The sequence below is a fragment of the Pantoea sp. CTOTU50773 genome, from assembly GCF_032082325.1.
In the GTDB taxonomy this organism is placed as follows: Bacteria; Pseudomonadota; Gammaproteobacteria; order Enterobacterales; family Enterobacteriaceae; genus Pantoea; species Pantoea communis.
In genome coordinates, this window is sequence record NZ_DAMDQC010000002.1 from 1 (window position 1) to 57,671 (window position 57,671).

48 protein-coding genes and 1 pseudogene (1 of these 49 running past the window's edge) are annotated in these 57,671 nt (G+C 55.8%); 28 read left to right on the forward strand and 21 right to left on the reverse strand.

Annotated features, from left to right (window positions below; genetic code table 11):
• The coding region (locus tag RT340_RS00525) for a methyl-accepting chemotaxis protein (RefSeq protein ID WP_313373428.1) at window positions 1–550 on the forward strand (550 nt) is incomplete at its 5' end.
• A gap of 62 nt (window positions 551–612) precedes the next feature.
• On the opposite strand, the gene RT340_RS00530 is transcribed toward RT340_RS00525, so the two are convergent.
• On the reverse strand, window positions 613–1,563 hold the full coding sequence (locus RT340_RS00530) for an AraC family transcriptional regulator (RefSeq protein WP_097118970.1): 951 nt from the start codon (window positions 1,561–1,563) through the stop codon (window positions 613–615).
• A gap of 103 nt (window positions 1,564–1,666) precedes the next feature.
• Between RT340_RS00530 and RT340_RS00535 the strand changes: the two genes are divergently transcribed.
• The 4 genes from RT340_RS00535 (at window position 1,667) to RT340_RS00550 (ending at window position 6,618) form a co-directional block, all read left to right on the forward strand.
• On the forward strand, window positions 1,667–2,854 hold the full coding sequence (locus RT340_RS00535) for an MFS transporter (protein ID WP_097118971.1): 1,188 nt from the start codon (window positions 1,667–1,669) through the stop codon (window positions 2,852–2,854).
• Window positions 2,855–3,379: 525 nt separating this feature from the next.
• On the forward strand, window positions 3,380–3,589 hold the full coding sequence (locus tag RT340_RS00540; protein WP_097118972.1) for a DUF1471 domain-containing protein: 210 nt from the start codon (window positions 3,380–3,382) through the stop codon (window positions 3,587–3,589).
• A 215-nt stretch (window positions 3,590–3,804) separates the two neighbouring features.
• On the forward strand, window positions 3,805–4,854 hold the full coding sequence (locus RT340_RS00545; protein WP_160834353.1) for a YncE family protein: 1,050 nt from the start codon (window positions 3,805–3,807) through the stop codon (window positions 4,852–4,854).
• 123 nt (window positions 4,855–4,977) lie between these two features.
• The gene (locus tag RT340_RS00550) at window positions 4,978–6,618 is read left to right on the forward strand and encodes a dihydroxyacetone kinase subunit DhaK (protein WP_097118974.1); all 1,641 of its coding nucleotides are present in this window, start codon (window positions 4,978–4,980) and stop codon (window positions 6,616–6,618) included.
• Window positions 6,619–6,721: 103 nt separating this feature from the next.
• On the opposite strand, the gene sbmA is transcribed toward RT340_RS00550, so the two are convergent.
• Window positions 6,722–7,957 carry a peptide antibiotic transporter SbmA gene (sbmA, locus tag RT340_RS00555; protein ID WP_034826847.1) on the reverse strand — a complete coding sequence of 412 codons (1,236 nt, stop codon included), beginning with the start codon at window positions 7,955–7,957 and terminating at the stop codon, window positions 6,722–6,724.
• Window positions 7,958–8,252: 295 nt separating this feature from the next.
• Between sbmA and RT340_RS00560 the strand changes: the two genes are divergently transcribed.
• The 3 genes from RT340_RS00560 to RT340_RS00570 are packed head-to-tail and all read left to right on the forward strand — an operon-like array spanning window position 8,253 to window position 12,105.
• On the forward strand, window positions 8,253–8,987 hold the full coding sequence (locus tag RT340_RS00560) for a gluconate 2-dehydrogenase subunit 3 family protein (protein ID WP_058962216.1): 735 nt from the start codon (window positions 8,253–8,255) through the stop codon (window positions 8,985–8,987).
• Window positions 8,988–8,989: 2 nt separating this feature from the next.
• Window positions 8,990–10,774, forward strand: coding sequence for a GMC family oxidoreductase (locus RT340_RS00565; RefSeq protein WP_058962217.1), 1,785 nt, complete (start codon window positions 8,990–8,992; stop codon window positions 10,772–10,774).
• Between the two features lie 11 nt (window positions 10,775–10,785).
• Window positions 10,786–12,105 (forward strand): c-type cytochrome, encoded by a 1,320-nt coding sequence (locus RT340_RS00570; protein ID WP_097118975.1) that lies wholly within the window; start codon window positions 10,786–10,788, stop codon window positions 12,103–12,105.
• Between the two features lie 161 nt (window positions 12,106–12,266).
• Here RT340_RS00570 and RT340_RS00575 read toward each other — a convergent pair whose 3' ends face one another.
• The 4 genes from RT340_RS00575 to RT340_RS00590 all read right to left on the reverse strand — a co-directional run bounded on the left by RT340_RS00575 (window position 12,267) and on the right by RT340_RS00590 (window position 18,284).
• Complete coding sequence (locus RT340_RS00575; protein WP_313373440.1) at window positions 12,267–13,676, reverse strand: MFS transporter; 1,410 nt, start codon at window positions 13,674–13,676, stop codon at window positions 12,267–12,269.
• 188 nt (window positions 13,677–13,864) lie between these two features.
• Window positions 13,865–15,385, reverse strand: coding sequence for a p-aminobenzoyl-glutamate transporter (gene abgT / locus RT340_RS00580; protein WP_058962220.1), 1,521 nt, complete (start codon window positions 15,383–15,385; stop codon window positions 13,865–13,867).
• A 149-nt stretch (window positions 15,386–15,534) separates the two neighbouring features.
• The gene (locus RT340_RS00585; protein WP_211729088.1) at window positions 15,535–16,974 is read right to left on the reverse strand and encodes a M20 family metallopeptidase; all 1,440 of its coding nucleotides are present in this window, start codon (window positions 16,972–16,974) and stop codon (window positions 15,535–15,537) included.
• Window positions 16,971–18,284, reverse strand: coding sequence for an amidohydrolase (locus tag RT340_RS00590; protein WP_211729089.1), 1,314 nt, complete (start codon window positions 18,282–18,284; stop codon window positions 16,971–16,973). Before RT340_RS00590 ends, RT340_RS00585 begins: the two co-directional genes overlap by 4 nt.
• A 114-nt stretch (window positions 18,285–18,398) precedes the next feature.
• Here RT340_RS00590 and RT340_RS00595 point away from each other — a divergent pair, with 114 nt between their 5' ends.
• Window positions 18,399–19,301 (forward strand): LysR family transcriptional regulator, encoded by a 903-nt coding sequence (locus RT340_RS00595; RefSeq protein ID WP_097118980.1) that lies wholly within the window; start codon window positions 18,399–18,401, stop codon window positions 19,299–19,301.
• Window positions 19,302–19,409: 108 nt separating this feature from the next.
• Window positions 19,410–19,841: pseudogene (gene yjdN / locus RT340_RS00600) on the forward strand (VOC family metalloprotein YjdN).
• An 83-nt stretch (window positions 19,842–19,924) separates the two neighbouring features.
• Here yjdN and RT340_RS00605 read toward each other — a convergent pair.
• The 3 genes from RT340_RS00605 to RT340_RS00615 form a co-directional block, all read right to left on the reverse strand.
• A complete protein-coding gene (locus tag RT340_RS00605; RefSeq protein ID WP_160868442.1) occupies window positions 19,925–20,791 on the reverse strand; it encodes a nucleoside-specific channel-forming protein Tsx in 867 nt (288 codons plus the stop codon).
• A gap of 445 nt (window positions 20,792–21,236) precedes the next feature.
• The gene (locus RT340_RS00610; protein WP_097118982.1) at window positions 21,237–22,595 is read right to left on the reverse strand and encodes a sensor histidine kinase; all 1,359 of its coding nucleotides are present in this window, start codon (window positions 22,593–22,595) and stop codon (window positions 21,237–21,239) included.
• Window positions 22,592–23,251, reverse strand: coding sequence for a response regulator (locus RT340_RS00615; protein WP_034826805.1), 660 nt, complete (start codon window positions 23,249–23,251; stop codon window positions 22,592–22,594). Before RT340_RS00615 ends, RT340_RS00610 begins: the two co-directional genes overlap by 4 nt.
• A gap of 290 nt (window positions 23,252–23,541) precedes the next feature.
• Here RT340_RS00615 and RT340_RS00620 point away from each other — a divergent pair, with 290 nt between their 5' ends.
• The 3 genes from RT340_RS00620 (at window position 23,542) to RT340_RS00630 (ending at window position 26,302) form a co-directional block, all read left to right on the forward strand.
• Window positions 23,542–23,910, forward strand: a complete 369-nt coding sequence (locus RT340_RS00620; RefSeq protein WP_034826803.1) for a helix-turn-helix domain-containing protein — start codon at window positions 23,542–23,544, stop codon at window positions 23,908–23,910.
• Window positions 23,911–24,089: 179 nt separating this feature from the next.
• Window positions 24,090–24,980: a LysR family transcriptional regulator gene (locus RT340_RS00625; protein ID WP_211729090.1), complete on the forward strand. Its 891-nt coding sequence runs from the start codon at window positions 24,090–24,092 to the stop codon at window positions 24,978–24,980.
• A gap of 110 nt (window positions 24,981–25,090) precedes the next feature.
• Window positions 25,091–26,302 (forward strand): MFS transporter, encoded by a 1,212-nt coding sequence (locus RT340_RS00630; RefSeq protein ID WP_097118984.1) that lies wholly within the window; start codon window positions 25,091–25,093, stop codon window positions 26,300–26,302.
• Between the two features lie 129 nt (window positions 26,303–26,431).
• Here the strand turns inward: RT340_RS00630 and RT340_RS00635 are convergent, their stop codons facing one another.
• Together RT340_RS00635 and RT340_RS00640 are read right to left on the reverse strand one after the other, a co-directional pair.
• The gene (locus RT340_RS00635) at window positions 26,432–28,822 is read right to left on the reverse strand and encodes a glucose/quinate/shikimate family membrane-bound PQQ-dependent dehydrogenase (RefSeq protein ID WP_038649714.1); all 2,391 of its coding nucleotides are present in this window, start codon (window positions 28,820–28,822) and stop codon (window positions 26,432–26,434) included.
• A gap of 283 nt (window positions 28,823–29,105) precedes the next feature.
• On the reverse strand, window positions 29,106–29,705 hold the full coding sequence (locus RT340_RS00640) for a hypothetical protein (protein WP_211729091.1): 600 nt from the start codon (window positions 29,703–29,705) through the stop codon (window positions 29,106–29,108).
• 417 nt (window positions 29,706–30,122) lie between these two features.
• Here RT340_RS00640 and RT340_RS00645 point away from each other — a divergent pair, with 417 nt between their 5' ends.
• Window positions 30,123–31,361: an MFS transporter gene (locus RT340_RS00645; protein WP_313373452.1), complete on the forward strand. Its 1,239-nt coding sequence runs from the start codon at window positions 30,123–30,125 to the stop codon at window positions 31,359–31,361.
• Window positions 31,362–31,462: 101 nt separating this feature from the next.
• Here RT340_RS00645 and RT340_RS00650 read toward each other — a convergent pair whose 3' ends face one another.
• On the reverse strand, window positions 31,463–32,623 hold the full coding sequence (locus RT340_RS00650) for a Gfo/Idh/MocA family protein (RefSeq protein WP_160834344.1): 1,161 nt from the start codon (window positions 32,621–32,623) through the stop codon (window positions 31,463–31,465).
• A gap of 267 nt (window positions 32,624–32,890) precedes the next feature.
• Between RT340_RS00650 and RT340_RS00655 the strand changes: the two genes are divergently transcribed.
• A complete protein-coding gene (locus RT340_RS00655; RefSeq protein ID WP_176505788.1) occupies window positions 32,891–33,766 on the forward strand; it encodes a BadF/BadG/BcrA/BcrD ATPase family protein in 876 nt (291 codons plus the stop codon).
• 26 nt (window positions 33,767–33,792) lie between these two features.
• Window positions 33,793–34,914 carry an ROK family transcriptional regulator gene (locus RT340_RS00660; RefSeq protein ID WP_058961835.1) on the forward strand — a complete coding sequence of 374 codons (1,122 nt, stop codon included), beginning with the start codon at window positions 33,793–33,795 and terminating at the stop codon, window positions 34,912–34,914.
• Between the two features lie 99 nt (window positions 34,915–35,013).
• Here RT340_RS00660 and RT340_RS00665 read toward each other — a convergent pair whose 3' ends face one another.
• Window positions 35,014–36,105, reverse strand: coding sequence for an ABC transporter ATP-binding protein (locus RT340_RS00665; protein WP_211729092.1), 1,092 nt, complete (start codon window positions 36,103–36,105; stop codon window positions 35,014–35,016).
• 13 nt (window positions 36,106–36,118) lie between these two features.
• Window positions 36,119–36,718, reverse strand: a complete 600-nt coding sequence (locus tag RT340_RS00670) for a GNAT family N-acetyltransferase (RefSeq protein WP_313373457.1) — start codon at window positions 36,716–36,718, stop codon at window positions 36,119–36,121.
• A 531-nt stretch (window positions 36,719–37,249) separates the two neighbouring features.
• Between RT340_RS00670 and RT340_RS00675 the strand changes: the two genes are divergently transcribed.
• Genes RT340_RS00675 through RT340_RS00685 form a run of 3 tightly spaced genes read left to right on the forward strand, consistent with a single transcriptional unit; the run spans window position 37,250 to window position 40,339 of the window.
• Complete coding sequence (locus tag RT340_RS00675; RefSeq protein ID WP_097118990.1) at window positions 37,250–38,593, forward strand: extracellular solute-binding protein; 1,344 nt, start codon at window positions 37,250–37,252, stop codon at window positions 38,591–38,593.
• A gap of 58 nt (window positions 38,594–38,651) precedes the next feature.
• Window positions 38,652–39,524, forward strand: a complete 873-nt coding sequence (locus tag RT340_RS00680) for a carbohydrate ABC transporter permease (protein ID WP_038643559.1) — start codon at window positions 38,652–38,654, stop codon at window positions 39,522–39,524.
• The gene (locus RT340_RS00685; protein ID WP_313373462.1) at window positions 39,524–40,339 is read left to right on the forward strand and encodes a carbohydrate ABC transporter permease; all 816 of its coding nucleotides are present in this window, start codon (window positions 39,524–39,526) and stop codon (window positions 40,337–40,339) included. The genes RT340_RS00680 and RT340_RS00685 overlap by 1 nt, the downstream gene beginning before the upstream one ends.
• Window positions 40,340–40,443: 104 nt before the next feature.
• Here RT340_RS00685 and RT340_RS00690 read toward each other — a convergent pair whose 3' ends face one another.
• Complete coding sequence (locus tag RT340_RS00690) at window positions 40,444–41,514, reverse strand: tartrate dehydrogenase (protein ID WP_097118991.1); 1,071 nt, start codon at window positions 41,512–41,514, stop codon at window positions 40,444–40,446.
• An 84-nt stretch (window positions 41,515–41,598) separates the two neighbouring features.
• Between RT340_RS00690 and RT340_RS00695 the strand changes: the two genes are divergently transcribed.
• The 4 genes from RT340_RS00695 to RT340_RS00710 all read left to right on the forward strand — a co-directional run bounded on the left by RT340_RS00695 (window position 41,599) and on the right by RT340_RS00710 (window position 46,049).
• Window positions 41,599–42,504, forward strand: coding sequence for a LysR family transcriptional regulator (locus tag RT340_RS00695; protein WP_160834340.1), 906 nt, complete (start codon window positions 41,599–41,601; stop codon window positions 42,502–42,504).
• Between the two features lie 254 nt (window positions 42,505–42,758).
• A complete protein-coding gene (locus RT340_RS00700; RefSeq protein ID WP_097118993.1) occupies window positions 42,759–44,180 on the forward strand; it encodes a sodium:solute symporter family protein in 1,422 nt (473 codons plus the stop codon).
• 1 nt (window position 44,181) lies between these two features.
• Window positions 44,182–45,375, forward strand: coding sequence for an exo-alpha-sialidase (locus tag RT340_RS00705; RefSeq protein WP_313373467.1), 1,194 nt, complete (start codon window positions 44,182–44,184; stop codon window positions 45,373–45,375).
• Window positions 45,372–46,049, forward strand: coding sequence for an SDR family oxidoreductase (locus tag RT340_RS00710; protein WP_313373469.1), 678 nt, complete (start codon window positions 45,372–45,374; stop codon window positions 46,047–46,049). Before RT340_RS00705 ends, RT340_RS00710 begins: the two co-directional genes overlap by 4 nt.
• A gap of 191 nt (window positions 46,050–46,240) precedes the next feature.
• Here RT340_RS00710 and RT340_RS00715 read toward each other — a convergent pair whose 3' ends face one another.
• Window positions 46,241–48,199: a sigma-54-dependent Fis family transcriptional regulator gene (locus RT340_RS00715; protein ID WP_176505789.1), complete on the reverse strand. Its 1,959-nt coding sequence runs from the start codon at window positions 48,197–48,199 to the stop codon at window positions 46,241–46,243.
• Window positions 48,200–48,396: 197 nt separating this feature from the next.
• Between RT340_RS00715 and RT340_RS00720 the strand changes: the two genes are divergently transcribed.
• The 4 genes from RT340_RS00720 (at window position 48,397) to RT340_RS00735 (ending at window position 52,842) form a co-directional block, all read left to right on the forward strand.
• Window positions 48,397–49,416 (forward strand): Gfo/Idh/MocA family oxidoreductase, encoded by a 1,020-nt coding sequence (locus RT340_RS00720; RefSeq protein ID WP_097118995.1) that lies wholly within the window; start codon window positions 48,397–48,399, stop codon window positions 49,414–49,416.
• Window positions 49,416–50,195 (forward strand): TIM barrel protein, encoded by a 780-nt coding sequence (locus tag RT340_RS00725; RefSeq protein WP_160834338.1) that lies wholly within the window; start codon window positions 49,416–49,418, stop codon window positions 50,193–50,195. Before RT340_RS00720 ends, RT340_RS00725 begins: the two co-directional genes overlap by 1 nt.
• A 73-nt stretch (window positions 50,196–50,268) precedes the next feature.
• A complete protein-coding gene (locus RT340_RS00730) occupies window positions 50,269–51,183 on the forward strand; it encodes a substrate-binding domain-containing protein (RefSeq protein ID WP_034826747.1) in 915 nt (304 codons plus the stop codon).
• Window positions 51,184–51,390: 207 nt separating this feature from the next.
• Window positions 51,391–52,842, forward strand: a complete 1,452-nt coding sequence (locus RT340_RS00735; RefSeq protein ID WP_160834337.1) for a methyl-accepting chemotaxis protein — start codon at window positions 51,391–51,393, stop codon at window positions 52,840–52,842.
• A 73-nt stretch (window positions 52,843–52,915) separates the two neighbouring features.
• Here the strand turns inward: RT340_RS00735 and RT340_RS00740 are convergent, their stop codons facing one another.
• The 3 genes from RT340_RS00740 to RT340_RS00750 form a co-directional block, all read right to left on the reverse strand.
• Window positions 52,916–53,206 (reverse strand): DUF1330 domain-containing protein, encoded by a 291-nt coding sequence (locus RT340_RS00740; protein ID WP_034826742.1) that lies wholly within the window; start codon window positions 53,204–53,206, stop codon window positions 52,916–52,918.
• Window positions 53,206–54,087 (reverse strand): glutathione-dependent disulfide-bond oxidoreductase, encoded by an 882-nt coding sequence (gene yghU / locus RT340_RS00745; protein WP_313373474.1) that lies wholly within the window; start codon window positions 54,085–54,087, stop codon window positions 53,206–53,208. Before yghU ends, RT340_RS00740 begins: the two co-directional genes overlap by 1 nt.
• A gap of 102 nt (window positions 54,088–54,189) precedes the next feature.
• Window positions 54,190–55,209, reverse strand: coding sequence for a LacI family DNA-binding transcriptional regulator (locus RT340_RS00750; RefSeq protein WP_160834335.1), 1,020 nt, complete (start codon window positions 55,207–55,209; stop codon window positions 54,190–54,192).
• Between the two features lie 100 nt (window positions 55,210–55,309).
• On the opposite strand from RT340_RS00750, the gene RT340_RS00755 reads away from it, so the two are divergent.
• On the forward strand, window positions 55,310–56,320 hold the full coding sequence (locus RT340_RS00755) for a Gfo/Idh/MocA family oxidoreductase (protein ID WP_313373475.1): 1,011 nt from the start codon (window positions 55,310–55,312) through the stop codon (window positions 56,318–56,320).
• A 35-nt stretch (window positions 56,321–56,355) separates the two neighbouring features.
• Here RT340_RS00755 and RT340_RS00760 read toward each other — a convergent pair whose 3' ends face one another.
• Window positions 56,356–57,237: a sugar phosphate isomerase/epimerase family protein gene (locus RT340_RS00760; RefSeq protein WP_034827178.1), complete on the reverse strand. Its 882-nt coding sequence runs from the start codon at window positions 57,235–57,237 to the stop codon at window positions 56,356–56,358.
• Window positions 57,238–57,253: 16 nt separating this feature from the next.
• Window positions 57,254–57,671 carry the end of a Gfo/Idh/MocA family protein gene (locus tag RT340_RS00765; RefSeq protein WP_211729101.1) on the reverse strand. It continues 620 nt past the right edge of the window, so only the last 418 of its 1,038 coding nucleotides appear in the window; its start codon lies off the right edge, out of view — the gene reads right to left on this strand; its stop codon occupies window positions 57,254–57,256.

A 57,671-nucleotide genomic window follows, 5' to 3' on the forward strand; every position in this document is an offset into this window, starting at 1 on the left:
CCACGCCGCGCTGAAAGGCGGTGAAGTGATGCAGGAGATGGTGGGGATGATGGCGGAGATCGCCGACAGCTCGAAACGCATCGCCAATATTACCAGCGTGATTGACGGCATCGCTTTCCAGACCAACATTCTGGCGTTAAACGCCGCGGTGGAAGCGGCGCGTGCCGGTGAGCAGGGCAAAGGGTTTGCGGTGGTCGCGGGCGAGGTGCGCAGCCTGGCGCAGCGTAGCGCCAAAGCCGCCAGTGAAATCAAAACGTTGGTGGAAACCAGCGCGGGTCGCGTGCAGTCGGGCAGTAATCACGCTGATGCGGCCGGGCGCACCATGCAGGATATTGTCGACCAGGTGCAAAATGTCACGGCATTGATTGCCCAGATCAGTTCTGCCACGGCGGAACAGTCCATCGCGTTAAGTGAAGTGAGTACTGCAGTGGAAGATCTCGACGATATCACGCACCAGAATGCCGCTCGCGTGGCGGAAAGCGCCGAAGCGTCCGGGCGCATGACGCGTCAGGCGAATCGCCTGGTGGAAGCGATCAGCGTGTTTCGTTAAAGGATATTGCACGCGGCGCGAAATGCGCCGAATCGTCTGGTCGAAGCGATCAGCGTGTTTCGTTAAAGCGTCTCGCGCGCTGCCCTTAATGCGCCGGGTGGTGAGCCGACAATGCGTTTAAACGCCCGGCTAAACGCCGCCAGCGAGCCGTATCCGAGGTGGAAGGCGACGCTTTCCACCGCTTCGCCCTCATTGACGATACGTTCCACCGCCAGCCGCATGCGCAGTTCAGTGAGGTAGCGCAGCGGCGTCATGCCGGTAGCCGTTTGAAAACGGGCGGCAAACACTGAGCGTGAACTGCCCGATTCGCGTGCCAGCCGCTCCACCGTCCAGTTTTCGCCCGGCTCACGATGCATGGCTGCCATCGCCAGGCTAAGACGCGGATCGCGCAGTGCCTGCACTAATCCACTGCCTTTGCCGCAGCCGTTTTCCACCCAGCCGCGCACAATCTGCGCCGCCACCACATCCGCCAGTCGGGACAGAATCCCGGCGAAACCGGCTTTGCGCTCGCGGGTTTCACGCTCCATCGCATCGAGAATCGGCTGGATTTCCGGGTACTGCGCCAGCAAGGTACTCACCAGCATGACATCCGGCATGGTGTGTACCAGCGGCTGCATACCGCCGAGTTCAAACGCCATGCAGGCGCTAAATAAAATGACATCGCTGTCGTCCGGGCAACCTTCGCTGCTGTCAGCGATGTCACAGACGCTGCCACAGATCGGTTTGCTGTTGAAGGTGCCAATCGGTTCACAAATGGCGTCTTCGCTGGAGATCAACGCGTGCGCTTTGCCGTGCGGGATCAGCATCGCATCGCCTGCCTGCAACGGATAGATCACGCCAGACGCTGAGCGGATCATTAACGATCCACGGCCAACAAAGTGCAATTGTGCTTTGCCCGGCGCGTCATCGTATTGCAAACCAAAAGGGTTATGTAAGGCGATACGCTGATATTTCACGCCATACAGGCGCATGCCCATCAGCAGTTCACTGGTCAGATCTTCATAGCGGCTCATACGAATCCAGACGAATTATCAAAAAACAAAGTTTTTGTATCATAGATCGTCTTGCCTCATCTCACTATGCTTACAACCTGAATTTTTGTGATGGGGATCGCAAATGAGTCTGGATACTGAAGTAGTCGAAACAAGTATAGCGGTGGATAAACCCGCATGGGGCGCGGTGTTTGCCATGGCGTTTGGCGTGTTCGGCCTGATCACTGCCGAATTTCTGCCGGTGAGCTTGCTGACACCGATTGCCGACTCGCTGCAGGTGAGCGAAGGGCAAGCGGGCCAAACGGTGACCGTGACTGCGCTGGTGGCATTGCTCACCAGTCTGGTGGTCGGCAACCTTACGCGTCGTCTCGATCGTCGCGTCGTGATGCTGGCCTTTACGCTGCTGCTGATTGCCTCGGCGCTGCTGGTGGCATTTGCAGAGAATCTGCCAATGATCCTGCTGGCACGCGTGCTGCTCGGCATGGCGATTGGCGGTTTCTGGACGCTTTCCACTGCGATTACCATGCGGCTGGTGCCCAGCGATCAGGTGCCGAAGGCGCTGTCGATAGTGTTTAGCGGCATTTCGCTGGCGACCATCATTGCCGCACCGTTGGGCAGTTATCTCGGCGGCATTATTGGCTGGCGTAATATCTTTCTGCTGACCGGTGCATTGGGCGTGCTGGCGTTGTTCTGGCAGTTCTTCACACTGCCTGCGATGCCGCCAGAGAATAAAGCGCGCAGCGGCGGCGTGCTGGATCTGCTGCGTAACGGCCTGATGCGCTGGGGCATGCTGGCGGTGATCATGATGTTCACCGGACACTTTGCCTTCTTTACCTATCTGCGTCCGTTCCTGGAAAGCAGCGCGCAGCTCAATATCAATCAGCTGTCGCTGGTGCTGCTGGCGTTTGGCGTGGCGAACTTCTTCGGCACCTCACTGGCGGGTTACCTGGTGACGCGCAGCGTGTCGCTGACGCTGACCGGCATGGCGCTGGTAATGAGTGTGACGGCGGTGGTGCTGGTGAGTTTTGGCAATCTGCCGTGGCTGGTCGGTGCCGGCGTGGCGGTGTGGGGCCTGGCATTCGGTTCGATGCCGACCGGCTGGTCAACGTGGATCTCCCGTGCGGTGCCGGATGATGCGGAATCCGGCGGCGGTTTGCTGGTGGCGACGATTCAGTTGGCGATCACCGCAGGTGCTGCGGCCGGTGGCTGGATGTTTGATCTCAACGGCGCGGGCGGTGTGTTCCTCGCCAGCGGCGTGCTGATGCTGCTGGCGGCCATCACTATCTTTACCCGCGTTCGTCATCACGGTTAATTTACCTGCGGCACCGGTGTTTAGTCACGCGTGATCACGCAGGCTGGGGCCGCTTTGGGACTGGCGTCCTCGCGCCGCTACGCGGTGCCCTCACGTCATTCGTCTGCCTGACGGAACGGCGGGGGATGGCACATCCCTGTGCCGCCCCGCCTTCTGCCCGCGTCCTGCGGGCTATCCTGGCAGACTCATTCTGTTCGGCGCTGCGGATTGCCTGTCCCAAAGCGGCCCCAGCCTGCTTCTGAACACTTGTGCGTATTGTTAGCAATCTCTTTGAAATGCCTGCCTCAAGCCATGAACGGTGACAGATTGAAAAGCAGCTGTTTCAGACATAAATCCTGCACCATTCTAAAAACCCAGTTTTTTAACCCTTTGCACACAGGTTAATCCAAATGTGCTTTTTATATTCAAATTAATCGAATAACTACGGCAAATCTCTCTGCTTTTTTGTGATCGAATTCACGCCTATTATTTATCTCAGCAAGGCGATGAAGCCTTATCCGATAAAAAATCATTGAGGAATTGACCATGAAATCTATCAAAACTTTTGCTGCTGTTATCGCTCTCTCTGCTCTGCCATTCGCCAGCTTCGCGCAAAGCGTCACCGCATGTGCTTCAACACTGGATGGTGCAGAAGCGCAAATCGCTGCTCAGGCACATAAAGCTGGTGCTTCCTATAAAGTGACTGAAGCCAATTTCAACAACGGCGTGCACATGACTGCCGAGTTGACCAAATAAGTCTGCGTTAACGATCTGTGCTGACAGGGTGCCTTAGGGTGCCCTGGCGGCGTTGGTAACTGCATAAAATTCTGTTACTTTCCTACCTAAATGATTACTATTCTCAAAAACTAACATCCTTCGTCGGCTCACCTCGGGCTGTCATTCTAAAATTGGTTGCATTGTCGGGCTTTCACTTCACTGCCATGAGGCGGTGGATTTGCTATGGAGAAGTTATGAAAGCGATTAAAACAACATGGGCGTTACGTCCATTGCTGCTGGCAACGGCGCTGTTATCTTCCGCTGCGGTACTGGCAGCGGAGTCTCAGCCGCTGAACCAGGTGATTTCCAAAGGGGCTTACGAACTGGCGTTCAGCAACAGCGATAACGCGCTGTTCCTCGCCACGGCGCAAAACGCCAGCACCAAAGGCGGCACCGTTTATCGTCTCGATCCGCAGGATCTGTCGGTGAAGCAGACCATCAATACCGATCTGCCGACCTTTGGCGCCGCTATCAACCAGAAAACCAACACGCTGTTCTTCGGCAATACCCGTGATGCGGCGCTGACCTCGGTCGATGCCAGCAGCGGTAAAGTGCTGAACACGCTGGTGCTGGATGCGCGTAAGCGCAGCGAAACCGTCCGTCCACTGCAACCGCGTGAAGTGGCAGCGGATGCGGCAACCGATCGTGTGTATGTCACCGGCCTCGGTGAGCAGAGCGTGGTGTGGGTTGTGGATGGCAAAACCCTGAAGCTGGTCAGCACCGTACCGAACACCGGTAAAATGGGCACCGGCCTGGCCATCGATTCTGCGGCACAGAAGTTGTACGTAACCAACGCCGATGGCGAACTGGTAACCATCAATACGCGCCTGAACGCGATTGAAAAACGTCAGAAAATCGATGGCGACAAAGACCACTTCTTCCTGAATATCGCGCTGGATACCCAGGGCCATCGCATCTTCCTGAGCGACTCTAAACAGCCTCAGGTGCTGGTGCTGGATTCCCGCACTCAGCAGGTGATTCATAAGATTGATGTGCCAGAATCGCTGGCGGTACTGTTCAATGCCGACCGCAACGAGCTGTATGTGACGCACCGTAAAGCCGGCGAGATCAGCATCATCGACGCCAGCTCTTATAAAGTGAAGCGCACGGTGAAAGCACCGGGCCTGCCAAACAGCCTGGCGCTGTCAGCAGACGGTAAAGCGCTGTTTGTCAGCATCAAGCAGCCAGGCACCCGTAAAGAGCCACCAAAAAACCCGGATAGCGTCCTGCGCATCGCGCTGTAAGCGGCAGTTATCTGAAACTCAAGGGCGGCGTGTGCCGCCCTTTGCATTTCCGCACTTTCCTTCCCCGCTCGCCCCGCGATATACGCTACCTTTTACCTCGACAACACCAATGGAGAGGAAGCAATGAGCCAGTTTTTTATGCATGAGAAAAACGATCTGGTGAACGAAGCCATCGAAGGGGTTTTGCTGAGCACGCCATGGCATAACCTGAGCCGCCTCGATCTCGGTGATGAGATCCGCGTGGTGGTGCGCACAGATTGGGATAAGAGCAAAGTGGCGCTGATCTCCGGCGGCGGATCGGGCCATGAACCGGCGCACGCCGGTTTTGTCGGCAAAGGCATGCTCACGGCGGCGGTATGCGGCGATATCTTTGCCTCACCGAGCGTCGATGCGGTGCTCAATGCCATCATCAATGTCACGGGCGATGCAGGTTGTCTGCTGATTGTGAAGAACTACACCGGCGACCGGTTGAACTTCGGGCTGGCGGCGGAGAAAGCGAAAAATCTCGGCTACAACGTCGAGTTGGTGATGGTGCAGGACGATATTGCACTGCCCGAAAATCCTCAGCCGCGCGGCATCGCTGGAACCGTGTTGGTGCATAAGATCGCCGGTTTTGCCGCCGAGCAGGGGCAATCGCTGGATGAAGTTAAAGCGCTGGCGCAGCGTGCCATCGACGCCACCTCATCGATTGGGCTGGCGTTTGCGACCTGCCATATCCCGGGCGAAAAGCGTGATGAACGTGTCGAAGCGGGCCACAGCGAGCTGGGCATGGGCATCCACGGCGAACCGGGCGTGGTGACACTGGATACCCAAAACAGTCGAAAAATCAGCAGTATTATGACCGATAAGCTGGCGCAGTCGCTGCCAGACGGCAAACAGGCGCTGCTGTTGATCAACAACCTCGGCGGCTTCTCCCAGCTGGAGCTGGCGGTGTTGACGCGCGAAGTATTGCAATCGCCACTGGCGGCGCGGGTTACCCACCTTATCGGTCCGGCAACCCTGGTCAGCGCTTTAGATATGAAAGGCTTCTCGCTGTCATTGCTGGCGCTGGAGGAACCCTTCCTTGAGGCACTCAATGCGCCGGTGCAGGTGCTGGGCTGGGTACCGGTCTATGATTTTGCACCGATCAGTTTACAGAGCGCGGAAAAAGTCGGCAGCGTGCTGGATTTCGATCCGTCCGACAACGCTGAAGTGGCAAAACATGTCGACCGCGTGACGCAGACGTTGATAGATCTGGAAAGCGAACTCAATGCGCTGGATGCCAAAGTCGGCGACGGCGATACCGGCTCAACCTTTGCTGCGGGTGCGAAGAAGATTCAACGCGGCCTGCGTGACAAGCAGTTGCCGCTGGATGAGTTGCCGACCTTAATGGCGCTGATCGGTGAGCAACTGGCGACGGTGATGGGCGGTTCAAGCGGCGTACTGATGTCGATTCTGTTCACCAGCGCCGGGCAAAAACTGGAAGAGGGCAGCGCACTGCCGCAGGCATTAATGCATGGTCTGGAGCGCATGAAGCATTACGGTGGCGCGCAGCCGGGGCATCGTACGTTAGTGGATGCGCTGCAACCGGCGCTGGAGGCGTTAGTGGCGGGTGAGTCACTGGCCGCTGCGGCGAAAGCCGCTCAGCAAGGCGCGGATGCCACGGCAAAAATGCAGAGTGCCAAAGCGGGACGTTCGGCTTATCTGAACCAACAAAGTCTGGATGGAGTGAAAGATCCGGGTGCGTATGCGGTTGAGAAGGTGTTTACGGTGTTAGCAGGCTGATGGCAGCTGATTGATGAGAAGGGTAGCGGCGCGATTTATCGCGCACACCTGAAGCGATATAACCGCTGACAGATGCGCAATAAATAACGCCGCTACAACAACCTTACTCCGCCGACTCGCGCATCATCTCTTGATGCGGGATATCCGACAGAATCTGCTCGAAACTGCGCAGACGTTTGTAGATCGACATCAGTTCGACCAGTGTTGACCAGGAGGAGATCAGATACTGGAACGATGAGCGCACCTGGTCAAACACGTTAGTAATCTGGTTGAGCAAACCGAGTGTGATGGTCCCGGCAACAATCGACGGAAACAGCAGGAACAGCCCAAACACGTTATCGACCTGCAGATAGAGAATGCGGGTGATGTTGAAATAGAGATAGTGGAAATAGAGACGGAAATAGTTAAAGCGCACGCGGCTAAACAGCTCATTTACCGTCGGCGGTGACGCGCGATCGGCGTTGTCTTCGCCATACACCAGCTCTTTACGATAGGCCGCTTCCACACGTTGATTGCGGAACTCCAGCCCTGGCAGCTTAATCCCGACGATTGCCAGCAGTCCGGTACCAAACACCGACCACAGCACCGCCGCAATCACCAACGCATACGGGATATTGCCCAACAGCGGGATATCTTTCACGTGATGTGACAGGGTGATCAACACCGGCAGGAACGCTACCAGCGTCATGATCGCCTGAATAAAACTCACGCCCCAATCTTCCAACGTGCTGGCAAATCGCATGGTGTCTTCCTGCACACGCTGAGCGGCACCTTCCACATGGCGCAGGCGCTGCCAGTTGTGCATGTAGTAATTGTTCATCGCGGTGCGCCAGCGGAACACCCAGTGGCTGATAAAGAATGAGTTCATCACGCCAATCACCACCGCAATCAATGCGATACCTAAAAAGGCAAGAACCTGCTGGTAAAATTCAGCAATCTGCACCGATCCGGCTTTGGTTAAGGCTTTTTGAATCAAGTCATAGAATGGACCATACCAGGCATTGACCGCTACGCCGACCTGCACACCAAACCAGGTGACAAAGATGATCAATGCTGCACCCCACACTGACCAGCGCTGCCACGGATGGTTATCGATCACCTTCCATGCAAGGGCGAAAATCGCTGCGACGATCCAGTAATAGGCATAAAACCATAGTTGGCTCGCATGAATAAAGCGGCTGGCATTGGTTGGCAATGGCTGCTGCATTGCGGCCTGTAGCGCAGGCCAGCGTGCTGGAAAATCATTGAAAAAGCCAAACCAGGCAAAAATCGCAATCAAACTCCAAATCGCGGCCGAGCTGAAAAACAGCGCTGGCCGCGGAAAATAGGACTTAAACATAGGCACTCCGCTGTTATGTGTACTCTTTTATACCGCGTCAGACAGTGCTTTGTCTGTTGTGGGTTGTATCTGACGATGACAGCATCGCTGCTGCGATGTAAAGCGACACCATGACTTGTTAAGTATTTTGTGCGCATTTGTTTCGAGAAACTAAATTAATAACAGTTGTGGTGTTACACTATGTGCACTGTTACCGGTAACAGTGACGCTGTATCCCTTAAGCCACAACTAAAAAAACAATACAACGCAACGAGTTAACTTTCATACCGCATTCATGTGGTAATGAGGCAATGTCATGTCAGAACAAAAAAATGGTCACAGTCGCAGGGATTTTCTGCTGAGAACCATCACCCTGGCGCCAGCGATGGCCGTTGGCGGTTCGGCAATGGGCGCGTTAGTGGTGCCGATGGCCGCAGGAGCAGCAGAGCAACCCGTCGCACCTCAACAAGCACGCGCTTATCAGCCAAGCTGGTTCACGGCGGAAGAGTTCGCCTTTATCACTGCGGCAGTGGCGCGCCTGATCCCCAATGATGAACGCGGTCCTGGCGCACTGGAAGCCGGTGTGCCGGAGTTTATCGATCGTCAAATGAACACGCCGTACGCCACCGGCAGCAACTGGTATATGCAGGGGCCGTTCAATCCCGATCTGCCTAAAGAGCTGGGTTATCAGTCTCCGCTGGTGCCGCAGCAGATTTATCGCCTGGGTCTGGCCGATGCCGATGGCTGGAGCAAAAAGCAGCACGGCAAAGTGTTCGCTGAGCTAACCGGCGAACAGCAGGACGCACTGCTGACCACGTTTGAGAGCGGTGAGGCACAGTTCCCGCAGCTCAATAGCAAAACCTTCTTCTCCTTCCTGCTGCAGAACACCCGCGAGGGTTACTTCAGCGATCCGATCCACGGTGGAAATCAGGGCATGGTGGGCTGGAAGCTGATTGGCTTCCCTGGCGCACGTGCCGACTTTATGGATTGGGTGGAGCGTGGTGAACGTTATCCGTTCCCGTCAGTGGATATTCGCGGGGAGAGGGCGTAACCGTGGCAAATGAATTGAAAAAAGTAGACGCGGTGGTGGTGGGTTTCGGCTGGGCCGGAGCCATCATGGCGAAAGAGCTGACCGAAGCCGGTCTGACGGTGGTGGCGCTGGAGCGCGGTCCACATCGTGATACCTATCCTGATGGATCTTATCCGCAGTCGATTGATGAACTGACCTATAACATCCGTAAAAAGTTGTTCCAGGATCTGTCGAAAAGCACCGTGACCATCCGTCACGATGCCTCGCAAACTGCGGTGCCGTATCGTCAGCTGGCGGCGTTTTTGCCGGGCACCGGCACCGGCGGTGCAGGTCTGCACTGGTCAGGCGTGCATTTCCGTGTCGATCCGGTGGAGCTGAACCTGCGCAGCCATTACGAGCAGCGCTACGGCAAAAACTTCATCCCGGAAGGCATGACCATCCAGGATTTCGGCGTCAGCTATGATGAGCTGGAGCCTTTCTTTGATCAGGCTGAGAAAGTATTTGGTACATCCGGCAGCGCCTGGTCGATCAAAGGCCAGCTGCAGGGCAAAGAGAAAGGGGGTAACCCTTACGCGCCGGATCGTTCCAGTGCTTTCCCACTGCCTGCGCAGAAGCGTACTTACTCGGCACAGCTGTTTGCCCAGGCTGCTGAATCAGTGGGTTATCATCCCTATGATATGCCGTCAGCCAACACCTCTGGCCCGTACACCAACACCTATGGTGCGCAGATGGGGCCGTGCAACTTCTGCGGTTACTGCAGCGGTTATGCCTGCTACATGTACTCCAAAGCTTCTCCGAACGTGAATATTCTGCCCGCGCTGCGTCAGGAGCCGAAGTTCGAACTGCGTAACAACTCCTACGTGCTGCGCGTCAATCTGACCGATGACAAGAAGCGCGCCACCGGCGTGACCTATCTGGATGGTCAGGGGCGTGAAGTGGTGCAGCCAGCGGATCTGGTGATCCTGTCTGCGTTCCAGTTCCACAACGTGCATCTGATGCTGCTGTCAGGCATCGGCAAACCGTACAACCCGATCAGCAACGAAGGTGTGGTGGGTCGTAACTTCGCCTATCAGAACATCTCGACCCTGAAAGCGCTGTTCGACAAAAACACCACCACCAACCCGTTTATTGGTGCGGGCGGTGCGGGCGTGGCAGTGGATGACTTCAACGCAGACAACTTCGACCACGGCCCACATGGTTTTGTTGGCGGCTCCCCGTTCTGGGTGAACCAGGCGGGTACCAAACCGATCTCCGGTTTGCCGACGCCGAAAGGCACGCCAAACTGGGGCAGCCAGTGGAAAGCCGCTGTGGCTGATACCTATAACCATCATATTTCGATGGATGCGCACGGCGCGCACCAGTCGTATCGCGCCAACTATCTCGATCTCGATCCGAACTACAAAGATGTCTATGGCCAGCCGCTGCTGCGCATGACCTTTGACTGGCAGGACAACGACATCAAGATGGCGCAGTTTATGGTCGGCAAGATGCGCAAGATCACCGAAGCGATGAACCCGAAAATGATCATCGGCGGCGCCAAAGGACCAGGCTCTCACTTCGATACCACCGTGTACCAGACCACGCATATGAGCGGCGGTGCGATCATGGGTGAAGATCCGAAAACCAGTGCGGTGAACCGTTATCTGCAGAGCTGGGATGTGCCTAACGTGTTTGTGCCAGGTGCCTCTGCGTTCCCGCAGGGCCTCGGCTATAACCCAACCGGCATGGTGGCGGCGCTGAGCTATTGGTCAGCTAAAGCTATCCGCGAACAGTATCTGAAGAACCCCGGCCCCCTGGTTCAGGCATAAGGAACACGGCGATGATCAAAAGCATTTTGGCCCTGTTTCTGGGCACGATGACGTTCGCCGCAGTGGCGGACGAAGCAGGTTCGGACGCTCTGGTGAAGCGCGGTGAGTATCTGGCACGCGCGGGTGACTGCGTAGCCTGCCATAGCACCGAGGGCGGCAAGCCGTTTGCCGGTGGATTGCCGATGGCGACACCAATTGGCACCATTTACTCCACTAACATCACCCCGGATAAAACCACCGGTATTGGTGACTACAGCTACGACGATTTCCAGAAAGCGGTGCGTCATGGCGTGGCGAAAAATGGCGAGACGCTCTATCCGGCGATGCCATATCCGTCCTACGCGGTAGTCAGCGATGAAGACATGCAGGCGCTGTATGCCTACTTTATGCATGGCGTACAGCCGGTGGCGCAGGCTAACAAAGACAGCGACATTCCCTGGCCGTTGTCGATGCGCTGGCCGCTCTCCATCTGGCGTGGCATCTTCGCGCCAGACGTGAAAGCGTTCCAGCCCGCCGCGCAGGAAGATCCGGCGCTGGCGCGCGGTCGCTATCTGGTGGAAGGTCTGGGTCACTGCGGTGCCTGCCATACACCGCGTAGCATCACCATGCAGGAAAAAGCGCTGACCAACGGCGAAGGCAATGATTACCTGTCAGGCAGTAGCGCACCGATTGATGGCTGGACCGCCAGCAATCTGCGCGGTGACAACCGTGATGGTTTAGGCCGCTGGAGCGAAGACGATCTGAAGCAGTTCCTGCGCTTTGGCCGCAACGATCACACCGCCGTATTTGGTGGCATGACCGATGTGGTGCAGCACAGCCTGCAGTATCTCAACGATGAAGATATCAGCGCGATTGCTAAATATCTGAAGTCGCTGGGTGCGAAGGATGCCAGCCAGACGGTGTTCACGCAGGATGATGCGGTCGCCAAAGCGTTGTGGAAGGGCGATGACAGCCAGCCAGGTGCTTCGGTGTATGTCGATAGCTGTGCGGCCTGTCATAAGACCGACGGCAGCGGTTATCAACGTTTCTACCCGGCACTGCGCGGCAATCCGGTCGTCATGGCGGAGGACCCGACCTCGCTGATCCACATCGTATTGGTGGGCGGCACCTTGCCTGGCGTGCAGGGCGCTCCGTCAGCCATCACCATGCCGGCATTCGGTTGGCGTCTGAACGACAACCAGGTGGCAGATGTGGTGAACTTTATCCGTGGCAGCTGGGGTAATGGCGTGAAGTCGACGGTGACGGCGAAGGATGTGGCGAAGCTACGCAAGGATGAGGCGGTCGAGTCGAAACAGGGCAGCGCGGACATTAAGGTGCTGGAAGGGCAGTAAAGTGACATAAAGCGGGGCGCAAATTTGCGTACCGCTTTAACCAGATAGGGCCGCCATTTTCATCATTGGCGGCCTTTTTACAAAACGCCAGACCCTAAGCGGCTCCAGACTGCGTTATCACCCGTTACTTACCGCTGGATATCAAGACTCCTTACGTCTTGTTAAATATTCTCCAAATCCAGCCCGCGTGTTTTCGGACCGTAAATCCCCACTGACAGCATCACCACCAGCATGCTCAGCACGATAAAGACGATCACGCCCTGGCTGCCGGCGTACTGCAAAATAATGCCGATCAAAATGCTGCTGAACACCGTGGACAGGCGGCTAAAGGAGTAGCAGAAGCCGACCGCACGCGCGCGAATATGCGTCGGGAAAATCTCGGTCTGATAGGCGTGGTAGCTAAAGGTCAGCCACGCGTTGCTGTAGGTGATCAGGAAGCCACAGATGATCATCAGCACCGGATTGGTTGCCAGCGCGAACAGCGTGCCGAATACCACGGTCATCAGGGAGGAGAAAACGATCTGCCATTTGTTCTCGAGCTTATCGGCGTAGCGACTGCAAATCAGTGAGCCGAGCGGATAAGCCAGGGTGATAAAGAACGCATACAGCAGGCTGTGGGTCACCGTTGCGCCTTTGCCGGACAGCAGTGCAGGCAGCCAGTTACCGAAGCCGAAGAAGCCAATTGCCTGGAAGAAGTTCATCACTACCAGCATCAGTGTACGCTTGCGGTAAGCGGGGGACCAAATCTCGCTGAAGCGACCTTTTTTTGGCAACGCTGCTGCGGCATCGCTGTCAGAGAAATCTTCGCCCGGCGCAATCCCGCAGCGTTTTTCCATCTCACTCAGCACCTTATGCGCTTCCTGATGACGGCCCTGCTGCGCCAGCCAGCGCGCCGATTCCGGCAGGTTTTTACGAATCAGCCAGATCACCAGCGAGCAAACCGCACCGGCGATCACCACCCAGCGCCAGCCTTCAAGGTTGAGAATAGTTTGCGGTACCAGCCACCATGACATCAGCGCCACGGCAGGCACCGACAGGAACTGGATAAAGAAAGAGTAGGCAAAGGCGCGGCTGCGCAGATGAGCAGGCACCCATTCGGACAGATAGGTATCAATGGTCACCAGCTCAACACCGAGGCCGATACCGACCAGGAAGCGGAACAGGATGATCATTTCAGCGCTCTGTTGGAAGGCCATCAACAGCGAGAACACGCCGTACCATGCCAGTGCGCACATAAAGGTCAGACGACGACCAAAGCGGTCGGCATAGGGAGCCAGCAGGCTGGCACCGACAAACAGGCCGAGGAAAGTCGCCGAGGCGAAGGCGGCCTGGTCGGCAATGCCGAAGACCCCTTCCGAGCCGGTATGAAACACGCCAGCTGCCAGCAGACCAGAACTGATATAGCCGGTTTCAAACAGATCGTAGAGCTCAAAAAAACCGCCCAGCGCCAGCAGCGTAATAAAACGCCATAAGCCTGCGGATGAGGGCAGTGCATCGATGCGCCCGGCTAAGGTGCGGCGATCCGCTGCGATGTGATCGTTCGCCATCCCTGTCGAAGTGATTGTTGTCATTATTGGATAAACCTCGGTGTTTGCAGAACTCGCACGGTTTTATGGGTTTTAAAAATAATTAACCGTTAGCAAGCGAAGGAATAGCAGGATAATCAATTCATCGCGGGTTGCCGAGAGGGGCAACGGTGACATTTTCGCAATCTACGTTGCAGTTCACAGAAGTGTGGTCGCCGTCCATGGCGATGCGATTAATGCAGGCTGGGGTAAACGCCCGGTCCAATCGGTAAACCCAGTGCGTACCATGCCAGCAGCAGGATGATCCAGCTGATAAAGAACACCACCGGATACGGGAAGATCAGCACATAATAGGTGCCAAGTTGCGCATCTTTTTGGTATCGCTGCAGGAATCCGAGGAACAGCGGCAGGAACGGTGACATCGGCGCGAGGGGCAATACGGCAGAATCCGCGATACGGAAAATCATCTGCGCGAAGGCCGGATGGAATCCGAGCAGCATAAACATCGGCACGAACACTGGCGCCAGAATCGACCAGATGGCTGAGCCGCTGGCAATAAACATGCACAAGAATGCCGACAGGAACATCAAACCGAGGAACGCGGGCGCGCCACTGATGCCGGCACTTTCCAGCATATCGGTCAGACCGATCGCCATGAATTTGCCCATGTTGCTCCAGTTAAAGAAGGCGACAAACTGCGACAGCGGGAACACCATCACAATAAAGCCCGCCATGCTCTTCATCGGATCCACCAGCAGCTGCGGGATGTCATCGGCCCGACGGATTTGCTTTGTCACGGCGCCGTAAGCAATCGCCACCACAAAGAAGAACAGGATGATGATCGGCACAATGCCCTGAATAAACGGCGAAGGAATGATGCCGCCGGTTTTCGGGTTACGCAGGGGGGCATGTTCTGGCACCACCAGCAGGGCCATCAGGGCGATAAACACCAGCGCGGCAATGCCCGCAGCCCGCAGGCCCCGGTTCTCCAGCGCGGTCAGCGGCGGCAGGCGATCGTTGTTGCCGCCGTTCCACGCAGGAAGACGCGGCTCGACAAACTTATCAGTAAGGATGGCACCGGCAATCGTCAGCACAATCACCGAGCTGGCCATAAAGAACCAGTTATCGATCACACTCACGTGCACGGTATCGCTCACCGCTTTCGCGGCTTCGGTACTGATGCCGGAGAGCAGCACATCGGTGGTGACGATCAGCAGGTTGGCGGTAAAGCCGGAAGCGACACCCGCGATAGCCGCCAGTAAACCCGCCACCGGATGACGACCCACGGCGAGGAAGATCAGCGCGCCCAGCGGTGGCATCACCACCAGTGCGGCATCCGATGAGATATGGCTGAAGAAGGCGATAAACAGCACCATATAGCTGGCGTAGCGGCGGCTGACGCGTGAGGCCATCTTCACCATCAGCGATTGCAGCAGGCCGACTTTCTCTGCTAAACCCGCACCAATCACCAGCGCCAGAATTGACCCCAGTGGCGTGAAGCCGCTGAAGTTTTTGATGATGTTAGGCAGAATCCATTGAATCCCGGCCACGCTCAGCAGGTTGTTGACCCGCACCAGTTCGCCATTGGTGGGATTTTTCACTGCCAGATCGAAGTAGCTGATAATCGCGGTGGCGACCATCAATACCACGATCAAATAGACAAACAGTAAGAACGGGTTGGGCACTTTGTTGCCGACCCGCTCAATCCAGCTAAACAGCTTCCCTGGGCTGCGGTTCTCCGTGGTCACTTCCATCGGTTATTCCTCGTCATGTCTGTTGTATTTGCGCCCGTCATACTTCAAGCCGCTGAGGCGACTCGAAGTATGACGGGCTTTAGTTTTTATTTTTTTGGTTACTGCATCCGGGTTTGCGCCGGATTGAATCTTTTATGCCGCTAAGGCTTTTATAATTTTGATGGCGTCACATCTGCCGGAATCGGGCAGCTGTAGGGCTGTTCGCGGCGCACGCGCTGGAACTCTTCGCGGCAGCGCGCCAGTGCTTCTTCATCCTGCAACAAGGTCAGCGCGGTGGCGGCCATCACTTTGGCGGCCAGACACATGCCTTTGTGGCCCAGCGAAGTGCGGCCCTGCGCCACCAGTTGCCAGGTGTGCAGCGGGGTACCAAAGGCGAAGCAAGGCGCAAAGCACTGCGCGGTTGGCGTCACCCAACTCACATCGCCGACATCGGTTGAGCCATACAGCAGCTCGCGCGTTATGGCATACGGTGCCACTTCATCCATCAAAATTTTGTCGCCCAGCGCCTCGGTCCATGCCACGCCTGCCTCGCCGCCGGTGCGCGCTGCGTTCAAACGCGCATTGCGCAGATCGTCCTTCGTTAGCGTGGCACGAATCTCGGCGGCGAACTGCTGCTCCTCCGCGCTGTACTCGGGCAAGCCAAACTGATGCAAGTTGCGCTCCATCACCGCTTCCAGCGCGCGATTCGGCACATAGTTGGAGCAGGCTTTATCGAAGCGCACCGTCATGGTGGTGTCGGTCATCAGGGCCGCGCCTTTGGCGATATTGATCACCCGCTGATAAATATCCTGTGCCTGATCGAGTTCTGGCGCGCGGATCAGATACAGCACTTCGGCATCGGCTTGCACCACATTGGGGGAAACACCGCCGGTGTTAGTCACGGCGTAGTGCACACGCGCTTCCTGCACGATGTGCTCGCGCAGGAAGTTGGCACCGGTGTTCATCAGCGTCACGGCATCCAGCGCACTGCGTCCCAGATGCGGCGAGTTAGCGGCGTGCGCGGCCACGCCTTTGAAGTGAAATGCGGCCTGGATATTGGCCAGCGTGCTGAGGTTGAACATGCCGCTGAAGCCTTCAGGATGCCAGGTGACCGCAGCATCCACATCATCAAACAGCCCTTCGCGCACCATAAAGGTTTTGCCAGAACCGCCTTCCTCGCCTGGGCAACCGTAAAAGCGTAGCGTGCCGCGCTGGCCGTTTTCTGCCCACCATGCCTTGATGGCAAAGGCCGCGGCCAGTCCGGCGGTGCCCAGCAGATTATGGCCGCAGCCGTGCCCGTTGCCGTTTTCCACCAGTGGTTGTGGTGTGGCGCAGCCTGATTGCTGGCTCAAACCGGCCAGCGCATCAAACTCACCGAGGATAGCAATCACCGGTTTTCCACTGCCGATGCTGGCGATAAAGGCGGTGTTGATATTGCCGACGCCACGCTCGACGGCAAAGCCTTCCTGCTCCAGCGCATCGGCCAGAAGGGCGGCGGATTGCGTCTCTTCAAAGCGGGTTTCCGGTACATCCCAGATGGCATCGCTAAGGGCGGTGAAGCGCGGCTGGTTTTCGTTGATGTAACGATCGATAAAATCGTGATGGCTCATCGCTGACCTCCAAACTGTGCCTGGTTCAGCGCCAGCGTCGCAAGGGTTTGCACCGCTGTGGCCATAATCGCTTCGTCAAAATCGAACTTCGCGTTGTGGTGGCCTGCCGCCAGATCGCAACCAAAGATCACATAGGATGACTGACCGCCACGCTGCTGCACGCGCTCCAGCATGTATGTGGCATCTTCCGAACCCGCCGCCTGCTTTTTGGTATCCACTACCGAGGTGAAAATCCCCATGGCATCGGCCTGCTGGTGGATAAAATCGACCCACGGCTGGCTTGGGGTACAGCTGCGTGCGCCACCCATTAGTTTGATGTCGTACTCAACGCCATACATCGCCGCCGCGCCGGAAATCACGCGCAGGGCTTGCTGATAGATGTCATCGTTAACCTGATTGCTGACGCCACGGGTTTCCACTTTCATCAGGGCATAATCGGGTACCACGTTGCGTCCGGATCCCGCCTGCAACACACCTACGTTGACGCGTGCGACACCGCCGCTGTGTTGTGGCAGGTTGTGCAGCGCCAGTGTGGCTTGCGCGGCGGCCAGCAAGGCGTTACGACCCTCTTCTGGTTTACCGCCCGCATGCGCGCCGACGCCAGTGAAATTGACGTCCAGTTTGGTGGTGGCCAGGAAGCTATCGCTGCCGCAAACGATTTCGCCAGCAGGCACGCCTGTGCCGAGATGGATAGCGGTAAACAGATCCACATCATCCACCACGCCTGCGGCCACCATCGCTTTAGCGCCACGCACGCCCTCTTCGGCAGGCTGGAAGATGATCTTAATGGTGCCGCTGAGCTGATCTTTCATCTCCATCAACACGCCCGCCAGCGCCAGGCCGATAGTAGTATGGCCGTCGTGGCCGCAGGCGTGCATCATGCCGGAGTTGCAGGAGGCAAATCCTTCACGGGTAGGGATGTGGTCGGCATCACGGCTTTCGTTCTGGTCCAGCGCATCCATATCGACACGGAAGCCCATCACCGGGCCGGGACGACCGGTCTCCAGCGTGGCGACTACGCCGCAGAAGCCGCCTGAGAAACGCGAGATCCACTGTGGCAGTGCGCCTTGCTCCAGTGCACGGGCTTCCTGTTGTGCCAGTACCTCGTCAGAAGGTAAGCCCATGCGCGCATCGGCATCGATCACGTCGCGGCCGAGCTTGAGCTGATAACCAAGACGATGCAGCTCTTCGGCCACTATCGTTGCAGTACGGAACTCCAGCCAGCCCGATTCGGCAAAATGGTGCAGATCGCGACGCCAGCTTTGCATCTGTGGAATCCGCGCGTTGACGAGGTCGGAGAGGGTTTTCATCGGCATATCCTTTGTGTTGGTTTTTTATGCATTATCCCGAATCTACACAATGGTATTGGTGCGCATAAGATGCGAATATCTTGTCACTGATAAACAACGGTTATCACAAAAATCATGCCTGCCAACCTCAAACTTCATCAACTGCGCGCCTTTGTCGATGTGGCCCGCCAGGGCAGTATTCGCGCTGCCAGCCGCTTATCGGGACTTTCACAGCCTGCGCTGACCAAAGCGATTCAGGAACTGGAGCTGGCGCTTGGCGCACGTTTGTTCGAACGTCGTCAGCAGGGCGTCACGCTAACGGATATCGGTGATAACTTTTTTCGTCATGCCAGTCTGGTGCTGGAAGAATTGCGCGTGGCGCAGGAGGATATTCAGCAGCGATTGGGATTGGCGGGCGGAAGAGTGAACATCGGCGTGGGCGGCAGTATTGCGCGCACTATCATGCCGCAGGTGATCACCCAGTTTCATCGTGAATACCCGCTGGTGAAGGTGCGTATCGTTGAGGGGCAGCTGGTGTCGATGGTGCATGAACTGCGTCAGGGCGCCCTGGATTTCACCGTTAATACCTACGATCAACATCATCTGGATCAGGAGCTGATTTTTGAGCGGCTAATGGAGCGTGACTATCAGGTGGTGATGCGAAAAGGCCATCCGATGGCGCATGCCCGCTCACTGAATGAGTTGCAGCACTGTGACTGGACGATGCCGACGCCGCAGGGTAGTTACTATCGGTTGCTGCACGATCTGTTTGGTGAACGCGGTATGGCACCGAAGATCGTGGTGACCTGCGAAACCTTTATGGCCTGCACCAGCCTGGTGGCAAAGAGTGATTTTGTCAGCATCATCTCGCGCGATGTCATTGAGGATCCGACGCACGGTGGGCAACTTATTGCCCTCGATCTTGACGATCCGTTACCAAAAGCCACCTTCTATTTGATCCAGCGGAAAGACACCGCGCTGACCCCAATGAGCGCTTATATGGCCCAGCTGTTCCGCCGCTATTGTCAACAAAAGTAAGATTGTGTCCTGGATTGTCAGCAAAGTTAAGAGTGCGGTTTGGCTCGCAGCTTTTTAAAAATTGCGCATTACACTCGCTCCGTACGTTTACGTTAAGGATAACCGACCATGCAAATTACACCTTATTTGTTTTACAACGGCCGCTGTGAAGAGGCGATCGCCTTTTATCTTGCGGCCACTGACGGCGAACTACTGTTTAAAATGACCTTTGGTGACATGCCGGATGAAACCCCTGTTGAGGATGAGGGCTGCCCCTCTGGCGTGACCTTCTCGCCAGAACAAATCATGCATGCCCAGCTGCGCATCGGTCAGGGTGAATTGATGATGAGCGATGGCGCACAGCAGGCAAACTAGGCCGGCTTTTCCGTATGTTTATCGACACTCGATGAAGCGCAAGGAAAACGTTGGTTTGATGCTTTATCCGCAGGCGGAGAGGTGACGAAAGCGTGGGAGCCGACATTCTGGGCGCACGGTTTCGGCATGTTAACCGATAAGTTTGGCGTGCCCTGGATGGTGAGTGCGGACATGCCGCAGAGTTAAACCGGAACAGTTTGTGACCAGGTACGCATAAATGCGTACCTTACAAGGGGCGCCAGTGATGGCGACCCTTGTATTCATACGAATTAGAAGTTGTAACCCACGACCAGATAGTAACCCCAGCCCGTCGATTTCACTTCAAACGGACCGTTGCCGAAGTTCAGCTCCTGCCCATCCGCCCACTGACCGCCATTGTGGAAATAACGTGCCACGGTAGAAACGTGCCAGTGATCGTAGTTCAGCGACAGAATGTGGCTGGACGCGATCGAATTGCTGGTACGTGATGGACCGGTCTCATCGCGCAGGTCTGAACCCCAGTCGAAGTTGGTGAAGCCGATGTAGCTCAGCTTGCCGCCCCACAGATCGGTAATCGGCACAAAGTATTTCACTTTGAAGCGATAACCATCCCAGCTGTTTTCGTTCGCTGCACCGTAGTTCTGCCACTGGTATTTGGCATACACGTTCAATGACAGACCGATATCGCTGTGGGTATCGATGTCGGTACCCAGACCCATGTACCAGGTGTTCTGACGCTGTGAAGCGTTACGACCCATGTCATAGATGTAGTTGTTGGCGAAGTACCACTCTTTAAACGGACCAAATGCCAGGCTGGTGCCGGTCAGTTTATCGATAGAGAAACGCGGTTCAATTTCCATGAACAGCGGCGAACCGTGGTCGAAAATGCCGTTCGCGTTGCTGTTACCCACGCCGAAGAAGTTGGTTAAATCCGCATAGCCGTAAAAATCGAACCAGTCTTTTTTAGCAAAGGCTTCGTATTCGAGATACACGTCATTGTTGAACTGTGGTCCGAAGCGGGTGTGATAGCTGCCCACCACGTTAACGCTCTGGTGCCACCAGTCTGAAAGATACTGCGGATCGCTGTCTGCCGCTTGTGCCGCGCCGGTCCAGCTGCTGGCCAGTAAGGCCCCTGCTATCAATGCTTTAAATTTCATTATTTTATTAACCACATGCTAGTGATTGCTGCGGTTGCGCCGCAATCGAGTGAAATCAATCCCAGGGGATGGGCCGTGAGTTGTTTTTATCCGGTCTGAATCGCCGAATTTTCAAATGTGCGTAATGTGCCTGTAACAGAGCGATAGGAAATAGATTTTGATCACGTTTGTCAAAATGTGTTGCATTTTGATTCACTGTAAATGTGATTGTGATCACATAAATGCTGTGTGGCGAACGGAACCCCGCAACCGTTTACGTTGTCGCGTACAACCGTAAAAATGTCAGATGCAGAAAAAGAACGTAGCGGCACGATTCATCGTGTGCCTTTGGAATTTGGCGGCGGAAAATACGTGGTTCATCGTGTAGGGCGATTTAGATGAGGAAAAGACTCAATACGTTGTGCCGCTACCGCGCTGGATATTCAAGGCGGTAGCGACACGTCGATTATGGCAAGGTCACACGCACCTGCAGGCCGGAGATTTGTCCCTGGGCGTTATGGCAGTTCGACAGCGCGACCTGCATCTGATGCTTCTGCGCTACGCTGCGCACAATCGACAGACCCAAACCGCTGCCTTGCGCCTGTACATCTGGCGACCGGGTGAAGCGATCAAAGGCGCGTTCGATAAAGGACTCCGGCATGCCCGGCCCGTTATCGACGATATCCACCACGGTGTGATTGCCCACGCGATGCAGCAGCACATCCACCAGGCTGCCTTCCGGCGTGTGCAGCATCGCGTTGCCGATGAGGTTATCAAACAGGCTACGCAAATCGGAACGGCTGGCGTGCAGGCGATAGTGCGTGGTGCCATTAAAACCGATATCAATGCCGCGTTTATCGGCGACCACCATCAACTGCTCGATGCTCTCTTTCAGCAAATCATCGAGCTGGATGGTTTCCACCGTGGCCACCACTGACTGATCTTCCTGGCGCGAGATATTCAGCAACTGCGTCACCAGATGGCGCGTCCGCGTGACGCCGGCTTCCAGCTGATCAAACTGGCGACTGGCTTCACCAGGCTGAATATGCTGGCGCAGATTTTCCAGCTGCAAGGTGACGGCGGTAACCGGCGTGCGCAGTTCATGTGCCGCATCTTCAAGGAACTGTCGCTGCGATGACCAGGCTGCCCGTAGCTTATCGAGCAGAGAGTTATAAGCAGCCACCAGCGGTAGCACTTCATCTGGTAAGCCATCCGGCGATACCGAGTGCGGATGCAATGTTTCTTGTGCGGCAATCTGTCGCGAAGCAACGCGCAAATCTCGCGTGATGGCACGTACTACCAGCCAGATCACCAGCAGTGACAGCGGCATCATCAGCATTAAAGGAATGATGGCGGACAGCACCCGCTTCACCATCAAACTTTTCATGTAGCCGATGTTGTGTAAAACCTGAATATTACCGATTTCACTGCCCAGTTCGCCGGGGCGGGTATACACGCGCCAGTCACAGTCATCGCCACAGTCGCCAACTTTTAAATCGGACCAGCCTTTTTTTGCCTGCAGCGGCGCCTGTAAAGCAGGCCATGAGCTGGCGCGCAGATGATTGTTGGTGTCCCACAGCTGAACGATGTAGGTGCTCTTCAGCTTCTCTTGCTGCATCACCATAGGCATCAGCGCGGGCATGCGCTGGCTGGAGGACCAGGCATCAGCGATCTTGGCGAGCTGATCGTCCTTCATGGTGCCCATCATGTCGCCGTAGCAGTGGTAGAAATACCAGGTGACGCCGCCGATCATCGCCAGGTGCAGCAGCACCAGCGTGGCGAGCAGTTTGTTACGCAGGGAGCGCATAAAAGTGAAAGGTTTCATATTGCCGGTACTCGCCAGCCCAAACCGCGCACGTTGCGAATCACTTCGTTATCGAGCTTGCGGCGCATGCCGTGGATCAGCACATCAACGGCGTTGCTGGTGACTTCTTCACCCCAGCCGTAAATGCGGTTCTCTAATTGTTCGCGTGACAGGATGGCACCTGGTCGCTCCAGCAGAGCGTAGAGCAGGGCATATTCGCGTGCAGTCAGCTGTTCGCGTTGGCCTTTGTACAGCACTTCGCGCGTCATCATATCCAGCTGCACATCGCCACTGCCTAACAGGGAATCCGCCGCTCCGTGACGACGTCGGGTGATTGCACGCATGCGCGCCAGTACCTCTTGCAGATCAAAGGGTTTAAGCAAATAGTCATCGGCGCCGCTGTCGAGTCCCTGAATGCGTTGTTGCACTGTGTCACGCGCAGTCAGCACCAGCACGGGCGTCATATCGCCACGCGTACGCGCACGCTTCAACACATGGATACCGTCTTCCCGCGGTAAACCGAGATCGAGCAGCACGCAGGTATAACCGCCTTCGGCCCAGGCGTTGGTGGCAAATACGCCATCGCGCACCCAGTCCACCGACCAGCCCGCCGCTTCCAGCGCCTGCTGCAAGTTGGCGCCAATCATTTCATCATCTTCTACCAGCAGCACACGCATAGAGTTCTCCCAAACTGATGGACGCAGTGTAGCGCCAGATAATTAGGCCAGAATTACCCTCCGTCATACTTCCCGCTGCAGAGGCGTGAGCTGCGAGCGTTCACCCCCTCACTGACTTATGCAAGCCTCTGAGGATTCACGCTCTTGCTGCCTTTCTGCCGCTGGACTTATTCAGGCGGAGCACCCACTTTCCCCCTTGCTAATTCTGCGCTAATTTTCTGCTAATTAAGGGATAAATTTAGCGCGCTACAGTGACTGCACTGGACATATTGTCGAAGCAGGAGGTTCCCATGAATCAGCGCGAATTTATCCGTAGTTTGCTGGACTGGATTGAAGACAACTTAGGGCACGATTTGCATCTGGATGAAGTAGCACGCCGCTCGGGATACTCCCGCTGGCATCTGCAACGTCTGTTCCGTCAGCACACCGGTTTTTCTCTGGCAGAGTACATCCGTCAGCGCCGGTTGACTGAGTCCGCGCTCACGCTGATCAACAGCGATGAAGCGATTCTGCAGGTGGCGATGAGCTACGGGTTTGATACGCAGCAGGCGTATACCCGCACCTTTAAGAACTACTTCAGCGTCACGCCGGGTCAATTGCGTCGTCAGCGCCGCGTTGAACAGGAACGTTTGTTGTTCCCGCTGGCGGTGGCCAGTTGATTGATGACGCTGATAGTGATCTGCAAAGTAGACGTAGCGGCGCAATTTATTGCGCAGTAAATCGCGAAGGCGTTACACGATAAATTACGCCGCTCCGCAATGTGCGCTGATTAAATTCGGTGCTTATTGCTGCTTTTACTTTTAAGCTGCTGTTCTCCGTTTGTTACCCACCAGAGAACATGGACAACAGCGACAATCTCACCGCCATGATGCTGTTTGCGCGCGTCGTTGAGCGGCAAAGTTTCAGTGAAGCCGCGCGAACCTTAGGCGTCTCTAAATCCCATGTCAGTCGCGAAATCGCGCGGCTGGAAGTGCGACTCGGCATCAAACTGCTGCAGCGCACCACGCGGAAAGTGGCGTTGACCGAGCTGGGTCAGGCTTACTATCCGTTTTGTACCCGCATGCTGGAAGAGATGCACCGCGCCGATGCGTTTGTGCAGCAGGTTCATCAACTGCCCGCGGGTAATGTGCGCTTACAGGCGCCAATCACCTATGGCTGCCAGTGCGTCGTCCCCACTCTGAATGACTTTATCCGCCATCATATTCATATCAATGTCGATCTCGACCTCACCACTAGCGACGATCCGCAGCCCAGCGCGGATGTGGCGATAGTGATTCGTGCGCGCGCGCCGGAAGTCGCTAATTATCGCGAACTGAGCACCATCGAGTGGGGACTCTATGCCACGCCGGATTATCTGGCAGCGCATCCCGCTATCGACCATCCAGAGCGCCTGACGCGTCACGATTTATTGCTGTTCCACGGTCCCGCGCATACGGCCGCACTGCCGTTTCGTCGCGATAAACAGCGGCTGGCGCTGGATGTGCATAGCCGTTTCCGCGCCAATAACAGCATGGCGCTGCTGAATGCGGCGCTGGCCGGCACCGGCATCGCTTATTTACCAGCGTATATGACGCAAGAGGCGCTGGGGCGCGGCGAGATCCAACAGGTGTTGCCCGAGTGGCAAATGGACCGTTTACACAGTTATCTGCTGCTCAAAGAGCTGCCGCAACCCTCATCCCCCGTGACGTTGCTGTGTGATGCGTTAATCAATGCCTTGAGCGGCAGTTAATTGTTGTTGCCTGACAACAATATTACGCTGGTTGGCAAATATCTCTCTCTCCCTGTTTTATGTCGTGCTCCGCTGTTAGCCTGCTAAAAAAGCAAAAACAGGGAATGACTATGTCGCAATCATCAACAGTGTTAGCGCCTGAGCAGCAACACTGGAAACGTAATTTGTTTGTCTGCGTGCTGGGTTCGTTCAGCACCATTGTGGCGATGACGTTGCTGCTGCCCTTTCTGCCGCTGTATGTGCAGCAGCTTGGCGTGCAGGAACCTGCCGCGATTGCACGCTGGTCGGGGGCTGCGTATGGTGCCACTTTCCTCAGCGCCGCGTTAACCGCGCCGTTGTGGGGAAAACTGGCGGATCGCTATGGCCGCAAACTGATGTTGATTCGTGCCAGCCTCGGAATGGCGATTGCCATGTCGCTGATTGGCATGGCGACGGCGCCGTGGCAACTGGTTGCCTTGCGTTTGCTGGCGGGATTATTGGGGGGCTACGCATCGGGTTCAACCATCATGGTCGCGGCGCAAACGCCAAAAGAGCAGACGGGTTGGGCGCTGGGTGTGTTGTCTTCCGGCATTATGGCGGGTAACGTGGTGGGGCCACTGCTGGGCGGGGTGTTGCCACCGCTGATTGGTATTCGCCATACCTTCTGGCTGACCGGCGCCGTGATTTTCCTCGCCTTCCTTGCCACCACCTTTTTATTAAAAGAAGCACCGCGTCAGCCGGGTAAAAAAACGGTGCAAACTCACGATGAGAGTGAGAAGCCGGTCAATCTGCCACTGGTGCGACTGATGTGGCTGTCCGGCATGCTGCTGATTTTTGCCAATATGTCGATTGAACCGATTATCACGCTGTATATCGGTCAGTTCGTGCAGGGCGATCATGCGATTACGGTGACGGCGGGCGTGGTGATGGCGGCGGCTGCACTGGGCAGTATTCTCTCTGCGCCGCGTTTGGGGCGCCTGGCGGATAGAATAGGGCATGGCCGCGTGCTGGTGTATGGCCTGGTGGCCTGTGCTGTGCTGCTAATACCTCAAGCATTTATCACCGAAGCCTGGCAGTTAGTGGTGCTGCGTTTCCTGATGGGCATGGCGCTGGGCGGTTTGATGCCGTGTGTAACGGCGCTGATTCGCCACAATGTGCCGCAAGGGCAGGTGGGGAAAATGTTGGGGTATTCGACCTCGGCCCAGTATGTCGGTCAGGTCTCAGGTCCGTTATTTGGCGGATTTGTTGGCGGTGCTTTCGGCATGCGGCCAGTGTTTCTGGCGACTTGTGTGATCATGGCGCTGTGCGCGCTGTTAAATGCGCGGGTGTTAAAGAAGCCGTAACGGCGACAGGTATGGCGCTTCGAACAACCTTTAGCTTCTTCATAATGACGCGATACGCCAGAGCGCAGGCAGTGAGACAATAAAAAAGGCGGGCTTCGCAGCCCGCCTTTGTCACATCAAACCAGAAACTTATTTAGCATCTGGCAGTGCGTAGGCAATGACGTAATCGCCCAGCTTAGTACCAAACGAACCGTGACCACCCGCAGCAATGACAACGTACTGCTTGCCATCCACTTCGTAGGTCATCGGTGTTGCCTGGCCACCGGCTGGCAGACGTGCCTGCCACAGCATTTCCCCGGTGTTGGTGTCGAACGCGCGCAGATAGTTATCAGCAGTCGCACCAATGAAGAACACGTTACCGGCCGTGGTAATTGGGCCGCCCAGCATTGGCATACCCATTTTGAACGGAACCGGAACCGGCGCGCTGTCGCGAACGGTACCGATACGTTTTTTCCACACGGTTTCGTTGGTTTTCAGGTCAACCGCTGAGACATAGCCCCAGGCCGGTTGTTTACATGGCAGACCCAACGGAGACAGGAACGGATTCAGCTCGACGCCGTACGGTACACCGTACTGTGGCTGAATACCGGTTTCAGTACCTGAACCGCCTTTGTCATCGGCTGGTGGCTCGATCGGGTTGCCCGGACCGCGTGGCACCAGTTTAGAGACAAACGGCAGCGCCATTGGGTTAGCAATCGCGATCTGGCGATGTGGATCTACCGCGATACCGCCCCACTCGAACATACCGAGGTTACCTGGGAACACCAGCGTACCTTGCTCAGACGGCGGCGTGAACGGACCTTCGTAGCGCAGACGCTTGAAGATCACGCGGCACACCAGTTGGTCGAACATGGTCGCGCCCCACATGTCCTTGTCCGTCAGATTGTTCTTCGGACGGAAGGTCAGTTCGGAGTACGGCTGAGTAGGAGAAACGTGGTCACCTTTCGCGGCGCCCTGTGGCACTGGAGTTTCCGGTGCGGGGACAACTGGCTTACCGGTACGACGATCCAGGACAAAGATGTTACCGGTTTTGGCCGGGGCATAAATCACCGGAACGGTGTTGCCATCTTTGTCAGTGATATCGGCCAGCGTCGGTTGTGACGGCAGGTCCATATCCCACAAATCGTGATGCACGGTCTGATACGACCACACCAGCTTGCCGGTGGTGGCATTCAGTGCCAGTACGCTGCTCGCGAAACGTTCCTGGTCAGGCGTACGGTTACCACCCCAGATGTCTGGTGTCGTCACGCCCATTGGCAGGAATACGGTATCCAGTTTTGGATCGTATACTGCCGGTGCCCAGGAGTTCGGCGAGTTCATGGTGAAGGTATGTTCATCATCTGGAATCGCGTTGGGATCTTTCGCGCCCGGATCAAACACCCACAGCAGTTTACCGGTGTTCACATCAAAGCCACGAATAGCGCCTGACGGTTCACGGGTAGAGTAGTTATCAGTGACCGCACCGGCAATCACGATAGTGGTATCCGTGATGATCGGTGGTGAAGTCGGCTCATACTGGCCTGGGGTCAGTACCGGCTGTTTGTGCTGCAGATCCAGCTCACCGTTGTTACCAAACGCGGCACAACGTTCACCGGTTTCGGCATCCAGCGCGAACAGACGACCGTCGTTCACTGGCAGATAAATGCGACGTGAACACAGCGCAGGCTGGGTGTTAGACGCATCCGCTGCTGCTGGCATTTCATGGTAAGAGACACCACGACAGGTCACATGCTGGAAGGTTGGATTCGGTTTTAAGCCCGGATCAAATTTCCACTTCTGCTTACCGGTTTTTGCATCCAGCGCAAACAGAATCTGGTGCGGTGAGCAGAGATACAAGGTGTCGCGGATTTTAATCGGCGTCACTTCGTCGGTGATTTCACCTGGGTCGTTCGGGGTTTTCAGATCGCCCGTCTGGAACTGCCAGGCTACCTGCAACTCTTTCACATTACCGGTGTTGATTTGCTTCAGTGGAGAGAAGCGCGTGCCTTGCTGGTCACGCGCGTACGCAGGCCAGTCAGCATCCTTGATGTTGCTCAGCGGCTGCGCTTGCGGGGCATTATCTGCCGCCGCTGGGATTTCACCGTTCAGCTCCTGCGGATCGTGGAACACTGCCCACGCCAGCACCAGCACGCTGGCAATCAGCGCAACGGCCATCAGACCCAGCGCGCCTTTACCTGCATGATTCAGACCGCGATACACAAACGGCAGAATCAGCCAGATGCCGAAGATCACCAGCACATCGGTACGTGGTGCCAGCGCCCAGAAGTCGAAACCAACTTCCCAAACGCCCCACACCAGCGTTGCCAACAGCAACAGTGCATACAGCATGATCGCTGCACCGCTACGGCGCCACAGCAGGATAGCGGTGATCAACATAATCACACCGCCAATAACGTAGTACCAGGAACCACCAATTGCGGCTAGCCATACACCGCCTACCAGCATAAATGCGCCTGTGAGCAGTGCGAACAGCACCGTCAAAAAGCGAATCACGCCAAAAGATGAGGAAGCTTTCCCCATAATATTAACCTCTTTCTTTGCCATAAACTTAAAAGGAAACAACGCATTAGGTTGTTTCCCGACATAGAGTACGAAGTGACTTAAAATGTTCGATCGCAGCGCTTCCGTTACGCCAGATGATCCCTTTGCGTTAAATTTTATCTTAAAAACGTTAACGGGTTTGATTTTTTTAGTGCTTTGCGCTTGTGGAATGGTAGTAGTGCGACATTTTATGAGGATATTCTAACGTTATGCCCGAAGAGATCGGGACATAACGGCAAGAGGCGGCATTTCGTGTAAGCGTTTACACTTCAAACAGGGTGTTGCTGGTGCGTTGTTCCTGACAGCCAGAAAGTTGCAGGTCTTCATAGACAGACAACGGCAGAGTTAATTGCGGAGTGCGTAATATCACCTCTGCTTCTCTTTCCCGGCAGGATCCGAGCAAAAAGGGAAAGCTGAACTTGAGATAATTATCATTGAAGAAATCATCGTTCAGGACAATTCCACTGAAGGGAAAAGAGGCAATATTCTTCCAGCACGTTCCTGGCGGAGCCAAATCATAAAGCCAGAATGCGTGATGCTGTACGGCTTCTCGCAATGCCGCTTCATGCTTAACTAAACTGGCATAATTGATAGCAAGGGAGACATTTTCCATTTGCAGGCTGGGATAATTTTCTGGCGCCTTTAAAAAGCACGCAAGACTATTTCCCACTAAAGGGATAATTATTCGTTCGGGCGCATCGGGCAACTGATTGTGCAGTGAAATTATGTTGCTTCCGTTAAGTAATACTGTGCTTTCCTGTTCACAATGCATAAAGGGTGCTGAATAACACACGCCCATCAGTGCCCCGTCGAGGCGACGGATACGCTCAGTAACATAAGGATTGTATGAACTGTTTTCCATTTATCTCTATGAATAAATTAATTAACTGGAACGTCTTAATTATTATAAGGACGGCAAGGTTGCTGTGATCTTTACGCTTCCAATATAGATCGAAATGTTTGTTAAGGTCACCTTTTTTAGCTGTCTCTGATAGAGAGATATGGCGGCTAAAAGATGTATTTAATATTGAGTTATTGGAATTTCTGGAATGATTCAGATATTTTCAGGTGAAAACAATCAGCCTGCTAATATTCAGAACTCTATGCTTAGTTAAATTTTAGATAAGCAACTGTTTTTAAAGCGCACGGCTAGCCATTGCTTGCCAGCGTCAGATGTCGCACTCTGTGGCCGCAAAATGATAATGAGAGTCGGTAAACGGCTTTTCACCAGGCTGGTGCAATGATGCTGGCCGGAAGATGATTTAGGATGGGATAAAATATGGCTTCACCGTTATCCGTAGCAGAAGACTCTCTGTTGCGGCACAGGTCGTTTGTCGCCTTCTGGCTGGCGCGCACCTGTTCATCGTTTGGTTTCCAGATGTTCTCCGTGGCGGTTAGCTGGCAAATCTACGCCCTTACGCACAGCGCGATGGCGTTGGGGATGATTGGCCTGATGCAGTTCCTGCCTTCGGTATTACTGGCTCTGCCGGCCGGCCATCTTGCCGACCAGTTTGATCGCCGCCGCATTGTGCTGGTCGGGCAATTGATTGAATGGCTAGCTCTGCTTGGCCTGGTGGCACTGACGCTGATGCACTGGGCGGATAAAATTGAAATTTGGGGACTGGTGTTTCTGATCTCCGTGGCCAAAGCGCTGGAGTGGCCGTCGATCACGTCGATGCTCCCTGCGCTGGTGCCTCCACCGATTCTCGCGCGTGCCATGGCGGCGAGTTCAGTGGGCGGCCAGGCTGCAGTGATCGTCGGCCCAACCTTAGGTGGCCTGCTGTATGTGGCCGGTCCCGAGGTGGTTTACGGCGTCTCCGCCCTGTTTTATCTCTTCTCTCTGGTGTTGGTCAGCCGCCTTCGTTATGAACGTCCACCCCAAACGCGGATGCCGATGAATCTCACCACCATGTTTGCGGGCGTGCGTTTTATTCGTGAGCGCAAAGATGTGTTGGGTGTGATCTCTCTCGATCTGTTCGCCGTGTTACTGGGAGGTGCCACCGCGCTGTTGCCGATCTTCGCGCAGGATATTCTGCATACCGGCCCCTGGGGATTGGGCATGCTGCGCGGTGCACCTTCTGTAGGGGCGCTCATTGTTGGCGTGTGGCTCAGCCGTCACAAGCTGGAAAAACACGTCGGCATGATTATGTTTGGTTCGGTGGCGGGCTTTGGGGTCGCCACGCTGGTGTTCGCGCTCTCCACGCAATTATGGCTCTCTCTGCTGGCGCTGGCCGCGCTGGGTGGGTTCGACATGGTGAGCATGGTGATTCGCGGCGCGCTGGTGCAACTGGATACGCCGGATGACATGCGCGGTCGCGTGAATGCGGTCAACGCCATCTTTATTAACACCTCAAATCAGCTGGGCGAGTTTGAGTCAGGCTTGCTGGCGGCGTGGATGGGGGCGGTGCCTGCCGCAGCACTTGGCGGGATCGGCACGCTGGTGGTGGTAGCGGTCTGGATGACTATTTTCCCGCATCTGCGCAAACGGCAGAAGCTGGAGAATGAAAACGCAGGTTAAGTGCCAACAAAAACCGGCTCGCGGGCCGGTTAATGATGTCACCACTCTGCACTGCCATGAAAAGCCCCGCGCAAAGGGGGATCTGCGCGGGGAGGTTGACCTTATACGGTCGCGGTTTTCCCCAGGCTGGCGTCAAATTGTTTCCAGCTGTCTGTCATATCCACCACGGTTTTCGATTTTCGTGCTTCATCGATTTTGATCGCGGTCAGACCCGCTTCCAGTGCATCCACCACGGATACTTTCAGTGGCGTTCCCTGTTTAATGTGTTTGACGATCTCTTCAGCCATCAACGCATCGGCACCATAGTGACCGTCATAAGCATTGCCGCTGTAGGTGGTATCGACTTCACGCTCGCCGGTACGGGCGTTGTGTACGCGGAAGTAGTTACGCACAAAGTCGCCCTCGGCCATGCCGTCGGTGCCCATCACGCAGAAACGACGAAATTCATCCGGCACGTTGAGGTTGGCGTGGAAGGCGAGGGTTGCGCCATTGGCGTATTCGATCAGCGCCGTCTGGTAATCGACGATATCGGCGTCGCCGTCAAACACCGCATCCGTGCTCGACCAGCCGCTGGGCTTCACGTGATACACCTCAGATTGCGGTGTGACAGCGCCGGTGGGTGCATGCTGCGGGGTGAAGTTCTTACGTCCACCAAAACTGGCTACGCGTACCGGGCGCTCACCGACCAATCCCTGATAGAGGTCGATGTCGTGGCAGCATTTTTCCAGAATATAAGGACCGGCGTATTTTTCCAGACGTCGCCAGTCGCGCTGGAAGAAGGCGCCGTGATAAGGCTTGATGTGTTCAGTGGCTTCGATTGAGGTGATTTCACCGAGACGATTTTCATCGCGTGCGTTCAATAGATCGTGATACAGCGGTGAGTAACGCAGCACCAGGCCGACCAGAATGCGCTCATGGCCATATTGTTGTACCAGTTGCGCCATCGCCATCGTCTGCTCTTCATTGATCACCACCGGTTTCTCGGTAAACACGGTGTAACCGGCGGCCAGCCCCTGACGGATATGCTCGAGGTGCATAAAGTTGGGTGACCCCACCAGCAACAGATCGAAACCACCGTGCTGGAGCAGCGCATCCACGCTGTCGAACGCCTTCCCGGCATCAATACCGAAGGTGTGAAGATTTGGCAAGCCAGCGGGAGCCGGATCGACGTAACCCACCACGGAGAACTCTGCGTCAGCTTTGTTGAACTCTTTCACCACATGGGAAAGACGAAAGCCCAGACCAATAATGCCCACTTTCATGTTGTACCCCTGAAGCCCGTTGCTTGTTAGCTGCCCGACCCATCAGGCTGCTGATAATCTGACCATTAACTTATTACGGCAGAAAAACTAATGTCAATCCGTAACGCCGATCTCAAATTGGTACTTTTTGTTATCTTTATGTTTTATATGAATATTAATTAACTATACGGAATGCGTATTTATTTGTGATTGCGATTTAAGTTTTTTTCCCCTATCTTTCGCACATCTATAAGCATCATGCCGTTCGTGGCAGGCAGGAGGAAGCGCGTGCAATCACTTTTGCTGGGTATTGATGGCGGTGGTACACACTGTCGCGGGCGCCTGACGGACCACGCTGGCCACGTGCTGGCGGAAGCAACGGGCGGGCCCGCCAATGTCTGGTCGCAGTATGATGCCGCCATCAACGCCATTGAATCGGTCATCGACACGCTCTTTCAACAAGCGGGGCTGGCTGCTGATGCGCGTGACCGCACCCTGCTGGTGGCGGGTTTGGCGGGGGCCAATGTGGCATCGGTGCATTCACGGCTGCAAAGCTGGCAGCCTCGTTGTCAGGCGCGTTATCTGTTTACCGATGTCGAGATCGCCTGCGCGGGTGCGCACGATGGTGCACCAGGCGCGGTGCTGATTGTCGGGACGGGCAGCCAGGGCGCAGCCTGGGACGGCGCGCAGTTTACCCTGCTGGGTGGCTGGGGTTTTGCCCTGTCGGATGCCGGTTCAGGCGCCATCCTTGGACGCCGTGCACGGCGCTTAGCGTTGCTGGCGCACGAAGCTATCGTGCCTGCTTCAGCGCTGACTGAACGTATTATGGCGTTGCATCAACACAGCCCGGAACAGATGTTACTCTGGTCACAGCAGGCAACACCCGCCGAGTGGGGCAGCGTGGTACCTGAAGTCTTTGCCGCTGCACAGCAGGGCGATCCCCATGGCATTGCGCTGGTGCAGCAGGCCGCTGCCGATATCGTGCAGATGGTGCAACCCTTGCTGGCACGCAGTCACGGCAAACTGGCCCTGATGGGGGGGCTTGCGGTGCCGATTCAGCCCTGGTTACCGGCCGAGATTGCTGCACAGCTTGTGCCGCCGCAGGGAGATGCCTTAAGCGGCGCACTGCGCCTTGCCAGCCAGTTCAGCCAGCAACCGGCTTAGCCTCTTCTAACTTAAAAAAGAGATCCATGAGCGCTCCCAACGTAACTGCACGCATTTTGCGGCTGATTGTCGAAAATGCGCCAATCAGCCAGTCTGACCTCAAAGTCCGTAGCGGCCTGAGTATGTCCACGGTTTCGCAGGCCACCAACCGCTTGCTCTCCGGCGGTATTGTGCAGGAGCTGGGGTTGCGTCGTGTATCAATGGGACGACCGAAAACCCTGCTCGGCCTCAACCCGGATCACGCCAGTGTGGTGGGCATTCAGCTTAACGCCGAACGTAATTTGATCGTCTTAACCGATCTCAGCGGCAACATTATTGGCGAACAGCAGATCCCTTCAGGCGCGATGACCCCCAAGCAACTGGGTGATGCGCTGGCGAAGTTTTTGCGTGGTGTGGAAGGAAAGAAAGTCGGTGCCATTGGGCTTGCACTCTCGGGGCTGGTGGATGCCAGCAACGGCGTTTGCGTCTTGTCACGCGCGCTGGGCTGGAACAACGTGCCGATTGCACGCCTGCTGGAAGAACGTTTTTCACTGCCGGTCTTTATCGAAAATGATGCCAATGCCTTAGCCATGGCCGCGCTGGTATTTGGTCAATTGGGCCATGCGCAGTCAGCAGTGATCGCCACCTTTGGCAAAGGGATTGGGGCCGGAATCTTGCTGGATCGCCAGCTCTATCGCGGCCGCCATGGCAAAGCCGGTGAGATTGGTGTGTCATTGCTCGGTGATGGCTCCGAACGTTTGCTGGAAGATGTCGCCTCGTCACAGGCGATTTTGCAGCGTGTGGCAGTTTCACTGAAAGAGGCGCTGCCGCAGACGTTACGCGATCTGGATAGCCAGCCCACACCTGAAGTGCTTAGCGCGCTGGCGGAGGCCGGGCAGCATCTGGGCATGTCGCTGGCGAATCTGTCGGTGGCTTACGATCCTGACGTGGTGTATCTGGCGATGGAGCCGCAGATGGCCTCGCGCATCCTGCTCGACCACATTACGCAGAGCTTCCAGACCTATCGCCTGAAGATCACGCCGCAGATGACGCCGCTGCAGTTCCTCACTGAGTCGAATCGGATGTGGGCACAGGGTGCGGCAGGTTTTGCGGTGAATAAGCTGTTGGATTTACTGGCGGCGCAGGCTGATGAAGAGACGGTGTCTTAAAGCAGCAATAGCTGTAGTGGCGCGATCTGCATCGACGTTGTTCACTCGTTATAAGGAGAGCGCCGTAGCATAACTACGGCGCTTGCTTCGTTCAGGCGCTTAACGCAGGCGCAATCCCTGCTCATCAAACAACATTCCGCGCTCAGCATTGATCTGATAGCTGACGCGGTCGCCAATCTCATGTTCTGCCGCGTTACGCTCCTCAATCACCAGTAACTTCTCCTCACCGATATCCAGGTAAAGATAGTTGGTATGCCCCAGCATCTCGCTGAATGACAAATCAGCGCTAAAGCTCAGCGTATCGGTTTCCTGCTGCGCCGGTGAGAAATGTTCGGGGCGAATCCCCAGCGTGACTTTTTGTCCTTCATGGCAGGCTGCGTCGATCTTCATGGTCAGCGTTTGAATGCCCAATGCGGGCACGCGCAACTGCACGGCACCTGGCGCGATCGTAGCGATTTCCGCCTGCAGGAAGTTCATCTTCGGTGAACCGATAAACCCGGCGACAAACAGATTGTCGGGATCGTGATACAGCGCCATCGGTGCACCTACCTGCTCAATTTTGCCCTGACGAAGTACCACGATGCGATCGGCCAGCGTCATCGCTTCCAGCTGGTCGTGCGTGACATAAATCATGGTGTTGCCCAGTGAGGCGTGCAGGCGAGCGATCTCAATGCGCATCTGTAGCCGCAGCTCAGCATCCAGATTGGAGAGAGGTTCATCAAACAGGAAAATACGTGGATGGCGGATGATGGCGCGACCAATGGCCACACGCTGACGCTGGCCGCCGGAGAGCGCACGTGGCAGGCGATCCAGCAGTTCCGTCAGATGCAGACGCGCCGCCGTCTGGTTAATCGCTTTCTCAATTTCCGCTTTGGATTTCTTCATCACTTCCAGCGGGTAAGCCAGATTGCCGCGCACCGTCATATTCGGATAGAGCGCATAGGACTGAAACACCATGGCAATGCCACGCTCGGTGGCGGGCTGGTGCGTCATGTCTGCGCCTTCAATCAACAGCTTGCCGTCGCTGATCTCCTCCAGCCCGGCAATCATGCGCAGCAAGGTCGATTTACCGCAGCCGGAAGGGCCGACAAACACCACGAACTCGCCGCTGTTAATGGTGAGATCGATACCGTGAATCACATTCACATGGTCGTAGGACTTTTTAACGCTTTGCAGATGCAGGCTGGTCATGGTGATGCCTCAATCAGAGTAGTTTGCCCATGTAGATGGCGTTGCTGCGCATAATGGGCGTGAAACCGAGACGTTGATAAAAGCCGCACACCTTCTCGTTTTGCAGGCTTACGCCCAGATAAACACCCGGTACGCCAGCGGCGCGTAGGTCCTGCAGCAGTTGCTCAATCAGTTTTCGTCCCCAGCCGCCTTGCTGGGCTGGCGGCAGCAGATTGATATGCAGATGTGCAGGCCATTGCGCTACCAGTTGTTCTGCAGCGGCATCTGGCTGGAGGATGGCGTCCAGCACTTTGCTGTCGAGGGGGGCTCGCGGCGTGTAGTCGCGATATTGTTGTTGCAGTGGCGGCCACCACTGCGCATCCAGTTCTGCTTCGAAGGCGCGTGTATCCGGTGCTGCCACCGCATAACCCATCACTTCACCCTCTATTTCAAGGGTATAAGCAAAGTCAGGCGCAAAGCGCGCGTAGGGAATGACAAAGCGCAGGCCGGGCAGTGCCGGGTCGGAATAGAGCGCGGTGGCATCAGTGCCCGCATTGGCCGTTTCTAAGCAGATGCGCGACAGGGCCGGAAAATCGCTCTCGCTGGCGCGGCGAATAACACCTTTAGCCGTCATGGTGGTGCCTCTGTGGTCATGAGATGAACAGATTTTACGGTAAATAAAGCTGACTTAGTTTTCAAGGTGTAATAATTGCGCTACCGCACAACATCGAGGTAAATCCTGAGGGCGGACGGTGGCGTGAACGGCCACGTGAAGCGGCGCAGAGCCTGTGGTGCCTGTGTTCTGGGATGATTTTGCCGCAAAGGCCTCTCACCTCTCTCAATAAGTATAGAATTTTCATATGGTCTGTCAGTGGGTTAATGCGGCTGAATGGCGTAAGTGATTTGTGCTGTCGGCAGAGGCATGTCTTCTTATGGTGTGCGCTTCAGCGGCTGTCTTGCAGAATTCTCTACTGCATAGTCCACTTTTCTTCTCACAGTTTGCACTGTATCACAGAGCAAAAATTCCGCAGTGAGGGTGTTTGACTTTCTTTTGTTCATAAAGTAAGTATGAATTAACGTCGTTATTACTGCTGCTGAATCAACCTGCCAGGACATGCAGGTGTCGCGATGAAGGGATGCCAGTCATCTGTTGGAGAAACCGAGCATGATGTGTGATTCAACCAAACGTCCGTCCCGTATGAAAAGCTCACTGCGCAGTGTGTCGCGTCTGGTTTCAGCCGGGATTTTGCTCGGTGCGACCCTGGCGACGGCACAAGCGGTCACGCTGAACGAATGGGATATTTATAACTATCCGCAGCAAACCGAAGCCGTGGATGAAGCGGTTAAAGCGTTCCAGCAGAAGAATCCGGGCATTACCATCCAGCGCTCGGTGCACTCTTTTGAAGACACACGCATTCCACTGAAGCTGGCGCTGACTGCCGGTGATGGCCCGCAAATCGCGCAGGTCAATCAGGGCGGTGGCGATATGGGTTCGCTGGTGAAAGACAAACTGCTGTGGCCGCTGGACGATTATGCCAAAACTTACGGCTGGACCACGCGCTTCCCGGATTCGATCCTCAAGCGTAACCGCTGGTCTGATAAGCAAGACTTTGGTAGCGGCAAACTGTATGGCGTGGCGAGTCTCGGTGAAATGGTGGGTCTGTATTACAACAAGGCGCTGCTGGACAAAGCGGGTGTTGCGATACCGAAAACCCTGCCTGAACTGGAAGCGGCAATGGAGAAACTGAAAGCCGCGGGTACGCCGCCGATGATGCTCGGCCTGCTGGATGGCAATATGGGCCAGCAGTTGCTGAGTACGGTATGGGAAGCACAGATTGAGAGTAAAGATCGCAAAGCCCTCGACGATCTGATTTACGACGTCGGCGGCACCTTCAAAGACGACAAGCTGGTGAAAGCGGCGAGCATGATGAAAAGCTGGAAAGACAAAGGCTACTTCTTCCCTGGCTTCGAAGGCATTGGCCATGATGATGCGGCCACGCTGTTCCAGAATGGTCAGGCCGCGTTCCTGGTGAGCGGCACCTGGTATCTCGGTCAGTTCAAAGACAATAAAGATGTGCACTTTGCAGCGATGCCGATGGGTGAGGGGGTACAGCATGCGCTAATGGTGGGCGGTACCGATCTGGCGTTCTCGATCACCAACACCGCGAAAACCAAAGAGCAGCAGGATGCGGCGGCCAAATTTATCGACTACATCGTTTCCGATGAGATGGCTAACCGCTGGTTGAAAGTGGGCTTCCTGCCGGCGGGTACCAGCAAGAATGCACAAATCCCTGCGGATAACCCGTTGCTGGCGGAGACGTATCAGGTATGGGTGACCCTCAACGAGCATGATGGCCTCGGCCATTATCTGGACTGGGCCACGCCGACCATGAATGCTGAGCTGAATCAGAACGTGCAGCTGTTACTGGCCGGAAGACAGACGCCGGAGCAGATGGTCACCAATTTCGACAACAACTATCAACGTTACCTGAAAACCCTGAAGCACTGATGACGTCCGGCCCGACAGCAATGCCGGGCCGTGAATTAGCCTGCAAGCGAGTAAGGTTATGCTGAACAAATCTGCCTGGCGCAATGCGCTCTATCTTCTGCCTGCCGTACTGGTCTATGCGGTGTTTTTACTCCTGCCGCTGCTGGCCTCGCTCGGCATCAGTTTCACCGAGTGGGATGGCACCTCCTTGCCGATTTTCACCGGTATCAGCAACTACGTGCGCATGTTCCAGGATCCGGTTTTCTGGGTGGCGCTCGGTAACAACGCGCTGCTGATGTTGTTTTACACCTTACTGCCGATTGGCGTCGGTCTGCTGTTGTGCAGCTTCCTGTATGAAACGCGCAACGGCAAAGAGCGCAGCGTATTGCGTATTCTGTTTTTCCTGCCTTACATCATGCCGATGGCGGTATTGGGCGTGGTGTGGCGCTGGCTGTATAACCCCGCGTTTGGTCCTATCGATCAGTTCCTGCGCGCGATTGGCTTGCCGCAGTTGGCTCTGTCGTGGCTGGGGGATTTCACCTGGGCGTTACCGGCCGTGGGTTTTGTCGCCACCTGGTATTTCTTTGGATTCTGTCTGGTGCTGTTTATGGCTGGATTACAGCGCATGGATCCCTCGCTATTAGAAGCCGCCGATTTGGATGGTTCTTCACGGCGTCAGAAGTTTATGCGTATCACGCTGCCCTCACTGCGCCCGGAACTGCGCATTGCGCTGCTGCTGACGGTGATTGCCAGCCTGAAGGCCTTCGATCTGGTGTATGTGATGACGCAAGGTGGGCCGGGCACCTCGACCATGGTGACCAACATCTTTATGTATAAGCAGGGCTTTGATCTGCACTACTTTGGCTACGCGTCTGCGGTTGCCGTGTTCAGTATGTTGATTGTGCTGATGATCAACGCCTGTATTCATTTTGCTATTCGGGAGCGTCACTGATGCGCGGTACGCCTGTTGTCTCACGCGCACTGATTTGGATTGTCGCGCTGATGACCATCCTGCCATTTTTAATGGCGCTGATGACTTCGTTCAAAACGCAGATGGAGCTGTTTCAGGGCGTGTTCACGCTGCCTTCATCGCTGAACTTTAAAAATTACGTGACGGCCTGGCAGCAGGGGCACTTCAACGTCTACTTTATGAACTCGGTGCTGGTAGTGATTCCGGTGGTAATCAGCAGCATTTTGCTAGGGATTCTGGCGGGATTTGGTTTTGCCTGGCTGAAAATCCCTGGTAAGAAGGTGATAGCGGCGATGCTGGGTCTGGGCATGGTGCTACCGAGCGAGGCTTTCATTATCCCGCTCTACCACGAACTGCGCTGGATGGGGCTGACGAACACGTATCTGGCGCTGATCCTGCCACAAATTGCCTTATCACTGCCGTTTAGCACGTTGATGATTGCCACTGCACTGCAGCAGGTGCCACGCGAACTGGTGGAAGCGTCAGTGATGGACGGCGCATCCCGGCGCAAAATCCTGTGGGGCATTCTGGTGCCCGCCATCTGGCCCACGCTATCAACGCTGGCGCTGCTGCTGTTTATCTGGACGTGGAATGAGTTCCTGATTCCGCTGATTCTGGTCAACAAGGATGAACTGCGCACTTTGCCAATCGGCATGATGTTTTTCCAGAACAAAAACACCATTGATATTCCAGTGCTAATGGCGGGCGCGATGATTGTGATCATGCCGCTGGTGGCGGTGTTTCTGGTGTTCCAGCGCAAGTTTATCAGCGGAGTGACGGAAGGGGCGGTGAAGTAGGGGTGCGCCAGAGCACGACTCTGTGAGCACCTGCAACTGCGAACATTACAGGCCGTGGCCATTGGGGCGCCCGAGTTGATAGCGGGCGCATCCGTTAAGCCTATTTACAGCGCTGCTGCGATCGCCGCACCCAACTCTTCCGTTGAGGCGCTGCCGCCGAGGTCGCGCGTCAGGTTAGAACCGGCGGCCAGGGTGCGCTCAATGGCATCCAGCACGGCGGCACCCGCTTCGGCGTAACCGAGGTGCTCCAGCATCATCGCACCACACCAGATCTGTCCAATCGGGTTTGCCACGCCTTTGCCCGCGATATCCGGCGCTGAGCCATGCACCGGCTCAAACAGGCTCGGGAATTTCCCTTCCGGGTTGATGTTCGCGGAGGGCGCAATACCGATGGTGCCGGTACAGGCCGGGCCGAGATCCGACAGAATGTCGCCAAACAGGTTGCTGGCCACCACCACATCAAACCAGTCCGGATGCAGCACGAAGTTCGCGGTCAGAATATCGATATGATACTTATCGACTTTCACTTCCGGATAGCTCTGTGCCATGGCTTCAACGCGGCTGTCCCAATACGGCATGGTGATAGCAATGCCATTGGATTTGGTGGCAGAGGTCAGGTGCTTTTTCGGACGCTTCTGCGCTAACTCGTAGGCAAACTTCAGGATGCGATCGACGCCGACGCGCGTCATCACCGTCTCCTGAATCACCACTTCGCGGTCGGTGCCAGGGAACATGGTGCCGCCGACGGACGAGTACTCGCCCTCGGTATTTTCACGCACCACGTAGAAATCGATATCGCCGGGCTGACGATTGGCCAGCGGCGCTTTGACGCCCGGCATCAGGCGAACCGGACGCAGGTTGACGTATTGATCAAATTCGCGGCGGAACTGCAGCAGCGATCCCCACAGCGACACGTGATCCGGTACCACATCCGGCCAGCCCACCGCGCCAAAATAGATGGCATCAAACTGGCTGAGGGTGGCGAACCAGTCATCCGGCAACATCTTGCCGTGCTCTTGCCAGTATTCAGCGCTGGCGAAGTCAAACCATTGCCACTCCAGAGAAATATCGAATTTCTTTGCCGCTGCATCCATTACACGGATGCCCTCAGGCATCACTTCTTTGCCAATGCCATCGCCAGGGATGACGGCGATTTTGTAGGTTTTGCCGCTCATAGGGTTCTCACAGGTTGCTGTTGATGTTCTGAACGCAGTATAACCATGCATCACCGGGAAATAATTAGCCTGAGCGGCAAGCCAATGTTGAATAAAAGTAGAGAATCGCGCACTTCGACTGATGATCTGGCCTTCTTTGTGCGCGTCGCCGCGCTGGAGAGTTTAACCGCTGCGGCGCGTGAGCTGGGGTTGTCGCTGCCCGCCGTCAGCAAACGTCTCAGCCACCTTGAACAGCGTCTGGGGGTGCAACTGCTTAAACGCACCACGCGGCGGCTGGAGCTCACCGCTGAAGGAAAACGCTATCTGGAAGGGGCTCGCCCTTTGCTCGATCAACTGGCGGAGCTGGAGGAGTCGGTCAGCAGCCAGGCGGCGGTGCTGCGTGGCAGCCTGAACATCAACGCCTCGTTTGGATTTGGACGCCGCCATGTTGCCCCTTGCGTGTCGCGCTTTGCGGCGCTGCATCCTGAAGTCTCGTTATCACTACAGCTCAGCAGCCAGCCACTGAATTTCATCGATTCACACATCGACATTGATATCCGCATAGGCGAACCGCCCGATGCGCGACTCATCGCGCGCAAGTTACGCACCAATCCACGCGTGCTATGCTGCGCCCCGATTTATGCGCAACGTCACGGCCTGCCTGACAGTATTGTGGCGCTGGCGCAGCACAACTGTATTTTGCTACGCCAGTACGAAAGCGATTTCGCATTGTGGCGATTGAGTGATGGCCAGCAGCAGGTGACGCAAAAAGTGCAGGGCAGCCTGATCACCAACGATGGTGAAGTGGCGATGCAGTTAGCGATGGATGGGCACGGCATTTTGTTGCGATCCTGGTGGGATGCCCAGCACATGATTGAGCGTGGCGATCTGCTGCATATACTGCCAGCGTGGAGCAGCGTGGACGGGGATATTTTTGCGGTGTGGCGGCCGCAGCGTCAGTTACCTGCCCGCATTAGCGCCTTTGTGGATTTTTTGCAATCCGCCTTGTAACTATTAAGTTATTTTTGATTATTTATAATCATAATTGACTGTTTGTGAGCATGATCAAACAAATCATTGGCTGATTAGCCTATAAATTGCCCTGCTTATGCGTGAATTCATTCTGTTTTGAGTGAAATGAATCAATAAGCATAAACAGGGTTGCCGTTGTGCACAGACACTAAAATAACAAAACAGGCAACCTCATTAACGGCAAGCGTGAAGCCCAGCGCAGGCCACGACCCTACGTTATCAATGAGGCTAAAATGAAACAGTTTTCTGCAGAAGGGATGATGATTATTGTCGGGATCGTCATCGCGTATATTCTGTTTACCACCTGGCTGACCTGGCGCCTGCGCAGTAAAAACAGCGGCGACTTTATGGCGGGATCCAACGTGATGCCGGCTTTTGTTGTGGGTGTGATGTTAATGTCTGAGTACATTGGCGCAAAATCGACCATTGGTACCGCCCAGGCGGCGTTTGAAGGTGGGTTTGCCGCATCCTGGTCGGTGATTGGTGCCGCGATTGGCTTCCCGCTGTTTGGATTCCTGCTGGTTAAGCGTATTTATAACACCGGAAAAATCACCATTTCGGGTGCGATTGCTGAACGTTACGGCAACTCAACCAAGAACATCATTTCCCTCATCATGATCTATGCGCTGCTGCTGGTGAACGTGGGGAACTATGTGAGCGGCGCAGCGGCGATCTCGACCGTGTTGAACCTCGATCTCACCACGGCGGCCGTGATCACCGCAATCGTCAGTACCTTCTACTTTATGTTCGGTGGCATGAAGGGCATTGCCTGGGTCACGCTGCTGCACAGCGGACTGAAATATATCGGTATCCTGATCATTCTCGGCGTCGCACTGCATATGACCGGCGGCGTTAGCCCGATGATCAAAGAGATGCCGCATTTCTACTGGACGTGGGACGGTAATATCGGGGCCAGCACCATATTTGCCTGGATGATTGGCACCATCGGTTCGATTTTCTGCACCCAGTTTGTCATTCAGGCCATTGCTTCCACCAAAAGTGCCGCATCCGCTAAGCGTGCAACCTGGGTTGCCTTCTTCTTTTGCATGCCGATTGCGATTGCCATTGCGTTGATTGGCGTGGCGGCGAAGTACCTGCATCCGGATATCAAAAGCCTGTATGCACTGCCGGTGTTTCTGCAGGATATGAGCCCATGGCTGGCGGGGATTGTGACCACCTCGCTGGTGGCCTCCATCTTCGTCAGTGTCAGTACTGTGGCGCTGGCGATTGCCTCGCTGGTGGTTAAAGATTTCTATGTACCGTATCGCAACCCAACGCCAGAACGTGAATTCCGTATGACGCGCTGGCTGTCGCTGCTGATTGGTTTCCTGCCGTTAATCCTGGTGCTGTTCGTCCCCGAGGTGCTGAAGCTCTCCTTCTTCACCCGCGCGATTCGTCTGTCGATCTCGGTGGTGGCGATTATTGCCTTCTACCTGCCGTTCTATAAAAGTACCCGAGGGGCGAATGCCGGTCTGATTGGGGCCTGCGTGGTGACCACCGTCTGGTATCTGCTCGGTGATCCGTTCGGCATCAACAATATGTACGTGGCGTTGATTACGCCTGCAGTGATCATGGTGATTGATCGCCTGATCCCTTCGGTACAAACGCACGACAAAAAAGCACCAAAATCTTCAATGCAAAACAGTGGAGCCTGATATGACCGAATCAACGATTACCGTCGAACGTAACGGTAACCTTCATCCGCACGCGCAGGATGCGCAGCAGCTCACGGCGATGCTGCCTTCGGTCTGTCCGCAGAATCATGCCGCTAATCTGCTGCCGCTGCCCAACGGTGATCTGCTGTGTGTCTGGTTTGGTGGTACGCAGGAAGGGATTGCCGATATCTCCGTGTGGTGCTCGCGCCTGGAACAAGGCGGCAGCCAGTGGAGTGAGGCGCAGAAACTTTCTGATGATTCGACGCGCTCTGAGCAGAACCCGGTGCTGTTCCTCGATCCTGACCAGATATTGTGGCTGTTATGGACAGCGCAGAAGTCCGGTAATCAGGACACGGCGATTGTGCGCTATCGCCAGTCACGTGATTTTGGCCGCAGCTGGAGCGCCATCGACACGCTGCTCGATCAACCCGGCACCTTTATTCGCCAGCCGATTACGGTGTTACCGAATGGCAACTGGCTGTTGCCGGTGTTCTATTGCCGCACTCAGCCGGGCGTAAAATGGGTCGGTAATGATGACATTAGCGCGGTAAAAATCTCCAGCGATAAAGGCAAAAGCTGGCGCGATGTGGCGGTGCCGGATAGCCTCGGCTGCGTGCACATGAACATTACTTTATTGCAGGATGGCAGTTTACTGGCGCTGTATCGCAGTCGTTGGGCAGACTTTATCTACCAAAGTCGTTCTGTAGACGGTGGTGAAAGCTGGAGTGCGCCGGCGGCGACGGAACTGCCGAACAACAACTCCTCAATTCAGGTGACCACGCTGAACAACGGCCATCTGGCGCTGGTGTTCAACGCCATGAGTGCCAAAGATGCCAGCGAGCGTCGCCTGTCGCTGTATGACGAAATCGAAGATGAGGATGAGGATGACGATGTGGCGGTGGCCGCTGAACCGGTGGTGCATAGCGGACGTACCGCGTTCTGGGGCGCACCGCGTGCACCGATGACGCTGGCCATCTCCCCGGATGGCGGCCAAAGCTGGCCGTGGCAGCGTCATCTCGATGAAGGCGACGGCTACTGCATGACCAACAATTCGCAGCAGAAGCTCAACCGCGAGTTCTCCTATCCCAGCATCAAGCAAAGTGAGGACGGCGCACTGCATATCGCCTACACCTATTTCCGTCAGGCGATTAAGTACGTCCGCGTTAACGAAGCGTGGGTGAGGGGCGAAAAATGAGTCGACACGCGCTGGTCACGGGTGTCAGTTCAGGTATTGGCGCGGCGATTGCCGATCATCTGCTGGCGCAGGGCTGGCAGGTGACGGGGTTCAGTCGCACGCTGGTCAAGAAAGATCATCCGGGCTTTACCTCGGTGAGCGTGGATCTGTTCGATGCCAGTTTGCTGAAGCAGGCGCTGGCCGCTTTGCCAAAGGTGGATGCGCTGGTGCATGCCGCAGGCATGAGGGCGGCAGCGCTGCTCGGCGATCTCGATGAGGAGCAGAGCGCGCGCCTGTGGTATCTGCATGTGCAGGTGGCGCAGATCATGGCGAACGCGTTGCAGCCGCAGATGACGCAGGGCGATCGTATTTTGCTGATCGGCAGTCGCACCTCACGCGGCGCCGCTCATCGCAGCCAGTATGTCAGCACCAAAGCGGCAATGGTTGGGATGGCGCGCAGTTGGGCGGCTGAATTAGCGCCGCAGGGGATCACCGTGAATGTGATCGCGCCCGGTGCCACTAAAACGCCCATGTTGCTGCAACCTGGCCGTGCCAGTTCACCACCCAAGCTGCCGCCCATTGGGCGCTACATCAAGCCGGAGGAAGTGGCGGCGCTGGCGGGTTTTGTGCTGTCCCCCGCTGCTGATGCAATAACCGGGCAGGAATTGGTTATCTGCGGTGGAGCGTCGTTGTAGATAGCGATTCGTGTTGTTATCCGCAGCTGATGCAATCACCGGGCAAGAGTGAATGATTTACGGTAGAGCGTCATTGTAGATGGCGGTCAATATGCTCCCCCTCATCCGTCTTCCCTGAATCCCGTCCGGGGTTCAGGGAGTGTTGGGACGAGAGCGGGTGGGCTAAAGGAAGCACATGAACCCTTTTTAACCTATCTCCCTCGCAATGCCGTGACATCCACCTGCCAGACATTCAGTTTGTTATACAGCGCGGTACGTGAAATCCCCAGTTGCTGTGCTGACTGGCGCAGGTTGCCTTTCTGCTCACTCACCACCTGCAATACATGCTGACGCTCATTTTCCTGCAATGATGTTAAAACGCTGGATTGTGGCGGCGAGACGCGCTGCGTCATCTCTTCCGGCAAATCCGGCTTGCCAATCTCTAGCCCTTCACACAAATTCACCATGCGTTCGACCAGGTTCTCCAGTTCACGCACGTTGCCCGGCCAGTGCCACGTCTGCAAGCAGTGCATGGCTTCAGACGACACCTGCGGCGCGATACGTTTCAAGCGGGTACAGAGCGCCTGAATAAACGTATTCACCAGACCTGGAATATCTTCCTGACGTTCTCGCAACGGCGGAATGGCTAATGAAATCACGTTAAGACGGTAATACAGGTCGCGGCGAAAGGCGCCTTTTTCCACCGCATCCAGCAGATTACAGTGGGTGGCGGCAATGATGCGCACATTGACCTTAAGCGGATGCGCGGCGCCAATACGCACCACTTCACTCTCTTGTAATACGCGGAGCAGGCTGGTTTGCGCCTCCAGCGGCATTTCGCCAATTTCATCCAGAAACAGCGTGCCGCCATCCGCCAGCTCGAATTTTCCCGCGGAGCCGCCGCGCCGGGAACCGGTGAATGCGCCATCGACATAACCAAACAGTTCGCTCTGCACCAGGTCACGCGGCAGGGCGCCGCAGTTGAGGGCGATAAAGGGTTCCTGATGTCGTGGGCTGGCGTTATGGATCGCCTGCGCGAACAACTCCTTGCCGGTGCCGCTTTCACCGCTTAACAGCACGGTGCTATCTGTGCGGCTGCTGGCGCGTGCCTTCTGAATGGCTTGCTGCACGCGCGGAGCGTGGCCGCGGATCATCTCAAAGGTATAACTGGCGCTGACGCCCATTACCTGCCGCGTAATCGCCCGGATGCGCTGGTTCTCGCGCAGAGACAGCACACGTCCACCATCGGGTGCCGGCATCAATGAAATCAGACAGGAGAGGGGCTGCACGCCGTCCGGGATAAACTGCAACTCACGGTCATTACAGAATGGCATGGTCAGCAGCGATCCTCCCTGGGGTTGCAGTAACACATCAATCGGCCCGGCTTGAGGATCGAGACCACTAAAGATCTGCCGCGCATAGCGGTTTAACGTTTTGATCCGTCCGTGGCGATCGCAGACGATCACGCCCTCATTCAGGGTTTCCAGGATCGACTGTTGTTCTGCCAGCAAACTGCGCAACATTAATTGTTGTCCCACCGCTTCTGCAGCGGCCTGTACCGTGCCGAGCGTGTGGGCATTGAAATTATCCGGCGTGGCAGTGAGCGTGAGCACGCCGAGCAGTTGGCCGCTGGCATCTCGAATCGGCGCGGCTGCGCACTGGTAGTGGCGCTTACGCAGATCGATCTTCCAGTTTTCACCGCTTAACACATACACCAGCCGTTGCTCAATCAGGCAACGTGCCGTGCAGTTGGTGCCGAGCACCTCTTCGCTCAGGATGCTACCAATCGGCGTCAAATCAGCGCCGCAAAAATGCAGCGTGACACCTTGCGCGTCGGTGAGGTTGATATGGCCATCCGGGTTATAGGCCAGCAGGTTTTCCATTACGTTACGCGCCACCGCAATCAGCTCGGCATTGTGCGCCAGGATGGCCTTCAGCTCATCCGCAGGAGGCGAAGTGTAGATGAAGGTGTGTGGATCGATGGCGCGCTGCTGCGATCGCTGCCATGACTGCAAAATACTGCGCCGCATCCAGCCCGGTTGTTCCCCCCGGACAAAGCTGTGCCAGCCCTGCCAGAGCAAGGTATCCCATTCGCCCGCTTCAGCCCCTTCCGGCAGGCTGAAAATCGGGTCGCTTTCATCTTTAAACGGCAAACGTTCGCTGGCGCGCATCAGAGGCTCCTGGTCAATCTGGAATGTCCATTTTATTGACATGTGAAGTTGACATGTAAAGTTTATGACCAATTCAAAACGCAACGCAGTGTGGTTCCTCACATAAATTGCCCCTTTTTAGTTGGCATCTGGATTGCAATGAAATGCCTATCTCACCTGTCTCGAACGGACATATCCAAAACAGTAAGGAATGATTTATGACATTTCATCTTCAACCGGTACGTGTTGGTCTGATTGGCGCAGGGCGAATGGGCAGCTTCCACGCCGAGAATCTGGCATATCGCGTCCCCGGCGCCACGCTGGCAGCCGTCGCCGATCCGCAGCCCGGTGCAGCGGAAAAGCTCGCCAGCAAGCTGGGTGTCGCGAAAGCCTATAGCGATTTGCATGCGCTGCTACTCGATCCTGAAATTGATGCGATTGCCATTGCGGCGCCCGCTCGCACCCATGCCGAGTGGGTGATTGCCGCTGCGAATGCCGGTAAGCACGTATTTTGTGAGAAGCCAATGGCGGTCACGCTGGAGGAAGCTGACCGCGCGATTGCCGCCGCCAAAAGCGCAGGCGTAGTGTTGCAGGTGGGCTTTAATCGCCGTTTCGATACGGGTTTTGCGGCGGCGATTGCGGCAGTGAAGGCAGGCGAGAACGGTATTACGCAATTGAGCCGTTCTGTAACGCGCGATCCGGCGCTGCACGATCCGTCGCGCATCCCGCAGTGGACCATTTATCTCGAAACGCTGATCCACGATTTTGACACCCTGCTGCATTTCAACCACGGGGCGAAGCCGGTGGAAGTGTATGCCATCGCCGATGCGCTGGTGCGGCCGGACTTCAAAGATAAAGGCTTACTGGATACTTCGGTGGTGACCATTCGCTTTGATAACGGAGCGATTGCCATCGCAGAGGCCAACTTCCAGGCGGTGTACGGCTACGACGTGCGCGGCGAAGTGTTTGGCAGTAAGGGGATGTTGCAGGCGGGCCATATCACCTCTTCTAACTGTGTGCGCTACAGCGCCAGCGGCATCAGCATGGAGACCTCGCGCATGGATTCGGATCTGCTGCGCGATGCCTATGTGGCGGAGATGATCGAATTTGCCCGCTGTATCCGCACCGGCGAAACACCGCGTGCCACCGGCGAAGACGCGCGCAATGCACTGGAGATTGCGCTGGCCTGTATTGAATCGGTCACCCACAACCTGCCTGTCAAAGTAGGAGCGCGCTAATGGCTGCTTATCAACTCTCGGTTTGTGCCGAAATGGTGTTCCTTGATCTGCCATTTGTTGAGCGTGTGAAACGCATTCACGCGCTGGGGTTTGGCGTTGAAATCTGGGGATGGGCCAATAAAGACATTGATGCGTTGGTGGCGACCGGTGCGCGATTCACCTCCATGACCGGTTATCTCACTGGCAATCTCACCGATGATGACGAGATCCAGCAGCTCTTGCAGAGTGCCGAAGCCTCGCTGGCGGTGGCTGAACGGCTTAACTGCCCTGGATTAAATTTGCACGGCACCGGGCTGGATGACAAAGGCTTGCCGGTTAAACCCGTGGAAGTGGTGACCGGTGCGATGTGGCTGAAAGCGGTCGATACCTTGCGCAAAGTGGCGCAACTGGGCGAGCGCGCCGGGCGCGTGTTCACCCTCGAAAACCTCAACCTGCCGGTCAATCACCCCGGCACCCCGTTCGCGCTGGCCGCCGATACCCTGGCGCTGGTGGAAGCGGTCAACAGCCCGGCGCTAAAGATGAATCTCGACCTTTACCATGCGCAGATTGGCGAGGGCAATTTGATTGAGCTGATTCGCCGCAGCGGTTCCGCCATTGGCGAAGTTCAGGTGGCGGATGTACCGGGTCGCCAGCAGCCGGGCACCGGCGAGATCAACTATCGCGCCATCGCGCGTGCACTGCAGGAAGTGGGTTACAGCGGTACGGTGGCGATGGAGGGCTGGGCCAGCGGTGACAGCACCGCCGCGCTAGAGCAGTTCCGCGATCACTTCACGATTTAAGCGTTTTACCGCCGGGTATTTGCCTGTTGCCCGGCGTCATAACAATAAAACCTCAACCTACAGGAATCACCTCATGAACATCCGAAACATCGTGCTTTGTCTGTGCTCGCTGCTGCTGAGTTTGAGCGTCAGTGCGAAAACCTTCACCGTCGGCGTTGCGCTGGCCAACTTCGACCTTAACTTTGTCTCGATTCTGCGTACGCAGATGCAGGCAGAGCTAAAAGCCAATCAGCTCAACGGCCAGTTCGTGGATGCCAAAGGAGATGTGGCACTGCAAGTACAGCAGGTTGATGATTTTATTAACCAGGGCGTGGACGCCATCATCCTTAATCCCGTCGATACGCAGGGCGTGTTGCCGATGATCACCGCCGCGAAAAACGCCAATATCCCGCTGATTTTCGTCAATCGTAAGCCAGAAGTGAAACTGCCGGGCGACATGGCTTATGTGGGTTCTGACTCTGCATTGGGCGGGGAAATGCAGATGGAAGCGTTAGCGAAGAAGATGAATTACAAAGGTAATGTGGCGATTCTGATGGGCGCACTGTCCAATGAAGAGGCGCGCGAGCGCACCCGTGCGGTCGAAGCGGTGATCGCCAAATATAAAGACATGAAAGTGATTGAGAAGCAGACCGCCAAGTGGCAGCGCAATGAAGCCGTGGATGTGGTATCGAGTTGGTTGCTGAACCAGCGTCCGATCGATGCGATTGCCGCTAACAATGATGAAATGGCGATTGGTGCCATCATGGCGCTCAGTCAGGCGAAAAATGAAAAAATTCTGGTCGCGGGAATCGATGGCACGCCTGATGGACAGCAGTTTGTGAAGAACGGCAAGATGACACTGACCATTTTCCAGGACGCTAAAGGTCAGGCAACCGGTGCAGTACAGGTGACGAAGGCACTGCTGGATAAACAGAAAGTGCAGGAGTACAACTGGGTGCCGTATCAGACCATCACTCCGGAAAACTACGCGCAGTTTGCTGCTAAGTAAGTTGAGCGTGACGGCACAGGCGCATGACATTGCGCCTGTGCCGCCCGGGAAATCATCGCATTCAAGTGAACCTGCTCACATCCTTCTCTTTCAATTATTCACGGTCCTAAACTTTCCCATTAACGCGCCGATAATTTCACCACTCAGTCTGAGCATTTTGCCCTGACGTTTGGGCATCTTAATCAACCTCTGGTGTGGAAAATTGCCATGATCGCAACGCCCTTGTCAGGCCCGGATGCCGCGCCGGTGGAGATGGTTTCGCTGCGACGTATTGCACAGCGCGCAGATAGCCTTGCGGTGATCCTCAACTGGGGATTGTGGCCGATTGCACTCGGCGTTGGGTGGATGAATGACAGTTTAACCGTAGCGCTGATTGCTGGCCTTGCGTTGGCACTGCTGTCGACCTTCTTTGGCACCGTCCTGCGCGGCACGCTGACTTCAAGGTTGGTGCTCTCAGCCCTGTTGATCGGCTGGGCAGGTTTACTGATTCAACTCGGCGGTGGTGAAACCGAATATCACTTCTCGGTATTTGTGTTGATGTCGGTGCTGCTGGCGTGGCGCGACATCCGTCCACTGATCATGGGCGCGGCGGCAGCGGCCACGCATCACATTCTGTTTAATTATCTGCAGGAAAACGATCTTTTCGGCGTGGTGGTGTTCCATCATCCGGGCTGGGACATGGTGGTGTTTCATGCCCTGTTTGTGGTGGCGCAGACCGCCATCTTGCTGGTGATTGCGCGTCAGATGGCCGCCGATGCACGTTCCGCGAGTGAAGTCGCGGAGCTAGCCTCACGGATCAATCAGCAGGCCGGGTATCTGACGCTGAATGCGGATAGCCAGCAGAGTGAAAGCCCGTTCGCCCGCACCTTCAGTACCACGTTGGGCACCATGCATGGCACGCTTCATCAGGTGAGTCTCGGCGTGAGCGCCTTGTTGACGGAGTCTGAAAGTATATTGCAACGCAACGCTGAACTGTCGACCCGCACCGATGAACAGGCGCAGGCACTGGAAGTCGCGGCCAGTGCGATGACGGAAATCAGCATTGCTGCCAGCTTAACGCGTGACAAAGCACAGAGTGCAAGCGAACTCGCGCGGGATGCACGTGCGGTGGCCACGCACGGAGAGGAAAATATACAGTCGGCGATGAGCTCAATGGCGAAAATCAGCGAAGAGTCACAGCGGGTGAAAGTGATTTTAGCATTGATCGACGGCATCGCTTTCCAGACCAATATTCTTTCTCTGAATGCTTCAGTAGAAGCGGCGCGCGCCGGCAGTCAGGGGCGTGGTTTTGCCGTGGTGGCAAGCGAAGTGCGCAATCTGGCGATGCGCAGCGAGAATGCTGCGCGCGAAATTCGCCAACTGATGGATGCCAGCAGCCTGAGCACCGAACATGGCACCGTGCAGATTGAACATGCTGCACAGACCATGCGTGATATTCACAGCAGCATCAGCGGATTGTCACAGCTGGTCACCGAGTTGTCTGAGATGAGTGAACAGCAGAATTTGAGCATCGAGCAGATTCAGCAGAGCATCAACAGCATCGATCACAGCGTGCATCACAACGTTCAGCACGTGGCGGAAACCTTGCAAGTGGCGCATCAGCAGCAACAGCAGGCGAATCGGTTGCAGCAGGCGATTGCGCTATTCAGACTGGATTGATCGGCGAGACGAGCAAATCTCGACCTCTCTGGCTGGCAGGGCGCACCGATTGAAGTGCGCCCCTGTTGGCAGATTAAGCCACACCCTTGACCAGTAACACGCGATAGTTCGCGCCTTTGACCCGATGGGCTTTCGCTTCCTGATACGCCGGGCTGTGGTACCAGGCTTTTGCTGCATCAATATCCGCAAATTCCAGCACCACTACGCCTTCCGCCTCACGGCCTTCCAGCACTTCAAGATCGCCATAAAATGCCAGCGGCGTGATCTGATGATCGCCGCGTGCCTCACCGGCTTTCTGCGCGTAGGTCGCCAGCTCATCTTTATCCAGCGTTTCGTCTTTAATCATCACCACATAAGCGGCCATTACTGCTCTCCTCGCGCCTGACGTTTGTCTTCGGTGTTGGTATCGAAATCAGAGGCATCGTGGCGTTCCAGCAGTTGTTCCTGTGGTTCGGCACCAAATGCCTTATTCACTTTGCGACCCCGAATCACCGCTGGACGCTCAGCGATCTCTTTAGCCCAGCGCACCACGTTTTTGTACGACTGCACATCAAGGAACTCGCCGCCGCCATAGATGTTGTTCAGCACCAGGTTGCCGTACCACGGCCAGGTGGCGATATCGGCGATGGTGTATTCCTCACCGGCGAGGAAACGGTTATTGGCGAGCTGACGATCCAGCACATCCAGCTGACGCTTGGCTTCCAGCGTGAAGCGGTTGACGGCGTACTCGATTTTTTCTGGTGCGTAGAAATAGAAGTGACCATAGCCGCCGCCAAGGTAAGGCGCAGAGCCCTGCAGCCAGAACAACCAGTTCAGGGTTTCGGTGCGGCCTGCAATATCCGCCGGGATGAAGTGACCAAATTTCTCGGCCAGATACAGCAGAATGTTGCCTGATTCGAACACGCGCAGCGGTGGCGTGACTGAGTGGTCACTCAGTGCCGGAATTTTGGAGTTCGGGTTCACGTCAACGAAACCGCTGGAGAACTGATCGCCATCACCGATGCGAATCAGCCAGGCATCGTATTCGGCTTCTTTTGCCCCGACGGCCAGCAACTCTTCCAGCAGGATGGTGACCTTCTGGCCGTTTGGCGTCCCCAGTGAATAGAGCTGCAGCGGATGTTTGCCCACCGGCAGGGTCTTCTCATGCGTCGGCCCGGCGAACGGACGGTTGGTTTTTGCGCCGTTACCTTTGGCTTCCGGGTCCCAGGTCCAGACTTTCGCGGGCTGATACTGATTTTCCGACATAATGATTTCGCCTTGTTGTGATTGCGTTTTTTGCTGCTACTGAGTGTAGCAGCGACAGATGAAGGCGATTTAACCGCGCTGGCGGTGAGATGCAAAGTGTGATTATGCGAAGTTCTCTTGCGTAAACAGCATAAAGTCGACTTTGCCGGACTGGTAGGTGTCAGGCTGTTCACCCTCTTCGAGATGTTTTAGCAATAAGGTCAGCGCCAGCTGAGCATGGCGCAGGGTGTTTTGATCGAGTGTTAGCGTCAGCACGCGCTTCTCAAAAAGCTGGCGCGTGGTGGCATAAAGTTCATGCGTCACGTACACCACTTTGCCGCCGAGTCGATGGCGCGCCAGCGCTTCGTGAATCTGCGTATTGCCGAGGCCGGTGTTGTAGAGTCCGACGATATTTTGCGATCCGGCCAGGGTTTTCTCCAGCAGGCGGCTAATGCGATCGCGTTCATCCTGCCCGGCCAAAACTTCCCGTAACCTGAGCTGCGGAAAACGCTCCGCCAGCACGGTTTGAAAACCTTCAATGCGCTGACGATGCGCCGAATAGTCGGCGCGGCCACTCACCAGCACCACATCGCCCGGTGCTTTGATCATACTGCCCAGCATCAATCCGGCGGTGCGTCCGGCTTTGTATTGATCGATGCCGACATGACACAGGCGTGCCGCATTGGGCAGGTCCGTCACCATGGTGATCACCGGTACGCCGCGTGCCTGACACGCCGCTAAGGCATCATAAATCAACGGATTTTCATGGGCGAAAACGATCAGCGCATCCATCTTTTTACTGCTGGCCGCAATGTGTGCCGCCAGCTTCTCGGGGGCGTTTTCCGGGATCAGCGTGCGATGCAGGCGCAGGCGACGATAGCCCAGCTCATCAGCCAGTCGGGCAAAGTCCTGTGCCAGCTGCTGGAAGAAGAACGAGCCGTTGCCGCTGAGCAGCACTTCGATCTGCCAGCTATGGCGATGCTCCTCTGGCAAAATACGCTTCAAACCCGCATCCCGCGCCGCCTGCAGAATTTTTTTTGTCATCGCCGGGGACACACCACCGCGATCGTTGAGTACCCGATCAACCGTGGCCACGCCGACTCCGACTTGCTTTGCCAGCTCCGCCAGCGTCAGTGCTTTCATCTGAGGTAATTCCATCAAAAACCGCGTTCAGATAGCCTGCCAGAAAGCGCTATTTTGACAACATCGGCTATTCCGAAGTGTGAACAAAAGGAGCGTTAAAATGCGGACTCCGCAACGTTTTGCCTTGATTGGCAGTGGATTTATCGGCCAGGTGCACGCTGCCAACCTGGCGGCGCATCCTGGCGTTGAGCTGGCGCTGGTGTGTGACATTGATGCGTCACGTGCCGAAGCGGTGGCACAGCGTTATGGCGCAAAAGCGGCCAGCGTGCAGCAGGCGCTGAGCAGTGATGGGATCGACGCGGTGCTGATCGCCAGCGCTACGCCAACCCATGCCGAACTGCTGGAGCAGGCAGTGCTGGCGGGCAAAGCGGTGTACTGCGAGAAACCGATCGACCTGTCGTTGCAGCGCGCGCGGGAAGTCGTGGAAAAAATCTCACCGGTGCAGGTTCCCGTTACCGTCGGCTTTAACCGTCGTTTTGACCAGAGTCATCAGCAACTTAAATCCCAGCTGAAACAGGGGCTGATTGGCCGTACCGAGCTGATTCAGATGGTGTGCCGCGCGTCAGAACTGCCGCCGATCAGTTATCTGCAAGCTTCTGGCGGCCAAATGCGCGATCAGGCGATCCACTTTTTTGATCTGCTGCGCTGGCTGACAGAAGATGAAGTCAGCACCGTTGGCGCACTCGGTGCCGCACTGGCGATGCCGGAGATCCGTGATTTTGATGTCGATACTTCGGTGCTGATCATGCGCATGCAGCAGGGCGCGCTGGCGCAATTGGATAACACGCGCCGCACGGCTTACGGCTACGACGAACGCATCAGCGTGATGGGCAGTGAAGGGATGCTGGCTTCAGAGAGCCAGTCAGCGCGGGGTGCCACCCTTTATCAGGGTAAAGGCATCACTCAGCCCGGCTTGTATGCAGACTGGTTTAGTCGGGTGAAAGAGACCTACTACACCCATCTGGATGCGTTTGTACGCCACATCGGCGGAGAGAAAATCGAAGGGCTGCCGGGATTGATCGACGGTCTGCGCGCGCAGGCGATTGCCGAGGCGGCACAGTTATCGCTGACGCGAGGTGAATTTACAGAAGTGGAGTGGGTAGCCATTTGATGGCAGGGCGCGGCACACTGGCCGCGCCTTCAACTTTATTTCAGCAGCTCACGCTCAATTAATTCACGTGTTTCCACCGCTTGATATTTCATCTTCTCAGGATAGCCAAACAGCGCCGCCGAGATAATCGACTCTCCCCCGACTTTATAGGTGCGGTTGGCGAAATCCATCTCGCGCAGCGCTTCAAACAGCGCATCGAAGTTCACTTCCCCTTCACCCACCGCCACGTGCTGGTGGATGGTGGCATCGACACCCGGGGGGTTGACGATATAGCGGCAGTGCTTGGTGTGGTTCATGGTATCGGCAATCAGCATATGCGACAGATCGTCGCCCGCGTAGTGCAGCATGTTTTTCACATCACCCACGCCTTTGTCGTAATAGAAGGTATGAGGCGCGCTGTAGATGTATTTAACGTTGTCGCTGCGGAACGATTTCACGATATCCGCCGTTTCGTTGCTTTGTTCGCAGAAATCCCACGGATGTGCCTGAATTTCGACGCGGATACCTTCACGTTCGATAATCGGTAATAACTCATCCATCGAGCGATAGAACATCTCTTCACAAATCTCCGGCTCGTTCGGATTGCCTGAGAGTTCGGTATTGATCACCTGCACGCCCATCTCGACGGCGATCTCGATCATGCGTTTCCAGTTCTTCACCGCCGCCTGACGACGCAACTCGTCCGGGCCTGACCAGCGATAAACCGTGATAAACGATGAGATTTCCACGCCAGTGGCATTCAGCGCATTTTTGTATTCGCGCATGATTTCCCTGCTGGCTTTCGGGTGTTTATAAAACGGATTGATCTGTGGATGGGGCGATTGTTCGATGTACTTGTAACCCCATTCGGCCACCTGATGCACCATGCGCGTGATGCCCATTTCTCTGATGACATCTACATCAAAAGCGATTTTCATATTGTTCTCCTGATCGTTAAGCGGTGCGCTCTTCATTAAACACCACACCGATCTGCTTCCTGACTTCATCCATGGCGTGCAGCGTGGCCAGTGAGGTGGCCAGCGGACGGACAGGCGAATCAAGCAGCCCCTGGTGGATACACCAGGCGGTATGTTCGATTTCATGACAGAGCTGAATATAGCGATTAGTCGGTTCTTCCCAGCGCAGCGTATGGCGGCCATCGCTGGAAGTGAGACGGAAATTGCCCGGCGCATAGAACTGGCCGTCCAGATAAAGCGTGGCATCACGACCGGCGATCACGGCAGTGCCCGGTGTGTTGCTGAACAGCGTGGTGTTGAGCACTGAGTGCATGCCGTTGCCGTGGGTCAGCAGCATTGATGTTTGCCCATTCACACCGCCAGGTGCAGGCTGGCCTTGCGCCACAATGCTGTCG

What these genes read in the sequence shown, in the direction of transcription:
- RT340_RS00530 (WP_097118970.1), bottom strand. Translation starts at nt 1,563, where the DNA reads ATGAGCCGCTATGAAGATCTGACCAGTGAACTGCTGATGGGCATGCGC.
- RT340_RS00535 (WP_097118971.1), top strand. Translation starts at nt 1,667, where the DNA reads ATGAGTCTGGATACTGAAGTAGTCGAAACAAGTATAGCGGTGGATAAA.
- RT340_RS00540 (WP_097118972.1), top strand. Translation starts at nt 3,380, where the DNA reads ATGAAATCTATCAAAACTTTTGCTGCTGTTATCGCTCTCTCTGCTCTG.
- RT340_RS00545 (WP_160834353.1), top strand. Translation starts at nt 3,805, where the DNA reads ATGAAAGCGATTAAAACAACATGGGCGTTACGTCCATTGCTGCTGGCA.
- RT340_RS00550 (WP_097118974.1), top strand. Translation starts at nt 4,978, where the DNA reads ATGAGCCAGTTTTTTATGCATGAGAAAAACGATCTGGTGAACGAAGCC.
- sbmA (WP_034826847.1), bottom strand. Translation starts at nt 7,957, where the DNA reads ATGTTTAAGTCCTATTTTCCGCGGCCAGCGCTGTTTTTCAGCTCGGCC.
- RT340_RS00560 (WP_058962216.1), top strand. Translation starts at nt 8,253, where the DNA reads ATGTCAGAACAAAAAAATGGTCACAGTCGCAGGGATTTTCTGCTGAGA.
- RT340_RS00570 (WP_097118975.1), top strand. Translation starts at nt 10,786, where the DNA reads ATGATCAAAAGCATTTTGGCCCTGTTTCTGGGCACGATGACGTTCGCC.
- RT340_RS00575 (WP_313373440.1), bottom strand. Translation starts at nt 13,676, where the DNA reads ATGACAACAATCACTTCGACAGGGATGGCGAACGATCACATCGCAGCG.
- abgT (WP_058962220.1), bottom strand. Translation starts at nt 15,385, where the DNA reads ATGGAAGTGACCACGGAGAACCGCAGCCCAGGGAAGCTGTTTAGCTGG.
- RT340_RS00585 (WP_211729088.1), bottom strand. Translation starts at nt 16,974, where the DNA reads ATGAGCCATCACGATTTTATCGATCGTTACATCAACGAAAACCAGCCG.
- RT340_RS00590 (WP_211729089.1), bottom strand. Translation starts at nt 18,284, where the DNA reads ATGAAAACCCTCTCCGACCTCGTCAACGCGCGGATTCCACAGATGCAA.
- RT340_RS00595 (WP_097118980.1), top strand. Translation starts at nt 18,399, where the DNA reads ATGCCTGCCAACCTCAAACTTCATCAACTGCGCGCCTTTGTCGATGTG.
- RT340_RS00605 (WP_160868442.1), bottom strand. Translation starts at nt 20,791, where the DNA reads ATGAAATTTAAAGCATTGATAGCAGGGGCCTTACTGGCCAGCAGCTGG.
- RT340_RS00610 (WP_097118982.1), bottom strand. Translation starts at nt 22,595, where the DNA reads ATGAAACCTTTCACTTTTATGCGCTCCCTGCGTAACAAACTGCTCGCC.
- RT340_RS00615 (WP_034826805.1), bottom strand. Translation starts at nt 23,251, where the DNA reads ATGCGTGTGCTGCTGGTAGAAGATGATGAAATGATTGGCGCCAACTTG.
- RT340_RS00620 (WP_034826803.1), top strand. Translation starts at nt 23,542, where the DNA reads ATGAATCAGCGCGAATTTATCCGTAGTTTGCTGGACTGGATTGAAGAC.
- RT340_RS00625 (WP_211729090.1), top strand. Translation starts at nt 24,090, where the DNA reads ATGGACAACAGCGACAATCTCACCGCCATGATGCTGTTTGCGCGCGTC.
- RT340_RS00630 (WP_097118984.1), top strand. Translation starts at nt 25,091, where the DNA reads ATGTCGCAATCATCAACAGTGTTAGCGCCTGAGCAGCAACACTGGAAA.
- RT340_RS00635 (WP_038649714.1), bottom strand. Translation starts at nt 28,822, where the DNA reads ATGGGGAAAGCTTCCTCATCTTTTGGCGTGATTCGCTTTTTGACGGTG.
- RT340_RS00640 (WP_211729091.1), bottom strand. Translation starts at nt 29,705, where the DNA reads ATGGAAAACAGTTCATACAATCCTTATGTTACTGAGCGTATCCGTCGC.
- RT340_RS00645 (WP_313373452.1), top strand. Translation starts at nt 30,123, where the DNA reads ATGGCTTCACCGTTATCCGTAGCAGAAGACTCTCTGTTGCGGCACAGG.
- RT340_RS00650 (WP_160834344.1), bottom strand. Translation starts at nt 32,623, where the DNA reads ATGAAAGTGGGCATTATTGGTCTGGGCTTTCGTCTTTCCCATGTGGTG.
- RT340_RS00660 (WP_058961835.1), top strand. Translation starts at nt 33,793, where the DNA reads ATGAGCGCTCCCAACGTAACTGCACGCATTTTGCGGCTGATTGTCGAA.
- RT340_RS00665 (WP_211729092.1), bottom strand. Translation starts at nt 36,105, where the DNA reads ATGACCAGCCTGCATCTGCAAAGCGTTAAAAAGTCCTACGACCATGTG.
- RT340_RS00670 (WP_313373457.1), bottom strand. Translation starts at nt 36,718, where the DNA reads ATGACGGCTAAAGGTGTTATTCGCCGCGCCAGCGAGAGCGATTTTCCG.
- RT340_RS00675 (WP_097118990.1), top strand. Translation starts at nt 37,250, where the DNA reads ATGATGTGTGATTCAACCAAACGTCCGTCCCGTATGAAAAGCTCACTG.
- RT340_RS00680 (WP_038643559.1), top strand. Translation starts at nt 38,652, where the DNA reads ATGCTGAACAAATCTGCCTGGCGCAATGCGCTCTATCTTCTGCCTGCC.
- RT340_RS00685 (WP_313373462.1), top strand. Translation starts at nt 39,524, where the DNA reads ATGCGCGGTACGCCTGTTGTCTCACGCGCACTGATTTGGATTGTCGCG.
- RT340_RS00690 (WP_097118991.1), bottom strand. Translation starts at nt 41,514, where the DNA reads ATGAGCGGCAAAACCTACAAAATCGCCGTCATCCCTGGCGATGGCATT.
- RT340_RS00695 (WP_160834340.1), top strand. Translation starts at nt 41,599, where the DNA reads ATGTTGAATAAAAGTAGAGAATCGCGCACTTCGACTGATGATCTGGCC.
- RT340_RS00700 (WP_097118993.1), top strand. Translation starts at nt 42,759, where the DNA reads ATGAAACAGTTTTCTGCAGAAGGGATGATGATTATTGTCGGGATCGTC.
- RT340_RS00705 (WP_313373467.1), top strand. Translation starts at nt 44,182, where the DNA reads ATGACCGAATCAACGATTACCGTCGAACGTAACGGTAACCTTCATCCG.
- RT340_RS00710 (WP_313373469.1), top strand. Translation starts at nt 45,372, where the DNA reads ATGAGTCGACACGCGCTGGTCACGGGTGTCAGTTCAGGTATTGGCGCG.
- RT340_RS00715 (WP_176505789.1), bottom strand. Translation starts at nt 48,199, where the DNA reads ATGCGCGCCAGCGAACGTTTGCCGTTTAAAGATGAAAGCGACCCGATT.
- RT340_RS00720 (WP_097118995.1), top strand. Translation starts at nt 48,397, where the DNA reads ATGACATTTCATCTTCAACCGGTACGTGTTGGTCTGATTGGCGCAGGG.
- RT340_RS00725 (WP_160834338.1), top strand. Translation starts at nt 49,416, where the DNA reads ATGGCTGCTTATCAACTCTCGGTTTGTGCCGAAATGGTGTTCCTTGAT.
- RT340_RS00730 (WP_034826747.1), top strand. Translation starts at nt 50,269, where the DNA reads ATGAACATCCGAAACATCGTGCTTTGTCTGTGCTCGCTGCTGCTGAGT.
- RT340_RS00735 (WP_160834337.1), top strand. Translation starts at nt 51,391, where the DNA reads ATGATCGCAACGCCCTTGTCAGGCCCGGATGCCGCGCCGGTGGAGATG.
- RT340_RS00740 (WP_034826742.1), bottom strand. Translation starts at nt 53,206, where the DNA reads ATGGCCGCTTATGTGGTGATGATTAAAGACGAAACGCTGGATAAAGAT.
- yghU (WP_313373474.1), bottom strand. Translation starts at nt 54,087, where the DNA reads ATGTCGGAAAATCAGTATCAGCCCGCGAAAGTCTGGACCTGGGACCCG.
- RT340_RS00750 (WP_160834335.1), bottom strand. Translation starts at nt 55,209, where the DNA reads ATGAAAGCACTGACGCTGGCGGAGCTGGCAAAGCAAGTCGGAGTCGGC.
- RT340_RS00755 (WP_313373475.1), top strand. Translation starts at nt 55,310, where the DNA reads ATGCGGACTCCGCAACGTTTTGCCTTGATTGGCAGTGGATTTATCGGC.
- RT340_RS00760 (WP_034827178.1), bottom strand. Translation starts at nt 57,237, where the DNA reads ATGAAAATCGCTTTTGATGTAGATGTCATCAGAGAAATGGGCATCACG.